This window comes from Actinopolyspora alba (genome assembly GCF_900112765.1).
GTDB classification, from domain to species: Bacteria; Actinomycetota; Actinomycetes; order Mycobacteriales; family Pseudonocardiaceae; genus Actinopolyspora; species Actinopolyspora alba.
Genome location: NZ_FOMZ01000003.1, coordinates 115343 through 173013, shown reverse-complemented (window position 1 = coordinate 173013; position 57671 = coordinate 115343). Strand labels below are relative to the sequence as shown.

Genomic DNA, 57671 nt, shown 5'->3' with positions numbered 1-57671 from the left:
ACCCGTACCCGCTCGGGACGCACGGAGTCGAACCGCTCGGTGTGGTCCAGGGCCGCGGCGGCACCCCGCTCGGCGATGTCGTCGAGCAGCGGCCGCACGGCGGGCAGCGCGTGTTCCACGTCCATACCGGCACGTGGCAGCCGACCGCGTAGCTCACCGACGGACGGTTCCCGACCGCGCAGGTCGATACGGCTGAGCATGGGACTTCCCTCCGCGAAACGTTGCTGCGAACCAGGGTATCCGTACTCCTGCCCGGCTCCGTCGGCAGCTCCACCTCCTCGACACGACGTCCGGGCGCCTTCCGGACGAGCGGGCCGTACCGCGACGCCCCTGAGACATCGTTCCGAGGCCGTGTCTCGGCTCGGGTGCTCGCCCGGACCGGCAAGCAGGCCGTACCGGCAGGGGATCCTGACACGAAAAACGGCCCCACTCTCATACGTACGCATGTTGTGACGAAGCGTAATCGCGGCGAACCTCGGTGGGGGCACCGAATCCGTGATCGATCGGAGGAACATGCGCACGCTACGACGACGGACAACCGTGGCACTGTCGGTCACCGCTCTCCTGCTGTCGCTGCCTGCCACCCAGTCGGCGTTCGCGCGGGGAAGTGATCACACCGGGGAAGACACCAGCAGGGCCGTCTACCGGATCCCGAACACGGACACCGCTTCCCGCACCGCTGTCAATCGCACCGGCGCGCTGGTGCTTTCGGTAACCGGGGAAACCGCCTTCGTCGAAGCCACCCCGGCGCAGGCCGAGCGGCTGCGTGACCGGGGACTGAGCCCGCGACGCCTCCCCGCGGCGACCGACGCTCCCGTTCGCCCGGAGTCCTCGCCCGCCGACTTCCCTCCCGAGGACAGCGGCTACCACACGTACTCCGAAACGGTTTCGGAGATCGAGGAGGCCGCGGCCGAACACGCGGAAATCGTCGACAGCACGAGCGCGGGCCGTTCGGCGCGGGGCAGGGACATTCCGGTGGTCAAGATAAGCGACAACGCCGGGACGGACGAGAACGAACCTGAAGTGCTGTTCACGTGCAACCAGCACGCCAGAGAACACCTCACGACCGAGATGTGCCTGCACATCCTGCGGCGCTACACCGACAACCACGGCTCCGATCCCGACATCACGAACGCGGTCGACAGCCGGGAGATCTGGATAATCCCGATGGTCAACCCGGACGGCGCGACCTACGACGTGTCGGGCGACGGCTACCGGGCCTGGCGCCGCAACCGGGAGAGCGTTCCGGTCGACCTGAACCGCAACTGGGGCTACAAGTGGGGCTGCTGCGGCGGGTCCAGCGGGAACCCGAGTCAACCGACCTACCGTGGCCCGGCGCCCTTCTCCGCACCGGAAACCGCCGCGATAAGGGATTTCGTCGAATCACGCGAGGCGGAGGGACGGCAACGGATAACCGCGCACATCGATTTCCACAGCTTCTCGGAGCTGGTGCTGTGGCCGTACGGCTACACCACCGCGGACACGGCACCGGGCATGACACGGGAGCAGTACCGCAGGTTCGCCGAGCTGGGCAACGCGATGGCCCGCAGCAACGGGTACACGCCGATGCAGTCGAGTGACCTCTACGTCACCGACGGCAGTGTGAACGACTGGATGTGGGCCGAACACGGCATACTCTCGTTCACGTTCGAGATGTATCCGAGCAGCGGGGGAATCGGCGGTTTCTACCCGCCGGACGAGGTCATCGAGCGGGAAACCGCTCGCAACGACGAAGCGGTGGCGATGTTGCTGAACGAGGCGGGGGCCTGACCGGATCACGGGTGGGGCGGTGCGTCTCGCACACACCGCCCCACCTCGAGCGGTCAGAGGAGCAGCAGCACCGCGGCGCCCAGCACGATCCCGAGCACCACGACCACTCCGGCTGTGATCAGCAGCCAGCGCAGCTGCGGATGTTCGTCACGGATCTCGGTTTTGGCTCGTTCACGCCATTGCATGAACGTGGTCTGTTCACTCATCAGTGCTCTCCACAACCAATCGAGCGCCTACGGCCACCACAACACGCGGCGACAGTACACCGGACAACCACCTCACCCTGCCACACTCCCCCGCCCTACCACCGGATGACGTCGTCACCGGCCCAGGCGCGCAGCAGCGACTCGTCGTGGCTGATGGCCAGCACACCGGTTCCCTCCTCGGCCACCCGTCCGGTCACGACGCGGACGAGCGCGGCCGTGGTGGAGGCGTCCAGCATCCCGGTCATCTCGTCGCAGATCAGGTAACGAGGACGCGGGGCCATCGCACGTGCCAGGCAGGCACGCTGCAGCTGGCCGTCGCTGACCTCGTGCGGCATCCTGCCGAGCAGCTCCGCGTCGAGACCGGTCGTCTCGGCGAGCTCGTCCACGCGGGCTCGGGGTTGCCGCGCACCGCGGACGCGCAGTGGCTCCGAGACGATTTCGCGCAGCGTCATACGCGGGTCCACGGCGGGGCGGGGCTGCTGGAAAACGATCCCCACCGAGGTGCGCGACTCCCGGGGAACCGAGTAGCGCGCGCCCCGGATCTCGCGGCCGTCCAGCTCGACAGTGCCCGACCACGGACGCTGCAGCAGTGCCAGCACTCTGGCCAGCGTGGATTTGCCGCAACCGCTCGGTCCGGCGAGACCGCGAACCGCCCCCCGGGGAACGGTCACGTCCACTCCGTCGAGTACGGCACGGCCGCGGGCGTAGCCCGCTACCACTCCCCTGGCGCTCAGCACGGCGGATGCGCCGCGACGGACCTGCGCCCGTGCTCGACGAGCCGCGGCTCGCCGTTGCACGGCGCCACCCCGGGTGTTTCGGGGCAACGCAGGCAGAACACGCAGCCCCACTCGCGTTCGAGCTCGGCCAACTCGGTCAGAGCGGGCGGATGCCCGGGGACGGGCTGAAACCCACCTTCCGGCAGCGCCCCCAGCAGCCGTTTCGTGTAGGGGTGCCAGGGCTCCCCGAACACTTCGGCCGCGGGCCCGCTCTCCACCACCCGGCTGGCGTACATCACCGCCACGTGGGTGGCCACCCGCGCGGCGGCGTCCAGATCATGGGTGATCAACAACACTCCTCTTTCGCGATCGGCGAGTTCGCCGAGCAGATCCGTGACACGCTCGACCAACGGTCTGTCCAGTCCCGTGGTGGGCTCGTCCGCGATGACGACCGGAGGTTCGGCCACCAGCGCCGAGGCCACCGCGACACGCTGCGCCATGCCCCCGGACAGCTCGTGCGGATAGTGATCGAGCTCGTCCGGATCCAACCCGACCCGTCGGGCCAGCGCTTCCACCTCGGCACGGTCGGCACGACCGCGCAGCTCACGGAACGCCTCGGACAGTTGGGCACGTGCGGTACGCACCGGAGTGAGGTGGGTCGCGGCGGACTGGGGGACGAGACCGACTCGCCTTCCCCTGACCTCGCGCGCGAGCACGCTCTCGGGTGCCGCGAGCAACTCGACGTCCTCGTCCGTTCCGGAACTCAGCAGGGCACGACCACGCGACCACGCGTTGGCGGGCAGCAGCCCGAGCAGCGCGGAGGCGAGCACGGACTTGCCGCAGCCGGACTCTCCCACCAGCGCCAGTACCTGGCCGGGAAACAGTCGCAGCCTGGCGTCGGTGACGGCGTGCACGGTCTCGGAACCACGGCTCCGCCCCAGTTCGAAACGCACCGACATGTCGTCCAACCAGAGCAGTGGCGACTGCTGCACCGATGATCACTCCATCCGGCTCGGTTCGCGGGGCGTTCACAGCGTCAGCTCGGAACGCCGAGTGGGAATCGTCCGGTCCCGCCAGGCGGCGGCGATGCCGGACACCGACAGCGTGGTGGCCACGAGCAGCCCGGCCGGGAACGCCACGATCCACCAGGCACCGAGCAGGACCCCCTCCCTGCCGTCGGAGAGGATGTTGCCGATGCTGGCCAGATGCGGGGGCAGTCCCAGCCCGAGAAAGCTCAGCGCGGTCTCGTGGAACACCGCGTGCGGTACGAGCAGCACCGCGGACAGTGCCGCTTGGGGCACGATCGCGGGCAGCAGGTGGTTGCGCAGCACCCACCACCGACCGGCACCGGCCGAGACGGCCGCGTCCACGTAGGGCCGGTCGCGCAGCCCGAGCACTTCGGAACGCACCACACGCGCGACGGTGGCCCAGTGGGTCAGGCCGATGGACAGCACCACCGCGAGCACCGTTCCCCGGTAGAGCGCGACGATCACGATGCCCAGCAGCAGGTGCGGTACGGCGTTGACCGCGTCCACCACCCGCATCAGCAGGCGATCCACCCATCCCCCCGACGCGCCGGAGAGCGCACCCACCGCGGTCCCGAGCACTGTGGACACCACCGTGCTGACCGCCGCCACGAGCAGTGACACCCGCAGTCCCGCCAGCGAGCGCACGAACAGATCGCGTCCCGAGGTGTCCGTGCCGAACGGATGCGCCGGACTCGGCGGAAGTCGTATGGCCTGGTAGTCCACGGTGCCGGGTGCCGCGGACAGGGCGGGAACCGACAACGCGGCCAGTACGAGCGCGCCCAGGGCGGTCACCGCCGTCACGAGGCGCAGCCGTGCCCGCACGGCTCCGGCCGCACCTCGCACGGCCCCGGCACGAGCACGAGCGGCGCTCCGCCAGGGGCGGGGTGGGCCGGCGGTGGCGCTGTCGGATTCGAGCTCAACCATCAGCGGAGACTCTCGGATCGAGTAGTACGGCTGCCACGTCGGCCAGGAGGGAACCGAGCAGCACGGCGGCCGTGGCGAGCAGGGTCAGGATCGCCAGCAGCGGATAGTCCGCTGCTCTCGCCGCGGTGACGACGGCGGAGGCCACTCCCGGCCAGGAGAAGACCTCCTCCACCAGCACAGCGCCGGTCACGAGTTCGGGGATCCGGGCGCCGATCAGCGTCACGAACGGCAAAAGCGCGGTGGGCAGGGCGTGCCGCGCGACCACCACGCGTTCGCGGACTCCCCTGGCTCGGGCACCGGTTACGTGATCCTCGGTGAACGCTGTCAACAGCGACTGTCGTACGTGCAGTACGAGCCAGGGGCTCTGCGAGATCCCCAGTACCGCGGCGGGCAGCACCAGGTGCTCGATCACCTGCGCGGGGCCGAGTGAACTGCCCGCGTCGGTGAGGCCGGCGACCGGCAGCCATCCGAGGCCGAGCGAGAACAGCGCGATGGCCAACAACGCCACCACGAAGGGCGGAATCCCCTCCAGGGCGTGGCCGACAGCCGTGATCAGCCGGTCCGTCCAGCCACCCTGCCGCCAGGCGGCCACGGTTCCGATCACCAGCGAGAACACCACGGCGAGGGCCAAGCCACAGCACGCGAGCAGCAGCGTCCACGGCAGGCGCCTCGCCAGCACGTCCGCGACCGGTGCGCGCATCGAGCGGGACATGCCGAGGTCACCGGACAGGATTCCGCTCAACCAGTCCCAGAATCGCGCGAGCACCGGGCGGTCGAGGTCGAGCTGCTCTCGTACGCTGGCCACGTCCGCGGCCGAGGCGTCGAAGATCCGCACCCCGTAGTACTGGTGGATCGGGTCGAACGGTGAGGCCGCGGCGAGCAGGAACACCGCCAGCGAGACGAGCAGCAGTACCGGCACGGCGAGCACGACCCGGCGGACGACGAGTCCGGCCACCGCACCCGCACGGCTTCGACGGCGCACCGTCCACACTCGTGAGTTCACTCTTTCGGGGTCCATTTCTCGACGTTCCACCACGGGCCCCAGGTAGTGCCGTGCGTGTGCGGTTCCACGACGGGTTCGTAGCCCTCCCACACCCCGGTACGCACGACGTAGCTGTGCTGGATGAACGCCAGGTAGACCAGACCGGGATCCGCGACGTAGGCACGCTGCGCCGCTTTGTAGTGCCGAGCGCGCTCGGCCGGTTCGACGGTGCTCCTGCCTGCGTCCAGCGCCGAGTCCACCCGCTCGTTGCGGTACTTGGCCGGGTTCCGGTACGTACCGGTACCGATCATCGAGGAGTGCAGCCCGGAGTACATCTGCAGGTCCGGATCCAGCGGACTGCCACCGCCGAGCACTATCGCGTCGGTACCGATTCGTTCGGCGGCTTCGGAGCGGTCCACTCCGGCCAGTTCGACCCGCACTCCCACCTTCCCGGCATCGGAGGCGAACGCCTGGGCGAACTTCTTGCGAAGGGTGTCATCGGCGAAGTACATCACGGTGAAGCTCGCCCGCGTGCCGTCCTTGGTGCGAATCCCGTCCGAACCGGGCCGCCAGCCCGCCTCGTCCAGGATTCGGCGAGCGCGACGCTGGTCGAACTCCAACTTCGCCTCGGGCTCGTGGAACCGCCCCATGGACTCCGGGATGGGGGTGTAAGCGGGTTCACCGTGCCCGCCGAGCAGGCTGTCCACCATCTCGGAACGGTTCGCCGCCAGGTTGAGCGCCATCCGCACGGCCGGGTCGCCCGTGACGGGTTGATCCGCGGGCAGCGTGATGGCCCGGTAGTCGGCTGTGTCGTGGTGCACGGTGCGGTAGGAGCCGTTGCCCACCCGCTCGGCCAGCAGCGGGGGCAGTACTGTGCCGTCGAACTCCCCGGCCTGCACGCGCTGCGCCCTGGTGTTGTCGTCGGTGGCGAAAACGACGGTGATCTCGGAGATCCGCGGCGTACCGCCCCAGTAGTTCTCGTGGGCGCGCCAGACCATTCGCTCGCCGCGCCGCCACTCGGCGAGCCGGTAGGGGCCGGTGCCGACCGGCTGCGTGTTGATCGGGGACTCACCCTGTGGCACGGCTTCGGCCAGCGCTGACTCGGGCAGGATGCCCATGACCATCCGGGCGGGCCAGGCCGCGTAGGGGATGTTGAGCCGGAACCGCACGGTGTGCTCGTCCACGGCTTCGACGTCGGCGAGCATCGACAACCCGGAACTGATCGTGGCGGCGTACGCGGGATCGACGGCGGCGCGGTAGGTGGCCACCACGTCGCGCGCGCCGAAAGAGCCACCGTCGTGGAACCTCACGTCGCGGCGCAGCCGCACGGTCCAGGTGCGTGCGCCGTCCGTGGGGGTGGGCTGTTCCGCCGCCAGCGCCGGGTGCAGTCGCCCGTTGCCGTCGAAGGCGAGCAGACCGTCGTAGAACTTGGCCGCCCCGGCTCGTGCGTAGCCCAGCAGTGGGTTGAGACTGCTCGGTTCGTACCCGTCGGCCAGCAGCATGGTTCGGGGGTCGCCGCCGCTTCGCTCGGGCGCCGCGCAGGCGGTACCCGCCACGGCGAAGGCGGCCAAGGAGGAAGAGATCAGTGTACGCCGGTTCAGCACGGGCCAACCCTAGAAACTGCTGCAAGAGAATGGCAACAGGATGAGACGTTGCCTACCTCGGCGCGCGCTCGTCGACGGCGGTGAGCGCATGGGAGAATGTCGAGTGTAGCCCGGCCACGACAGGAGGAGTCCAAGTGCGCGTCGCGCTGTGCCAGATCGCGTCCACACCGGACCCGGACGCCAACCTGGAGCTCGTGGCGGGAGGAGTACGTCGTGCCGCCGAGGCCGGTGCGGAACTCGCGATCTTCCCGGAAGCCACCATGGCCTGCTTCGGGGTTCCGCTGGCACCGCTGGCCGAACCGCTGGACGGGCCGTGGGCAGGCGAGGTCGGCAGGCTCGCGGGTGACGCGGGCATCACGGTGGCGGCGGGAATGTTCACCCCCACCGAGGACGGCCGCGTGACCAACACGCTGCTGGTGACCGGGCCGGGCACGCGGGCGCGCTACGACAAGATCCACCTCTACGACGCGTTCGGCTTCACCGAGTCGCGCAACGTGGCCGAGGGGGAGCAACCGCTGACGGTGCGGCTGCCCAGCGCCACCGTGGGGTTCACGACCTGCTACGACATTCGTTTCCCCGGTCTGTTCACCACGCTGGCGGAACGTGGCGCCACTGTGACGGTCACGGCAGCTTCCTGGGGCGCGGGAACGGGCAAGCGCGAGCAGTGGGAACTGCTGGCGCGGGCCAGGGCGCTGGACTCCACATCCTGGGTGCTGGCCTGCGGACAGGCCGATCCACGCAGCATCGGCCGCGAACCGGCGGCCAAGGCCCCCACCGGTATCGGTTACAGCACCGTGGTCACCCCCTACGGGGTGATACACGACCAGCTCGAGGCCGAGCCCGACGTGCTGATCACCGACATCGCTCCGGAACGCGCCGAGCAGGCGCGGGAGGAGATTCCGGTACTGGCCAACCGGAAGTTCTGATCACCGGGGCGGGGCCTTCTCGCGGCGGGGTCTTCTCAGGGGCGGGGATCCGGTGCTGGAACTCCGGCGCTGAGGTGTCCCTACTCCGGACGTGTGCGTTCGCGACGGTTCGTCTCGCGTTCGATGTGCGGTGTCGCCCCTCGGCGGAGAATCGGGGACGCTGTGTTTCCCCGTTCGGACAGGAGTCGCCCATGTCCATCCGCCGCGCCATGCCCGACATCCGGTCGGAAACCATGGCGGAGAGTCGGGAATTCTACGGTCTGATGGGGTTCGAGGAGGTGATGAACCTCGGTTGGGTGATGACGTTGGCCTCGCCCAGCAATCCCACGGCCCAGGTGACCTTCATGACCCACGACGAGACCGCCACGGTCGTGCCGGACATGAGTGTCGAGGTCGACGATGTCGACGCCGTCCACGCGCGGATGGTGGACAACGGTGCGGAGATCGTGCACCCGCTGCGGGACGAGGACTGGGGAGTGCGCCGCTTCTTCGTCCGCGACCCCAACGGCAGGGTGGTCAACGTGGTCAGCCACGAGTAAGGGCGGGTATCACCGTCGTCGCGGGCCACATGAGCCAAAACAGCGCCCCCGGTCCACCTTCACCATCCGGGGGCGCTGCACTGTTCGCCGGGTCCGGTCGAACCGAGGGGTCAGTCGAACCGATCGGCCTTCACCGCGTCGATGAACGCGGTGAAAGTCTCGGGCTTCGTACTCAGGACAGGAGAGATCTCCCCTAGTTTGCTGTCCCTGACGAGGGCGGCAGACGGGAAGTTCTGAGCGACCTCGACGCAGTTACCACCTGCGCCGCCGCTGCGGCTACTCTTTCGCCAGTGTGGAGTCATATCTATGCCTCTCGTTCATGTTCGGCTGCGTACACAACCCCTATCTGACGGAGAGGGGTTTTTGGGCTGATCAGCGGTCGAACTGACCATCCTTGGCAGCAGCCAAGAATGCCGAGAAGGTTGCAGGCACAGCGCTGAGGACCGGGGAAGCCTCGCCAAGTTTCGAGTCCCGAATCAAGGCAGATCCCGGAACGTTGGTGGCGACCTCCACGCAGTTGCCGCCTTGGTTACTGCGGCTGGACTTCCGCCACTCAGGTTGCGTGCTCACGGGCTCTACTCCTTCGAACGTGTCATGTGCTCGTGCCGGATGCTACTGAGCCGTTCTTGTGAAGCCTGTGTCGGGAGGGCCTGTCCTTGGAGTTCACTGAACAGGCGACTCAACTCCGCTACATCTCGTAGGTCATCAATGACGTGCCCGCCCAGCGGAGTATCCGAAAACGCGACATCGCTATGACCAGCATCAGCGAACCGAAGCACAGTGATCGGACCAACGGAACCCACGTGCGCTCCCGCTTCATACGGCAACACTTGCAAGTTCACAGTCGAACGCTTGGCTTCTCGCTCCAGGCGTTCCAGTTGAGCGGCCATGATCACAGGTGATCCCACCTCCCGACGCAGGGCTTCCTCAGCGATCACCGTGTGCAGGGTAAACCCTCCGCCTTCGTGGAGCCGCTCCTGTCGCCTGAGACGGATCTCAACCCATTCATGGAGTTGGTTGTCCGTCAGTTTAAGACGACCAACCTTGTGAATCTCGCGGGTGTAGTCCTCCGTCTGGAGGAGGCCGGGGATCACACCGAGTTCGAAATGGAACATTTCCGCTGCCTCAGCTTCGAACCCGACGAACGGAGCCAGATGTGTAGGTAGCTTGTAGCTGTGCCACCAGCCTCGCTGACGACTGTCCCTCCGAAGCTGCTGAAGATGCTCCGACATCTCTTCCGAGGCACCATAAAGCCGGAGGAGCGCCGTAAGATCCTGGGCACTGATGCGTGAGTACCCACGTTCCCAGTGGCCTACGGTTGCTCGACTTCGCTCCACATGCTTCGCAGCATCCTCCAAAGAAAGACCGTTCTCGCTGCGCAGAGCCTTCAGCTGACGACCGAGGTGTACTTCTCGTGCGGTCCCTGACATAGCGCCAGCCTCCCACGGTAGAGGGCGATGAACTGCATCACCTGATCGGGCGTATTGATACGTGATCGTCTAACAATTACCGTCTCATATATGGAACGACTGAACCAACGCCCGCTACCGTTCCGGCACGGAGTGCATTGCTCCCGCAGCCATCGGTTGAGAGCGGACGAACTGCCGCACGTAACCGAGCACACGATCCCGGTGCCCCCCGATATCAGCGAGGTCTACTCGGAGACGTACACGCTCTGCCGGAGACAGCACCGGATACCCGCGCGGGGCAACACTCCGCGACGAGTCACGCGATGCCGGGACTGCCGAGGTCTGCGGCGGATCCGCGGCCTCCCGGATGGACGGTGAGTTCGGTGTTTCCGGTCCCGAAAGTCATCGCCGCGTGTATGACGGCGACCCGGCTCGTGGTGGACATCGCCGCCGATGTCCGTGAAAGGTAATCGTGTACGCGGAATCGACACTCGCGTTGGCGGCTCTGGTGGCCGCGCTGCCGTGGGCGGTGGTGGTCTACGAACTGCCGCCACTGGAGAAGAGACGAGCCCGAAATCGAGCGAGACGAACTACTCGGCGGATGTGGGAGAGGTACCCGGAATCTCGCCCGAAAAGGGGTGTGCTGTGAGCGTCATTCTCGCTCGGCTGAACGAGAACCACCCTCCGATGGTGCGATCGGTGCACATCTTCGCTCCGGACGAGAGCACGAGGCCGGACGGAATACGGAAAGCCTACTGCGGGTTCATAACCCACTACAGCAACTTGGAAAGCACGGAAGTGTTCGCCGGGGTGCCGTGCGAGCCGTGCCTGCAAAGCGCACCGGCAGAACCGGCGGAGACCGCACCGGCCCGGCTTCCGGAGACAGCGGATCGGGAGCGAGAACCGGAAGTCGACCTGAGCGGTCCCGCCTACGCGGCGTCGCTGAGCGACGACCAGGTCTGGCACGACGTCTCGGCGGACCTGCTCATCAGCGGCTATCGGGACGGCCACGCAGCGCAGACGGTCTGCGGGTTTCTGGGCTGGTTCACCCCCGGAACACCGCCGTCGAGCTGGCAGCACTGTGCCGAGTGCGAGTGGATGGGTTCGCACATACGCAAATATGAGTTCTAAGCAGTTGAGTCAAAAGGGCCGTGGTTACATCCTGCGATCCGGATCCTGACATTCCCACTCGAAGTTCTCGCACCCCGATTCGAGTACAGCCGAATCTCCCCCGATCACAGACGACGTCTCACGAGAACCGATCGGTGTCCCGAAGAGTTCGGTTACCGGAGAACTCGACGACATGGACTCTCGATCGGAACGGTAGATGGTACTCCCGAAATGACGGACGAACCTCGGAGTCGGGAATCGCGGGTGGCACGACCACCCCGGTATCGCCGATGGTCCGGCACGCTGCCTCCGGTATCACCGGAAGAAGGCCACTCCGGTAGTCCCTACCTACCGGAATGGCGTCCAAAGACTACCTCGGACCTGTCCAGCCCATTCGCTTCCCCGGAGCTCGATCTGATGCGTCGCGTCCTGAACGGATTACGACGCCTTTGAACCACGGTCCGGCACTGTCGAGACCCCGACCTCCGGTGCCGGGCCGTCCGCCGCCCGGCCGGGCTACTCCCCTCCCCCGTCCCGGCCGGGCGGTCACCACGAGGAGAGACATGACCAAGACAGCTATACCGCCACCCAACGGGTCGCCTTCCCAATACCAACCCCAGGCAGGGGTTGGCCGTCACATCTCATCGATAGGAGAACCGTATGCTCGAAGAAATCCGCGGTCAGCTGCAGCAGATCATCGATACCGCGCCCACCGGTGAACTTGCGGCCGTGCGAACCAGGCTGGAGGAGCTACGCGGACTGCTGCACCAGGTGGCCGGGACCAGCACCAATGATGACGTGCGACAAGCACTTCAACTGTTCGCCAACGCTCACGAGAAGACGGACGAAGCGGTCCAAGCGGTTGTGCGGGCCACCGAACACGTCAGTGCCTTCTCCGCCGTCCTGTAGGGGAGCGGTATGTCCCATGTGGAGGAGGTGGGCAACACACTCGGTGGAATGCTCGGACGACTGCCGCCCGAGCGACTGCACCAAGCACGTGCCTGGATCGAGGAATACGCCCTGCCGACCCTGGCCGAAATCGGTCAGGGCAGCACCTCACCCGAACTGGCCGAGGGCGTGGGGCTGTTCGAGCGAGCCCGCGAGCTCATCGACGACGTGCTCGCGCTGTCCGACAACACCCGCGAGCACCTGGTGAACTATCTGGGCCTGCTCGGCGTGCACGGCGATCAGCCGCCGCCGAGTCTGCCCCACCCCTCGACCACACCCCGGATTCCCACCGACGCGTCCCGAGACCGCTCGTGGATCGAGCAGGTTCGCGAACGGCTACCCGAGCACACCGGCGGGCAGACTTCCGGGCTGGTCTACGACCAAGACGGCAACGAACAGATCCTGACCAGCGGACGCGAAGAGGTTTCCGAACGTGCCCGGCTGAACCTGCACAACTCGCGCGTTTTCGGTGACCCCGACACCCGAGGAGCTCCAGGTGTCGTGTTGCACGTCGAAGCCAAATACGCCCAACGGATGAAAGAGGCAGGGCAAACACGTGGGGTCGTGGTACTGAACAATACGATGTGTACTGGAGAATTCAACTGTAAGCAAGCGGTTCGGGCTATCCTCCCGCGTGGCTCGGTGCTCGTGGTGTGGCAACCCGGCCGTGAGACACCCATCGAGATACGCGGGCAGGCGCGGCCATGACAACTACCACACCGTTTCCGGTGGTGACGGGCATCCTAGGCGGCGAGTTCCGCTATGCCTACACCCCTGCTGAACTCGACGACCTCACCAAACGGATCGCGAGCCCCAACTACCACCTGATTTCACAGGTCTACGTATGGGATCGCCCGTGTCGAGAAAACGACGACGGCAGCATCCACGAATTCCCACGGGGGCGACTCATGGTCAGTGTGAATCCATTCCTCGGGTGGGGCGCGCTGCACTACATGCATCCCGGAGCACCGAACGGCGCACTCGTTTACTCCTACAACCCCGACGAGCCCAACCACGCTCCCAGTCTGGTACTCGACCCCGAAGGGCTCGACTTTCCCCACACGTCCTCACTACCGCTGGAAGACGTACGAACCGCTGTCACCGAGTACGGCCGCACCGGAACACGCCCCGAGTGCGTGCGGTGGCAGCCCGGACAATGGTACTGACCACCGTCTTGTCCGGAACGAAAGTGATTCCCACAACGGGAAAGCACTGTTAAGATCGCAGGTCACGAAGTGTAGGCCCCGCGCACGCGGGGATGGACCCGGTTGCCCGTCCGGGCGGTGGGACTGGTCGGTGTAGGCCCCGCGCACGCGGGGAATAGTTCGAGCCCGGGCCATTATCGGCCGGGGCTCGACGTTTTCCGGGGCAGCGGCCCTTCTTCGTCGAGGGGCCGGTGCGGAGCTGTCCGGCCACCCACAGGCCACTGAGGACACACCCCCGCTGCTGTTCGACCCCGAAGGCGACCTGTGGTTCCCCGCCTCTGCCTCGCTGCCCCTCGATCGAGCCCGCGAGGCCATCGCCGAGTACTGCCGCACCGGACTACGCCCCGAATCCGTGCGGTGGCAGCCCGGATACTGGTACTGAGACGCGATCCGAGTGCGGAAGTGACCCGATCAAGACGGCGTGCGAGGAAAGCTCCGGCCGGACCGGGTTCGATCGCCGCACCGATCGAACCCGGTGTGTCGGAACCGGTTCAAATGTCCAGCCCGATGTCCAGCACTCCCGCCGAATGAGTCAGCGCTCCGACCGCCAGGTAGTGCACCCCGGTGGCGGCGTAGGCCGGTGCGACGTCGAGGGTGAGTCCCCCGGAGGCCTCCAGTCCGGTTCGGGGAGAACGTGCGGCGGCACGTCGGACCGCTTCGGCGCAGTCCTCCGGCGTGAAGTTGTCCAGCAGCACCAACGCCGGGTTCTCGGGCAGCACCTCGTCGAGTTCGTCGAGACCGGACACCTCGACCTCTAGCTCCAGTTCGGGCGCGTACTCACGACATGCCCGCAGCGCGGCGGTCACGGAACCGGCGGCTGCCACGTGGTTGTCCTTGACGAGCATGGCGTCGCCGAGCCCGAGCCGATGGTTGCTGCCGCCACCGCAGCGCACCGCGTACTTCTGCGGCAGTCTGATTCCGGGCACGGTCTTGCGACTGTCCCGGATCACGCAGTGCGAGTCGCGCACCGCCGCGACCCAGGCCGCCGTGGCCGTCGCGACGCCGGAGAGGTGGCACAGCAGGTTCAACGCCGTCCGTTCGGCGGTGAGCAGACCGCCCACCGGTGCGCGGATCGCGAGCACGCACTCGGCCGCGGCGACCTCCCCGCCGTCGGAGACCGCCGAGAGCACCTGATAGCCGTCCGGACCGATCGTCTCGTCCAGCACGGCCAGCACGAACGGCAGCCCGGCCACCACACCGGCTGCTCGGGTGTTGAACGAGGCGGTGGCCACCGCCTCGGCGGGCACGGTGGCCCTCGTGGTGGCGTCCGGGCCGTAGCGCAGGTCCTCGGCCAGCGCCGCACGCACCAGAGCCGAGCTCTCCGCTGGGTCCAGTCCGGCGGTACGCAGATTTCGGACGGTGTCCTCGGAGAGGTTCAAGCCACTTCCCTCGATTCCTCCGGGGTGGAACGGATCAACCAGCCGGACACGTCCAGCCGCAACGGATTGGGGCGCCCCCACCGCAGATCGTCGGTGCCGGGGTGGTCGTAGCGCCGGTGGCAGCCGCGCGATTCGGTCCGGTCCGCGGCCGCGGCGAGCAGCGCGTGGGCCGTGAGCCCGAGAGCGGCGTCCTCGACCTCCGAGCGACTCCGCAACGGCCGCACCACGGCCGCGGCGTCCAGTCCGGACTTGGCCCGACGCAGCCCGTCGGCGTGCCGCCCGATCCCGGCGTATCCGCTCATGAGCCGCTGCAGCCGGGAACGCTCGACCACGGCGGCGGCTGGCGGGCGTTCGGTGACCACCGAACCCCTGCGCAGGGATCCCGATCGGAGATCGCGCAGCGCGGCATCGGCGGAGCGGGTACCGAGCACCAGCCCTTCCAGCAGGCTGTTGGAGGCGAGCCTGTTGGCACCGTGCAGCCCGGTACGGGCGACCTCGCCCGCGACGTACAGGCCGGTCACCCCGGTTCTGCCGTCGACATCGCACATGATCCCGCCGCAGGAGTAGTGCGCGGCCGTGGTGACCGGGATGGGTTCGACCAACGGATCGATCCCGGCGTCCCGGCACGCCGTGTACACGGTCGGGAAACGCGCGACGAATCCGTCGCCGAGTCCGGTCGCGTCGAGGTAGACCGACTCCGAGCCGGTCTCGGCGAGCTTCTCGTTGATCGCCGCGGCGACGACGTCGCGGGGAGCCAGATCCCCCATCGGGTGCCTGCCCGCCATCACCGGTTCACCTCGGGAATCCAGCAGCACGGCTCCTTCGCCCCGTACCGCCTCGGTGATCAACGGACGGCTCCCACGCTCGGTGGCGGAAGTGTGCAACACGGTCGGGTGAAACTGGACGAATTCCAGGTCCGCGACCGCGGCACCGGCGCGCAGGCCGAGCGCCACGCCGTCCCCGGTGGCGACCTCCGGATTGGTCGTCGCCCGGTACAGCTGACCGAGCCCACCGGTGGCCAGCAACACGGCGGGTGCCTGCACGACACCGGGCCTGCCCGCGTGGTCGAGCACGAGCGCACCACCGACCGCTCCCCACTCGGTGTGCGACAGCTCGACCACGCAGTGGTTCTCCAGTATCGGGATTCCCGCCTCGGTGCCGGCCTCGACCAGGGCCCGCTGCACCTCGGCACCGGTCGCGTCACCACCGGCGTGAATCACGCGGAACGCGCTGTGCCCGCCCTCGCGGGTACGGGAGAGCGCCCCGGACGCCTCGCCGTCGAACCGTGCGCCCGCCGCGCACAGCCGACGCACCGCGGCCGCACCGTCGCCGAGTATCGTGCGCACCGCCGAGGTGGAGCAGAGCCCGGCGCCCGCCTCGAGGGTGTCCCGCACGTGCTGTCGGACGCTGTCGGCGGGATCGCACTCCTCCGACCTGACCACGGCGATACCGCCCTGGGCCCATTCGGTGTTGCCGACACCGGCGGCCTCCTTGGAGACCACCAACACGCGCAGCCCGCGCTCACGGGCGCGCAGCGCGGCGGTCAACCCGGCGACACCGGTTCCGACGACCAGCAGGTCCGCACCCGCGTGCCAGGTCATTCGCCACCACCGGGCCGGCCGATGCTGATCATCCGCTCCACGGCCGAGCGAGCACGCCGCGCCGTCTCGGTATCGACGCTGACCTCGTCGGCCTGCTCGGTCAGGCAGCGCAGCAGCGCGGCAGGGGTGATCATCTTCATGTACTTGCAGGATGCGCGGTCGTTCACCGGCCGGAAGTCCACCTCCGGGGCCGCCGTGCGCAGCTGGTGCAGCATCCCGACCTCGGTGGCGACCAGCACCGAGGACGCACCGGTTCGGTGCGCCGCGTCGAGCATCCCACCGGTCGACAGGATCCTGACCCGCTCGGAGTCCACGGTCCCGTCCCCGGCCAGGTAGAGCGCCGAGGTGGCACAACCGCACTCCGGGTGGATGAACAGCTCCGACTCCGGATCGGCAGCGGCCCGCTCCGCGAGTTCGGCACCGTTGATTCCGGCGTGCACGTGGCACTCACCCGCCCAGACGTGCAGGTTCGGCCTACCGGTCTCCCGCTGCACGTGCGCGCCGAGGAACTGATCCGGACAGAACAGCACCGGACGTTCCTCCGGAATCGAGCGCACGACCTCGACCGCGTTCGAGGAGGTGCAGCAGACATCGGTTTCGGCCTTGACCTCGGCCGTGGTGTTGACGTAGGAGACCACCACCGGCTCGGGCTCGCCCGCTCGCACGAATTCGGCCTTCCAGGAGCGAAGGTCGTCGGCGGTGATCGAGTCCGCCAGTGAGCATCCAGCCCGCTCGTCGGGAATCAGCACTGTCTTGTCCGGGCTGAGGATCTTGGCGGTCTCGGCCATGAAGTGCACGCCGCAGAAGACGATCGTGCTAGCCGTGCTCTCGGCGGCGATCCTGCTGAGCGCCAACGAGTCGCCGGTGTGATCGGCGACGTCCTGGATCTCGGGCAGCTGGTAGTTGTGTGCGAGCAGCACGGCGTCCAGCCGCTCGGCCAGCCGACGGACCTCGGCCGCCCACGCCGCGTTACCGGGAATACCCGTGTAACCGTCTTCGGTGCGCCGCAGATCTGCGGTGTCGAGTCCGGCCGGGTTGCCGTAACCACCGGCGGTGGCTGCTGTCGCGGCCATGTCCTCCTCCTCACCGACGCGAGTGGTCGAACCACCGCGCCGATTTCCCCGCGGGGCCCGGTTGATCACCGGGTTGTCGAACTCCTGATTTCGCGACCAGGGTTTTCGTCTTAGGATCGAAAACGTGTCCAATACTAACACGCCGCCGGGGCCCCGGGAGCGCGATACGAGCCACATCACGGGCCACGAGGTACTCGCGGGAGTCGTACAGGTACGACAGGGGTCCCTGAAGGCACTGCTGTGGCAACGCGCCCGCCCACCCCATCCGAACCGTTGGGCACTTCCGGGCGGCAGACTCGGCCCCGACGAAACGGTGGAATCCTCCATCCGCAGACAGCTCGCCGAAAAGGTCGACGTGCGCGAGCTCACACACGTGGAGCAGCTGGCGGTGTTCAGTTCCCCCGGCAGAGTCCCGGACAAGCGCATCGTGGCCACCGCGTTCCTCGGGCTGATCCCCTGCGACACGGACCCGGAGCTGCCGGACGACACCGCCTGGCACCCCGTCGAAGCACTACCGGAAACGGCGTTCGACCACGAGGAGATCCTGCTGGCGGGCCGGGAACGCCTGCGCTCCAAACTGTCCTACACCAACATCGGCTTCGCACTGGCTCCGCCGAAATTCACCGTCTCCGAACTGCGTGACCTGTATTCGGCCGCCCTGGGGTACCGGGTATCGGCCACGAACCTGCAACGCGTGCTGTCCCGGCGCGGCGCGTTGGAGGCGACGGGCGAGACCGTGGCGGCGGGCCCGTCCGGGGGGCGGCCACCGGCGCTGTTCCGGTTCACCTCCCGCGACCTGCAGATCACGGACAGATTCGCGGTGCTGCGCCCACCCGCGTGACCCGGAGCGCCGTTGGAACGGCTCTGCTGGTCAGCGCGGCGACAGTACAAGTAGGTTGGTGACGTGACTGAAACGCTTCCGTTGTTTCCGCTGGGTAACGTACTGTTGCCGGGCGGTTCGCTACCGCTGCACATCTTCGAGGCACGTTACCGGCAACTCGTGATGGATCTGGTCAACGAAGTCGTACCCGGCCGCAGGTTCGGTGTGGTCGGCATCCGCCAGGGATGGGAGGTCGGCGAGGACAACGTCGACGCGATGTACGAGGTCGGGTGCTCCGCGCACCTCGACGAGGTGCAACAGCTCCCGGAGGGGCGCTACGACATCACCACCACAGGCCGGGACCGCTTTCGACTGTTGCAACTGGACACCGAGGCGGCCCCCTATCTGATGGCCCGCGTGGAGTGGTTGCCGGACAGCACTCCGCGGCAGGACTCCGAACAGCTCAGGGACAGGCTGTCGGCCTCGGCCCGAGCCGCCCAGGAGCGCTACCTGGCGACCGGACTCCGGGTGGAGGGCACCACCAACCCCGACGAGAGCACCGATTTCGCCGAACTGTCCTACGCGCTGGCGGAGAACTGCGTTCTCGCACCGGACGACCGGCAGGACCTGCTCGCCGAGACCGACCCGGTGGCACGGATGCGCGAGATCCGCTCGTTGATCAACCGGGAGACCGAGTTCGTGCGGAGACTGCGCGCCGTTCCCGCCCAGCTGTCCGAATTCGCCGAACACGCGGGAACCAACTGATTTCCGGTTCGATCACGCGAGGAGCCGACACGCGATGCGCGGTACTCGCTAGGATCACGAACCATGTCGTTACCTGGCGGGTCCAACAGCTGGACGGGACCGGACGGCGGCGCACACCGCTACTACGATCCGCTGACCGGACAACCCGTTTCCGGGGACGGGGCCCAGGCCGGCGAGCAATCCCCGTACGGGCACTCGCCACACGGCGCCTCGTTCGCACCGCCGCAGGCGGCGTCGAACCGGTACGGCACGCCGTCATGGGCCCCGCCCCAGGGGGAATCGGCGGCTCCGCCCGGGCGGAGCCGCGGCCCGACCATCGCCGTGGTCTCGACCGCGATAGCCAGTGTGGTCATCATCATCACCACACTGGTACTGGTCAAACTCGGTGACGACGACGGAGGGAACGGATCCGTCGCGGCGGGCTCCACGAGCGCCACGGCCGACTCGCGGCAGTCCGTACCCGCGGCGATTCCCGGTTGGCAGTCCGTTCCGGTCCGGGAGACCGGCGTGGCGTACGACGTTCCCGGCGACTGGAGCACGCACCCCGGTGCGGTCAACAGGTTGGGAAGCCCCTCGACCGGGACGATCACGCTGAGCGGGTACTCGCTGTACATGGAGGGCTTCTGCGACCGGGCACCGCAGTCGTTCCGCGCCCTGATCGGACTGACCTCCTCGAAGCTGACCGACAGCGCCCAAGCCGGCGAGGGGACCGTCGAAAAGCTCGGGAACATGCTCTGGACCACCAGCGACGGAACGCGACCACAGCTGAAGCAGCGGGAACCACGGCAGGTGACGCTCGACGGCGGAAAGCTGACAGCCACCTTCGTCAGCGCGGAGATCGTTCCGGCGACCGCGGAAACGTGCATCACCGAGTCCGCTTACCTCGGCGTGATGGCCCTGCCGTACCAGCAGGGCACCGCGATTCTGGTGGGCATGGCGGACCAGGAGTTCGAGGGGGCCGAGACACCGGACACCATGGAACGCGCACTGCGTTCGCTGCGACTGCTACCGGACTGACGCCGCGACCGCTACCGGGCTGACAGGGCAGCCGGCGACGGCTCCGCCCCGGAACACCCCGGCTTCGTCCGAGCACGGACATCGGAAAACGGGCGTGTGTTGCCCCGATCACCCCCGTCGCCTGCCGAGATCGTCCAGCCCGTTCCACGAAGCGACGAGCCCGTAGGTCAAGGCGACGGTCAGTGGTTGCCCCAGCAAACCGACCAGCGTGTCCAACCGCGGTGCCACGGCCACCAGATCGCCGGGACGCAAGGTGTCCGGCACCGGGTACATCCCCGCGGCGAACGAGGTGCCGAGCCGCATTCCCAGCCAGGCCGACAGCAACGACCCCAGCACCATCGCCACGAGCAGCACGGGTCCCCTGCGGCCGCGCAGCTGCCAGGCGGCCGCGGCGACGAGCACTCCACAGGCGGAGCTCAGCAGCAGGAAAACCGCCAGCCCGTCGAATCTGTGGTAGCTCTCGACCAGCACCGGAACCAACTCACCCTGTCGTGTCATGGTGCTTTCCCGCGGCGGTGCCAGGTGAGCCCAGATCCAACCGAGCGGAAACCCCAGCAAGGTCACCAAGGACAACACGCTCAGCGCGGGCAACAGATCCGCGCCGAACACCACTCCGGGGCGCGGCGGTCGTGTTCGTAGCTGTCGCCACGGGACCGAGTCGCGGTCGGTCGTGTACTTCCGCTCCGGCCCTTCGACCGGTTGTTCCGACACCGAGCCTCCTCCGAACGAACCGGTGAATCGGCCACGAACAGCCACTGTTCGGGGCCACAAGAGTCCAACTCTTCAGCTGTCGCTATTGTGCGTGACATCCATCATCGAATTCTCAGGACCGGGAGTGGCACCTTGCCGAGTTCCAGCTCGATCGGAACGTACAACACGAAGCGGAGCTCCCCCGACTCGATGCCGAGACTTTCCGGCGGTCGAACGGTCCTCGAACTTTCGCTGAGCACGGGAATCGCGGTCGTGCTCAGTCTATTGCTGCAATTCCTCATCGTTCAGCCCGGAATCTCCGAACCCGGTAACGCACCCGAAGCCCTGGCAGTTCTCGGCTCCACTCTACTTCTGCTGCTGCTCCTGGTGCCGCCTGCTCTCGGAAAGCGGATCGGGAACGGCGGGCTGCGCCTCATCGGTGTCTGGACCGCCCTGACCACGCTGACCACGCTGCTGCTGGCGATGCCGCTGCAGCGCACCCGGTTCTACTACGGGGGTGCCTCGGTCGACAACGGATTCCGGTTGCAGTACATGAACCGGATGGCGGAGAACCTGGTTCCCGCGGACATGAACTACGCCGACATAGCCCCCTACTATCCCTGGGGCTGGTTCTGGCTCGGCGGGCGTTTCGCGAACCTGATCGGATGGGAGGGCTGGGCCGCCTACAAACCCTACGCGCTGATGTGGCTGGCAGTGGTCGTCGTGCTGGCCTTCACGCTGTGGAGTCTGGTGATACCGCGCGAGCAGGCGCTGCTGGCCGCGCTGGTGACGATGTTGACCGGTATGCGGCACGGCCTGATGGAACCGTACGCTTGGCCCTCCGCCGCCCTGCTGGCTCCGATAGCTGTGCTGACCTGGTACGCCCTGTCCACGCGGGAGCGCGCGCCGCGCGGCGTGTTGTTGGGGGTGGGGATCTTCGTCGGTTTAACGGCGATGACCTACACGTTGAACTTCGGATTCGCGGTGCTGGTAACCGTGGTAATGGCCGCCGTCATCGGTGCGACGCGCGTCGCGCGCGGCGCTGCGGTCGGGCGCACGGTATGGGAACTGTTCCTACGGCTGGTCCCCATCGGAGTAGTGAGCGGCCTGTTGGCTCTGGTGGTGTGGGCTCCGTTCCTGCTCGCGGGCGGACTTTCCGAGAGCAGCGCTGCACAGCACTACTTGCCGGCCGGAAGCGCTTACCTGCCGTTGCCGTTCACCGAGTTCTCCACGTTCGGATTACTGTGCCTGTGCGGCCTGGTGTGGTTGATACTTCGCGCGACGAGCAGTTCACTGGCGGCGGCGTTGCTGACGGTGACGGTCACCGTTTACGTGTGGTTCGGGCTGTCCACACTCGCACTGGTCGCCGAGACCACGCTGCTCGCGTTCCGCCTCCGCATGATCCTGGAGTGCGTCCTGGTCGTGGCAGGCGTGATCGGACTGGTCGAGCTGCTCCACAGGCTGCGGGGACGAGTTCCCGGAAGGTATCTACCGCGATTGACCGCGCTGTCGGTGGTGCTGGCCGTGACCGGCGCGCTCTCGGTGGCGCAGTACCAGCTCAACACCGGATTGGACTCCCGCGTGCGCGAGGCGTACGAGGACTACTACCCCACCGGCCACAACGCATACGGCGCGCGGAACCCGGACGAACCCAACGCATGGTTGGACGAACTCATCTCGACCATATCCGGGATGACCGGGCGAAATCCACAGCGGAACGTCGTGCTGAGCACGAACTACAAGCTGAAGTCGTTCGAACCCTACTGGATGTTCCAGCAGGAAACACCGCACTACGCCAATCCGCTGGGCAAGTACGAACAACGCGCCGAGGAGATTGAACGCTGGGCCGACGCCACGGACAGCGCCGAGCTGGCAAGGCTGCTGCGCGACAGTCCGTTCCGCGCTCCGGACGTGTTCGTGCTCCGGCATCGCCAGGAGGCCGGAGGTCCGAGCAACGACGATGACACGGCCGAGGATTCGAACCCGCCCGTCGGGAAGCTCTCGCTGACGCTGAAACGTGATGTTTTCCCCGCCCAGCCGAACGTGCTGAACTACCGGGTGCTGTTCGACGCGGCACTGTTCCGGGGACCGGAGTTCACCACGCGGGAAGTCGGTCCGTACACCGTCGTCGTGCGGTGACGAACCGAGCTACCCGTTCGGGCCGAAGTGCCGCTCGGCCTTCCGGCCCGAACGGACCCCGTCCCGCCGCCGGAAGCGACAACGGAGGCCGTCCGGTCGGCCGAGCGACCCGACACCCCGACCGGAAAACTTCGATCAGGAAAGCCGGACGGGCAACTGTTCCAGGCCACGCATCAACGTGCTGGGACGGTAGGACAGCTGTTCCTCCGGCAAGGCCAGTTTCATGGCGGGAAAACGCTCGGTGAGCCGCCGCAGCGCGATCTGGCCCTCCAGACGTGCCAACGGGGCTCCGACGCAGAAATGGATACCGTGCCCGAAAGCCAGATGGCCGTTGGTGGCTCGGTCCTGGTCGAACCGATCCGGCGTCTCGAACTTCTCCGAGTCCCGGTTGGCCGATCCCAGCGCGACCAGCACCAGCTCTTCCGCTGGGATCTCCACATCTCCGACCATCACCGGTTCCGTGGTGTACCGGAAGGTCGCCAGATTCACGGGACCGTCGAACCGCAACGTCTCCTCGACCACCGACGCGGCCCGTTCCGGTTCGTCGCGCAGCAGCCGATACTGCTCCGGATCACGCAGCAATGCCAGTACCCCGTTGCCGATGAGGTTGACCGTGGTCTCGTGTCCGGCGACCAGCAGCAGGAACACCATGGCGATCAGCTCCTCACCACTGAGCCGATCCGCGTCATCACTGGCTTCGATCAACGCCGTGAGCAGGTCGTCCATCGGATTCCGACGTTTCTCCGCGACGAGTTCGAGCAGGTACTCCGCCATGGCGGCGGCGGCCTGTTCCGCGGCCTGTGGCTCCTGTCCGGAAACCACGGTGTTGGACCACTCGCGAAACTCGTCCCTGCGGTCCTCGGGGATTCCCAACAGTTCGCAGATCACGCGGATGGGCAGGGGGAAGGCGAACTCGTCCAGTAGGTCGATACCGGCGTCACCGGCGTGCTCCGTCGCCGCCATCTCGTCGAGCAGTTCGCCGGTTATCTGCTCTATCCTCGGGCGCAACGCCTCGACACGACGGGCGGTGAACGCCTTGACCACCAGCTTGCGCAGTCGCGTGTGATGAGGGGGATCCATGTTGAGCATGTGGGCCTGCACGGATTCCGATATGTCGGCCCGCTGAGCGCCCCGCTCGACCTCGCGCTCCGTTATCCGCCCCATGCCACGGTAGTCCTTGCTGAGCCTGGGGTCGGTCAGCGCGGCTTTGGCATCGGCGTAACGGGTCACCAGCCATACCGGCATCCCGGTCACGGTGACCACTCTCCTGGTGGGGTCGGACTCCCGCATCCACGCGTAATGCACGTGTGGATCCTGCAGGAACTCGTTGTCGAGCACCGATACGGAGTCATGTGGACACTGCTGGGACGAAGTCATGACAGCCCTTCGCGATAGACACCGGTCCACCCACAGTTAACACCGTTAATAGCGGAGCTGTCACTACGATCAGCGGAACGTCCGAACCATTTTCATCAATACGAAGTAATCAACCCGCCGGAATCGCAGCGGTGAGCTCTTTCGAATCGGGCGATTCGGCTTTCCCGCGCGAAACGGGGACCACGAGGAAATTCGCGCCCGGCGGGACCACCCCATCAGGTCAGGGACTCGAAACACCCGGCTCCCAACAACCCCTTGAGCTCACCCTGCAAGCCGTTGTCGGTGTTGACGAAGAACTCACTGGAAAGAGCGAGTCTGGTCTCACCACGACTGCCCTGCAACTTGACCTGCACCGGCACCTCACCGGAGTGGGCCCGCAGCGTGCGCTTGAGCTCGTTGACCATGCTCCGGTCGACCTTGGACGCGTTGAGCCGCAGCACGAACGGAGGGCTGCTGCCGGGGTCGGTCTCGGCAGCCGAGATGTCGACCGGTACGGCGTCCGAGGCGAACACGCTGATGGCGCCCTCCCGTTCGTTGATGCGCCCCTTGACCGCGATCGCGGTGTCCTCGACGAGGGTATCGGCGAACATCTCGTAGGCCTTGGGGAAGAACAGAACCTCCACGCTGGCGTCCATGTCCTCCATGGTCACGATGGCCCATGGTTGACCGTTCTTGTTGATCCTGCGCTGGATGCCGGAGATCATGCCGGCGATCCGCACCTGGTCCTTGCCGTCCTTGCCGCCGGAGGAGGAACGTTCCCCGCTGATCAGCTCGGCGATACCGGTGTCCTGGTAGGGGGCGAGGAGTTTCTCGGCACCGTCCAGCGGATGCGCGGAGACGTACAGCCCCAGCATCTCGCGTTCGTAGGCCAGCAACTGCTTGCGGGGCCATTCCTCGGAGGAGAAAGTCAGATGGGCCAGCGGAGAACTCTCCGACGCCGCGTCATCGCTCGAAGCGGGGCCGAACAGGTCGAACTGACCGGCGGCCTGTTGCCGCTTCAACCCGACGACCGCGTCGACAGCGGATTCGTGCTGTTCGGTCAGTCCCATCCGGGTGTGCCCCAGCGAATCGAAGGCACCGGCCTTGATCAGTGACTCCACGACACGTTTGTTGCAGGCCACCGTCTCGGACTTGTCCAAGAAGTCGCGGAAGGAAACGTACCTTCCCTGCTCGTCACGGACCCGACATATCGAGCCGACCACGTTGCCACCGACGTTGCGAACCGCGCTGAGCCCGAACCGGACGTCGGAACCGACGGCGGTGAACGTGTCCCTGGAGTCGTTGACGTCCGGGGAGAGCACCCGGACCTGCATCCGACGGCACTCCGAGAGGTAGACCGCCATCTTGTCCTTGTTGTCACCGTTGGCGGTCAGCAGCGCTGCCATGTACTCGGCCGGGTAGTTCGCCTTCAGATAGGCGGTCCAGTAGGCCACCAGGGCGTAACCGGCGGCGTGGGACTTGTTGAACGCGTAACCGGCGAACGGCAGTACCGTGGTCCACAGGGCGTTGATCGCCTCTTCGCTGTAACCGTTCTCGGACATGCCGGCGTGGAAGCGCACGAACTCCTCGTCGAGGACTTCCTTCTTCTTCTTGCCCATGGCACGCCGCAGGATGTCGGCTTGTCCGAGGGTGTAGTTGGCCACCCGCTGCGCGATCGCCATGATCTGCTCCTGGTAGACGATCAGGCCGTAGGTCTCGGCCAGCACGTCGCGCAGTGGCTCCTCCAGCTCGGGGTGGATGGGCTCGATCGGTTTGCGGCCGTTCTTGCGATCGGCGTAGTCCAGGTGAGCGTTGACTTCCATGGGGCCGGGCCGGTACAGGGCGTTGGCGGCCACGATGTCGGTGAATTCCGTGGGACGCAGCCGCTTGAGCAGCTCGCGCATCCCACCACCTTCGAGCTGGAAGACCCCCAGGCTCTCGCCGCGAGCGAGCAGCTCGTAGGTGTTGGCATCGTCGAGAGCCAGGGTGGACAGATCGATGTCCAACCCGTGGTTGTCGCGCACCGCCTGCAGGGCATCACCGAGAATGGTCAGGTTGGACAGCCCCAGGAAGTCCATCTTGAGCAGTCCGATGGCCTCACAGCTGGGATAGTCCCAACCCGTGATGATGGAACCGTCGTCACGCATCCACAGCGGAACAGTGCCCATCAGCGGTTGCGAGGACAGGATCACCGCACAGGCGTGCACTCCCGCGTTGCGGATCAGCCCTTCCAGGCCACGGGCGGTGGAAAAGATCTGCGAGACGGACTGGTCGTTCTCGATGAGCCCGCGTACCTCGGCGGCCTCCGCGTAGCGTTCGTGCTCCGGGTCGACGATGCCTTCCAGCGGGATGTCCTTGGCGGCTATCGGGGCGGGGAGCGCCTTGGAGATCTTGTCCGCTATGGCGAAGCCGGGCTGACCGTGGTGCACGCGCGCGGCGTCCTTGATGGCGGCCTTGGTCTTGATCTTGCCGAAGGTGATGACCTGGGCGACCTTGTCCCGACCGTACTTGTCGATCGCGTACTGCAGCACCTCGTCGCGCCTGCGGTCGTCGAAGTCGAGATCGATGTCGGGTGGGGAGTCCCGCTCCGGGTTCAGGAAGCGCTCGAAGATCAGGCCGTGGGCGATCGGATCGAGATCGGTGATGTGCAGGATGTAGGCCAGCAGCGAGCCGGCCGCCGAACCACGGCCGGGGCCGACGTGGATGTTCTCCGACTTCGCCCACCGGGTGACGTCACCGACCACGAGGAAGTACGCGCAGTACCCCTTGGTGTCCAGGACGTCGATCTCGCGTTCGATCCGCTCCCGGTACTCCTCACCGATCCCCTCCGGAAAACGCGTGGGCAGGTAGTGCTCCACCTCGGCGGCCAGCGCGTCCCGTTCCGTTCGCCCCGCCTCCACGGTGACACGCGGCATCCGGTCCTCATAGGTCCAGACCTGCTCGTAGGACTCCACCAGATCGCTGACCACGAGCGTGTTGTCCGCGGCACCGGGCACCTCGGAGTCCCAGTACTCGCGCATCTCCTCGGCCGACTTGAGGTAGTAACCGTCGCCGTTGAACTGGAACCGGTTCTCGTCGTTGAGGGTCTTGCCCGACTGCACGCACAGCAACGCCCCGTGCGACTCGGCCTGGTCGACGGTGACGTAGTGGCTGTCGTTGGTGGCCAACGGGCGAAGCCCCAGCTCCTTGGAGATCTTGAGCAGGTTCTCCCGGACGGAACGCTCGATGACCAGCCCGTGGTCCATCAGCTCGAGGAAGTAGTTCTCGGCGCCGAAGATGTCGCGGTAGTCCGAGGCCGCCTGCAGGGCTTCACGGTACTGCCCCAGGCGCAGCCGGGTCTGCACCTCGCCGGAGGGACAGCCGGTCGTGGCGATGATCCCCTCGGCGTGCTCCGCGATCAACTCGCGGTCCATGCGGGGTTTGCGGTACTGCCCCTCGAAGGAGGCACGGCTGGACAGGGTGAACAGGTTGCGCAGCCCGGTCGAGTTCCGCGCGAGCATGGTCATGTGCGTGTAGGCACCGGCACCCGAAACGTCACCGCCCTCACCGAACTCGTCGGTGCTGCGCTGCTTTGCCTCCCCCCAGAAGACCGGTTTCTTGTGGTATCGGCTCTGCGGTGCGACATAGGCCTCGATACCGATGATCGGTTTGATGCCCGCCTTCTTGGCCTGCTGGTAGAACTCGTCGGCACCGTACATATTGCCGTGGTCGGTCATCGCGACCGCGGGCATCCCGAGGCGTTTCGCCTCGGAGAAAAGGGCCCCCATCTTCGCCGCGCCGTCCAACATCGAGTACTCGGTGTGCACGTGCAGATGAACGAACGAATCGGTAGGCACGGCGGTTTTCCCTCCCGTGAAGCAACACGGCGCAATTCAATACTGTGACCAGCAACGATGTTTCGCATGGTCGATCCGGAGTCCGGTTCGGTCGACGTCCTTCGCGTTACGACGAAAGGTGGACCGGTACCGAGCCTCCAACCCTAATCCAGTCCGTCCGGCCGACATCGGACCGTCCCCGGCGTGTTCGCGAGCGGCCCACTGGGCGCGCGGGAATCCCGAGGATTCGGCCCAACGGCACGCCTGAGAGGGGAGCGACACCACGAAACACGACGATCACGGGAGCGGGTAGCGTGACAAGACGTGGCTGCACCAGATCCCGTGGACGTCCGTCTGCTCAGCGCCGTCGCCGAGACAGGTCGCGCCGCGGTTCACGAACTCGCCGCCTACCTGAACATGGACGTGCGTGAGGTGGCCGCGAGGCTGGCCACGCTGTCCACCACCGGCTTGCCGCTGGTGGTCGGTGTGGAGTGCGACCCGAACGGGATCCGCAACGCACTCGCCTCCGTCGGAGTCCAGCCGCAGAGCCAACCCGGCGGTGGCTACCAGGCACCCCCCTCCGGGGCGGGCGCACCACCGCCTCCGCAGCACTCGGGACCGCACAGCGGGGGCTACGCGGTCCACGGTGGCATGAGCGGCCCTTACCAACCGCACGGGCCGTATCCGCCGATGGCTCCGCAGTCACCGCCCTCACCCGGCCAGGTAACACCACCGCCGCAACAACAGCCGCCGCAGGGACCACAGCAGGCCTCCCCCACGACACCGGCACAACAACCACCCGTAGCGCCCAACACGTGGGGGCCTCCCGGCTCCGCGGCGTGGCCGCGGAGCGAGCAGGGCGCTACGGGTGGTCCGACACCGCGACCACCCGCTGTCCCCAGAGCGGGCAAGGTCGGCAGCAAGCTGGACACGGTCGGTCCCAACGGTGAACCGGTCAGCGTACTGCTGGTCGAGGTGGTCGATCCCGCCGACTTCCTTTTCAGCGCCGCCGGGCACACCCTGGAGGAGGGACAGCGGGCGATCGTGGTGCACATCGAGCTGACCAACCGCGGCACCACCGTGTTCGACTCGCCACCGGACCAGCACCTGCTGCTGGTGGCGCGGGACGGCTCGACCGTGTCCAGGTCCTCGGTGACGCTCTCCTCCCGTCCACCGCACAGCTCCGGGGTCTCGCCCGGGGAAACGGGTGGCGGGCACAGCGTGTTCGTGTTGCCGGAGGAAACCGAACTGCGCAGCGTCGAGTGGTCACCGCACGCTGATCCGGGACCGCACTCGCTGGTCTGGGACATCAGCGACCTCTGAGCGGCGGGTGGCGAACCTTGCGCACCGCTCGCGGTCGGCACCGGAAGGACCGCAGACGGTGCGGCGTGGACACCTGGAGCGGCTCAGTGGTCCTGTTCCCGCAGCTGCTCCAACGCTTCACTCAGGTCCGCCGGGTAGTCGCTGTCGAAAGTCACCCGATCGCCGTAACCGGGGTGCTCGAAGGACAGCGAGTACGCGTGCAACCACTGTCTGGTGAGGCCCAGCCGCCGTGCGAGCGTCGGATCGGCGCCGTAGGTCAGATCACCGACGCAGGGATGGCGCACTGCCGAGAAGTGCACCCTTATCTGATGGGTGCGACCGGTCTCGAGCTTCACGTCCACCAGCGAGGCCGCCCGGAACGCCTCCACCGTCTCGTAGTGGGTGACGCTGGGCTTACCGTCGGTGACCACGGCGAACTTGTGATCGACCCTGGGATGGCGGTCTATGGGCGCGTCGATCGTGCCTCGACTCGGATCGGGGTGCCCCTGCACCAGGGCGTGGTAGTGCTTGTCCACCGTGCGTTCCTTGAACGCACGCTTCAACGCGGAGTAGGCACGTTCCGACTTCGCCAGCACCATGACTCCCGTGGTGCCCGCGTCGAGGCGGTGTACCACTCCCTGCCGTTCCGAGGGGCCGGAGACGGCGAGGTTGACCCCCGCCGCGGCCAGCCCGCCGAGCACGGTCGGTCCCTCCCAGCCGGGGCTGGGGTGAACCGCCACGCCTATGGGCTTGTTGACCACCACGATGTCGTCGTCCTCGTGCACGATCGTCAGCCCCGCCACGGGCACCGCGACGATCTCGGGGGGTGCTTCCTCGCCGGGAAGCCGCACCTCGAGCCACGAACCGGCCAGCAACCGGTCCGACTTACCGGCGGGCGCGCCGTCCAACTCGACGTCTCCGGAGGTGGTCAGCGCCACGACGGTGTTGCGCGACACACCCAGCAGCTTGGCCAGTCCGGAGTCCACCCGCATGCCGTCGAGCCCGTCGGGCACGGGCAGTGTGCGCAACTCACTCACGAGCTTCCCCCACCGTCGTCACGTCGCTGTTCCTCGACCGATCCCGGCGAAGCCCTCCCCCGCTCGGAAGAGTGATCGTCCGCGGCCTCGCCTCGCTCACCCCCGGCAGTGTGATCATCGCTGTCGCCGTGATCATCGCTGTCGCCGGTGGTGCTCCGTTCCGTCCCCCGCCGATGCACGGTTCCGTCGTAGTCGTAGCCCAGCAGTGCCAGCAGTACGATCAGCACTCCACCACACACGATGCCGGAGTCGGCCAGGTTGAACACCGGCCAGACGCTTCCGTCCGGTGCGAACACGGACAGGAAGTCGATCACGTGACCGCGCAGCGGAGCGGGCTCCCGGAATATCCGGTCGACGAGATTGCCGCAGGCACCTCCCAGCACCAGGCCGATGCCCACCGCCCAACCGGTGGAACGGAGCTTCGGGGCGAACCAGACTATGACGCCGATCACCACGATCGCCAGCAGCGCCAGCAGCCAGGTCAGACCGGTGCCGATGTTGAACGCGGCTCCCGGATTGCGGAAGAGCACCAAGTAGAGGGCCCCGCCGAACAGCTTGACCGGCTCTCGGTCCTCCAGCTCGGCCACCGCCAATGACTTGGTGATCGCGTCCGCCCCGATCAGGACCACGGCGATCCCGAACAGCAGCACCAACAATCGGGGGCGCGGCGGACCACGACGTTCGGTGGCCGAGCCGGGCGCCGAACGTGCGGAACCGGAGGGGTCGGTCGTGTGGTGCTCATCGCTCACTCCCCCATTCTCCCTGACCGGACGGGACGGGGTGCAGCCAGGCCGGGAGGGCGGTGTGCTTTCGCACCCGACCGCGAAGCGGTGGTTCGCGGCGAATCCCGTGCTGCGAGAACCGTGGCTGTGCGCTAGTCATGCCCTTGGAACACGGGACCAACTGAGGATGTTGCCCGAGCGGACACCCCGGTTCGCGTCGCGGATCGGGACATCGGATCGGAGCGCGGATGAGCGACAAGGCGAACATCGGGGTTACTGGCCTGGCCGTCATGGGCAGGAACCTGGCCCGCAATCTCGCCCGCAACGGGCAGCGGGTGGCCGTGCACAACCGCCACCGGGAACGCACCGACGAGTTGATCACGCGATTCGGGGACGAGGGAAAATTCCTGGCCACCGGGTCGCTGCGGGAACTCGTCGACACGTTGGAACGCCCCCGTCGCCTGGTGATCATGGTCAAGGCCGGCACCCCCACCGACGCGGTGATCGACGAGCTCGTGCCGATGTTGGACTCGGGAGACGTCCTCGTCGACGCCGGGAACGCCAACTTCACCGACACCCGACGTCGGGAAGCGGCACTGATCGACCGGGGAGTGCACTTCGTCGGGGCAGGCGTGTCCGGTGGCGAGGAGGGGGCGCTGCACGGCCCCAGCATCATGCCGGGAGGCTCGACCGACGCCTACCGTGAGCTGGAGCCCATCCTGCGCTCGATCGCCGCCAACGTGGACGGCACGCCGTGCGTCACCCATGTGGGGGCGGACGGGGCGGGTCACTTCGTCAAAATGGTGCACAACGGCATCGAGTACGCCGACATGCAGCTCATCGCGGAGACCTACGACCTGCTGCGCAAGGTTCTGGGACGAGAACCCGCCGAGATCGCCGAAACGTTCCGCCGGTTCAACACCGGCCGGTTGAACTCCTATCTGATCGAGATCACCGCCGAGGTGCTCGGTCACGTGGACAGCCGCACCTCCCGGCCGTTCGTCGACGTGGTGCTGGACCAGGCCGAGCAGAAGGGAACCGGCCGCTGGACCGTACAGAACGCCCTGGAACTGGCCAGCCCGGTGACCGGGATCGCCGAAGCGGTGTTCGCGCGCTCGATCTCCGGACAGCCGCGACTACGAGCGGACGCGGCCGGGCTCCCCGGACCCTCGACGGAACCCGTGGTCGACGCCCCCGAGCGATTCGTCGCCGACGTGGAACGCGCCCTGTACGCCTCCAAGATCATCGCTTACGCCCAGGGCTTCGACCAGATCCAGGCGGGCAGCGAGACCTACGAGTGGAACATCGACCTCGGCGCCATCGCCACGATCTGGCGGGGCGGCTGCATCATCAGGGCGGAATTCCTGGACCGCATCCGAGCGGCCTACGACCAGACCTCCGGACCGGCCGGTCTGCTCGCCGACGACGACTTCCGCGAGGCGCTCGGCGAGGCCCAGGACTCGTGGCGCCGTGTGGTCGCCACCGCCACGGCGGCCGGAGTGCCGGTACCCGGGATCTCGACGGCGTTGGCCTACTACGACACCGTTCGGGCCCAGCGGTTGCCCGCCGCCCTGATCCAGGGGCAGCGGGACTACTTCGGAGCGCACACCTACCGTCGGACCGATCTCGCGGGGGTTTTCCACACCGAATGGTCGGCCGATCGCTCCGAGCACGAGGACTGATCGGCGAATCCCGCCGATTCGCCGAGTGGCGGGACCTTCGGAAAGGTCCCGCCCACCGGGCTCAGCACGATCGGAACGGCGCGTTCGGTCAGGACTTGACCACCGAAACCGCGATCTCGGTGTCGGCGTCGCCGACAGTGCCGACCAGCGCCCCGTCACCCGCCGTCTCGACCGACTCGATCTCGTCGGCCAACGTCTCGCCGGCGACGAACGAGCGGTGTTCCGCCACGGCCGCACGGACCGGCTCGGGGGCGGCGATGGTCGCCACGATCCGGTCCGAGACGACCAACCCCGCCTCGCGCCTGGCCTGCTGCACCACCCTGACGACATCCCGGGCCAATCCCTCGGTGGCGAGCTGGGTCGTCACCTCGGTGTCCAGCACCACCAGTCCGTCACCGCTCGGCAGCGCGGTGGCCGCACCGGGGTCGGTCGACACCAGGTGCTCGGAGAACTCCTCCGGATGCAGTTCGATCCCCGCAGCCAGCACACCGCCCTGCGAGGTACGGGTCCACTCACCGGATTTGACCGCTTTGATCGCCTTCTGCACATCGCCACCGAGTCGCGGTCCCGCCACCCGGGCGTTGACCGAGACCTCGAAGTGGCCGTGCGCGGCGACATCTGAGGTCAGCTCGACGTTCTTGACGTTGACCTCGTCCCGCACGAGCTCGACGAACGGGAGCAGTGACTCCGAGCGCGGCAACGCCACGACCAACCGGCGCAACGGCAACCGGACGCGAAGTTTGTTCGACTTGCGCAACCCGAGCGCGGCCGAGCACACCTGACGAACGCTGTCCATCGCGGATACCAGCTCGGGGTCGGCGGGAAGTTCCTCGGCCTCCGGCCAGTCCGCCAGGTGAACCGAACGCCCGCCGGTCAGTCCGCGCCAGACCGCCTCGGCGGTCAACGGCAACAGCGGTGCGACCACTCGGCAGGTGATCTCGAGAACGGTGTGCAGCGTGTCGATGGCGTCCCGATCACCCGCCCAGAAACGGTCACGCGACCGCCGGACGTACCAGTTGGTCAGCACCTCCAGGAAGTCCCGCACGGCCGCGCACGCTCCGGAGAGGTCGAACGCGTCCATCGCCTCCCGGGTGTTGTCGACGAGCTCGCGCGTCTTGGCGAGTACGTAGCGGTCGAGCACGTGCCCGCTGTCGGTGCGTCGAGTTCCCTCGACGCTCTCCGCGTTGGCGTAGAGCGCGAGGAAGTACCAGGAGTTCCACAGCGGCAGCACCGCCTGCCGGACCGCGTCCCGGATTCCCTTCTCGGTGACGACGAGATCCCCGCCACGCAGGATCGGGCTGGACATCAGGAACCAGCGCATCGCGTCGGCCCCGTCACGCTCGAAGACCTCGCGCACGTCCGGGTAGTTGCGCTTGGACTTGGACATCTTGAGCCCGTCGTGGCCGAGCACGATCCCGTGCGCGAGCACGTGTGCGAACGCGGGCCTGTCGAACAGCGCGGTGGCGAGCACGTGCAGGGTGTAGAACCAGCCGCGGGTCTGCCCGCTGTACTCCACGATGAAGTCGCCCGGGTAGTGGTGGTGTTCGAACCACTCGGCGTTCTCGAACGGATAGTGCACCTGCGCGAAGGGCATGGCCCCCGACTCGAACCAGCAGTCCAGCACGTCCGGAACCCGACGCATGGTGGACCCGCCGGTGGGATCGTCCGGGTTCGGACGTGTCAACAGGTCGATGTTCGGACGGTGGAGATCGGTGGGACGCACACCGAAGTCGGCCTCCAGCTCGTCGAGCGAGCCGTACACGTCCGTACGGGGGTACTCCGGGTCGTCGGAGACCCACACCGGGATCGGGGAGCCCCAGTAGCGGTTGCGGGAGATGTTCCAGTCCCGCGCGTTCTCCAACCACTTGCCGAACTGGCCGTCCCTGATGTGCTCGGGTACCCAGTCGATCCGCTGGTTGAGCTCCACCATCCGGTCGCGGAACCGGCTGACCTCGACGAACCAGGAGGACACCGCACGCTGGATCAGCGCGTTGTCACAGCGCCAGCAGTGCGGATAGGGGTGGTCGTAGGTCTCGTGACGCAGCAATGATCCCGCGGCTTTGAGATCCCTGATGATCGCCTTGTTCGCCTCGAAGACCTGCTGCCCCTCGTAGGGCGCGACCTCCGAGGTGAACCTGCCGTGCTCGTCGACCGGCACCACGGGCTCGATCCCGGCCGCATCGGTGACCGCCTTGTCCTCCTCACCGAAGGCGGGGGCGATGTGCACCAGCCCGGTGCCGTCGTCGGTGGTGACGTAGTCGGCGGCCAGGACGCGGTGCGCGTTCTGCCTGCCCGTGAAGAAGTCGAACGGCGGCTCGTACCGGGTCCCCAGCAGCTCACTACCGCTGAATCGGGCGACGACGTGCTCGGCGGCGTCCTCGCCGAGCTCCCTGGTGTAGGCATCCAACCGGTCGGCGGCCAGGACGTAGGAGTGCTCACTGTCGGCGGGCCGCACCAGCACGTACTCGATCTCGGGATGCACCGCCGCGGCGAGGTTGGAGGGCAGCGTCCATGGGGTGGTGGTCCAAACCAGGGCCAGCGCACCGTCGAAGACGGCCCCCGGCGCGTCCAGCCGCATCCCGACGGTGACCGCTGGGTCCTGCCGCTGCCGGTACACGTCGTCCATGCGCGTCTCGGTGTTGGACAGCGGGGTCTCGCAGCGCCAGCAGTACCAGAGCACCCGGAAACCGCTGTAGACCAACCCCTTGTCCCAGAGGGTCCTGAAGGCCCACATGACGCTTTCCATGTAGTCGAGATCCAGCGTCTTGTAGTCGTTGGAGAAGTCCACCCAACGCGCCTGCCGAGTGACGTAGTCCTGCCATTCGTCGGTGTAGCTCAGCACCGAGCTACGACAGGCCTCGTTGAACTCGGCGACACCCATCGACTCGATCTCGGACTTGGCGCTGATACCGAGCTGCTTCTCGGCCTCGACCTCGGCGGGCAGACCGTGGCAGTCCCAGCCGAACCTCCGCTCGACACGGTAGCCACGCATGGTCTTGTACCGCGGCACCACGTCCTTGGCATACCCGGTGAGCAGGTGCCCGTAGTGCGGCAGACCGTTCGCGAACGGCGGCCCGTCGTAGAACACGAACTCGTTCGAACCGTTGTGCCCGGATCCACGGTTGGCGACGCTGGCGCGGAAGGTGTCGTCCCGTGTCCAGAAGTCCAGGACCTCGTGCTCGATCGTGGGAAAGGACGGCTGCGCGGCCACCGCGTCGGTGGAGCGAGCGGCTTCGGAACTCTCGGAACTCGCGCCGTTGAACGGTACCTTCGGATAAGCCATCGCGGATGCGCTCCTCGCGAGTGTGTCGTGTGGTTACACCGCACGAGCATCGGACGAGATGCTCGAGCGGGGACGACACTGCGAGCTCGCTGCGGGACAACGCTCGCGTACCGCGGTACCACCCCGCTTGCCACGTGGCCGGAAAACGGCACGTGACCTCTCGTTCACGGCTGTTACGGGCCTGCCCGTCCGGTTCTACTGAGAGACGAACACCACGTGCTCGCATCCGTTCTTCCGGAGGCTCCCCGGTGATGGCCGGATCAACGCCGTTGGGTCCAGCATAGCGGTTGGATGCCAGTCGATCATCGCAGGGCGCGACACGCACCCGCTCACCGATTTTCGGAAGCGTTTCGACGAGCCATCGGGGCACCGGCACGCGGCTGCCTCCCGAGCACGGTGCGGGCCACGACGTGCCACCGGCTTCAGGCGCTCGACCGCTCCAGTCGGGCCACCGATGTGTCGGGGCAGCAGACCGCGCAGGGGGTGAAGCCGAGCTCACGCGCCTCCCCGGCTGGCAGCGGCATGGTGGCTCGCTCACCGACCCACGAGCAGGTGTCGAGATGGTAGCGAGGTCGCTCGTCGATCACGAGCACCTCGGCGTCCGACTCGCAAACCAACAGCACGTCAGCGGCGTCGGTTCGCTGCTCGGACGGCTCGGTGTCCGGATCCGGCTCGACGGCTTCCGCGGGCGGAACGACCGCGTCGCCCCCGGCCGTCGTGCCGACCCCGTCCGGAACGGCTTCGGATTCGGTTACCGGATCTGATGCGGCGCCGTCCTCGCCGTCCGCGACGGCGTGTGCCGAGTGCCGGGGAGCGGAGGCGCCCCGTTTCCTGTCACGGACACGGGACCAGAACAGCAGGACGGCGGCCACCGCGCACAGCAGCACCGAGAGCCAGGCCCACTGGGCCGAGCCCGCGGTCACCGCGAACACCAGGACACCCGCGGCCACCAGGAGGAGAAGCAGCACTGTCAACAGCACGAGCACTCACGCTTTCAGCTGGATCCGAGGACCGTACGCCCCGGATCAACGAGCCGGGTGACACGTCGAAACGCGCCACCCGCTCCGAAAACCTCAGCCCGCTTCCGCGGCACGTGCCCCGAAGTTGTAGCTACCACTCTGCTGCCCCGAGGAGTTCGACCTGCTGTTGTTGGAGTTCTCCGCCGGAGCGGCCGAACCGCGATCCTGCAGTTCACGTAGCTGCGACTCCAGGTAGGTCTGCAGTCGGGAGCGGTACTCCCGCTCGAAGGTGCGTAGTGTTTCGATCTTCTTCTCGAGCGCGTTCTTCTCCTGCGTGATGTTGCCCATCACTTCGGCGTGCTTGTGCTGCGCGTCCCGCTCCAGGCCCGCGGCCTTCTCACGCGCCTGGCGTTCCAGGGTCTCGGCTCGGCTGCGCGCGTCGTTGAGCATCGTTTCGGCTCGGCTGCGCGCGTCGTTGACCATGCTGTCGGCCTTGGTCCGCGCGTCCGAGAGCAACTGTTCGGACTTGGTACGCGCCTCGGAAAGCATCCCGTCGGACTCGGTCTTGGCCTCACCTGTCAGCCGGTCGGCCATCTCCTGCGCCAGGCCGAGCACCTTGGCGGCCTGCACGTGCTGGTCGCCGCCCGGCGAGGTCTGCTCGGAAGCGGCTGTGGGCGGGGGAACGGGTTGCAGTCTGCGGGGCTCCTCGGAAGCGGCCGCGGAGCTCGAGGGACCAGCGGCGGCGCCCGAATCGGCCGGGGCGGGCTGACTCCGCGCCTCGTCGAGATCGGACTGGGCCGACTGCAGCTGGGTCTCCAGCTGCTCGACCTGGTTCCGCAAGTCCCCGTTCTCCTCCACGAGCCGCGCGAGCTCGGCTTCGACGAGATCGAGGAAGGCATCCACCTCGTCCTCGTTGTAGCCCCGTTTCCCGATGGGAGGTTTGCTGAACGCCACGTTATGGACGTCGGCGGGGGTCAAACCCACAAGATCACCTCACGCACTCCTCGGCTGCGAGTCACCGGGTTCCCCGTTACCCGGGTTGAACCAGTCGCATCAAGATGTACACGACCAGCAGCAGCACCATAATGGACAAGTCCAGCCCGACGTTGCCGATTCGGACCGTCGGGATCACCCGACGCAGCAAGCGTACGGGTGGATCGGTCACTGTGTAGATGGTCTCCAGTGCGATCGCAACCCCGCCACCGGGTCTCCAGTCGCGGGCGAACGCACGAACGAGCTCCACCACGATACGCGCTATGAGCAGCAGCCAGAAGAAAAACAGCAGATAGTAAAGAACGATCAGGGCCGGTTCCACAACTCAACTCTGCCACCACTCACCCGTAATTGAAAAAGGCCCCCTCGGCGAGGCGGCGTTTGTCCTCGGCCGCCACGTCGACGTTGGGGGGCGAGAGCAGGAACACGCGGCTGGTGACCTTCTCGATGGAACCACGCATCGCGAAGGCCAGACCAGCGGCGAAGTCCACCAGCCGCTTGGCGTCGGCCTCGTCCATCTCGGTCAGGTTCATGATCACCGGTGTGCCGTCGCGGTACTGCTCCCCGATGGTCCGCGCCTCACTGTAGCTGCGCGGATGCAAGGTTGTGATCTTGCTCAAACTGTAGTGGCTGCCCGTGTCGGTCACCGCGCGCAACCGTGGAGTCTGTTCCAGGTTGGGATCCACCGCCAACGAACCGCGCACCGGACTCTCGGCTCCCCACTGCCTCCGAGTACGCGTGACGCGGGAGCGTGGCTCACTGTCATGGCCGTCCTCTTGATCATCGTCCTGGCCGCCACCGCGTGTGCCGATGTGCCGGCGCGAGGCGAGCGTCCTGTCCTCCGACGAGTCGTACTCGTCGTAGTCCGGAGCGTATCCGTCGGGCGCTTCGTCGTACTCGTCGACTTCTTCGGCCGGGACCATGCCGAAGTACGCCTTAAGCTTGTGTAGCTTACTCATCGGCAAGCCCCTTCCTCCGCGAAAAGTACAGCGACGGCAGGCCTTCGATCCGCTTGGCGGGTCACGGCGAGACTAACGGGCGCCCCCCGAGCAACGCCGTTCCGACACGCACTCGGGTAGAACCGTGGGCTATCGCACTCTCCAGATCACTACTCATTCCTGCCGACACCTCCCGAGCTTCGGAGAAGTCCCGCCGAAGCCGCTCGGAAATCCCCGAAAGGGTGGCAAACGCCACATCCGGATCCTCGTTCAGCGGGGCGACAGCCATAACGCCGCAGAGTCGAATCTCACACATTCGTGTAATCATCTCCGCCAGCTCAGGGACCTCTTCCGGTGCACAACCACCCCGATCCGTACGCTGCTCCAGGTTGACCTGAAGCAGTGCGTCCAACGGCTCGGAACGCTCACCCGATTCGAGAGCACCGCCCACGGCCCGTTGCAACGCCTCGACCAGACGACGGCTGTCCACCGACTCCACCACGTCGGCCCAACGCACCACTGATCGCGCCTTGTTGCGTTGCAACTGACCGACCATATGCCAACGCACGCGGGATCGCGGGCGCAACCGGTGGAACTCGCGGACCTTCGGCGCGGCCTCCTGGTCCCGGTTCTCGGCGAGATCGGTCACACCGAGGTCGGCCAGCAACGCCGCGTCCGAGGCCGGAAACGTCTTGGTCACCGCGGACAACCCGACTTCCCCGGATGACCTTCCCGCGTTCACGCACGCCCGCTCGATGCGTTCCCTGACCTTGGCCAGCGACTCTGCTATCCCCGCCTTGCGGGCGTGTTCGGCCATCTCGTCGCTCACTGCTGCTCCTCCGGCTCGGACCAGACCACCGCGGCGATCCTTCCCGTGCTTCCCGAATCACGCCGGTGGCTGAACAACTCCGGGCTCTCCAGCGTGCAGCGCGGGTCCTGTCCGATCCGCGCGATACCGGCGGCGGCGAGCTGCTCCCACAGGCCGGCTCGCAGGTCCAGCGCGGGAGTGCCGCCACGCGTCTTCGTGGCGCTGCCGGGCAATTGCCGTTCCACCTCGTCACGCATCTCGGCGGGGACCTCGTAGCACCCACCGCACGCGGCGGGGCCGAGCAGTGCCTCGACCCGATCGATCCGTGCTCCGGCCTCGACCATCCGGCGCAGCGCGCTGACGAGCACACCGACACGTGCTCCCACGCGCCCGGCGTGCACCGCGGCCACGACACCGCTGACCGGATCACCGAGCAGAACGGGTACGCAGTCGGCCGTCAGCACGACCAGCGGCAGCCGCGGAACAGCGGTGATCAACGCGTCGGTCCCCTCCACGGGTTCCGCACGCGGACCGTCCACCACGGCCGCGGTTCTGCCGTGGATCTGTTCCATCCAGACGAAACGTTGTTCGGCTATCCCGATGCCGGCGGCGAGCTTTCCCCGGTTCGCGGCCAGGTGCTCCGGATCGTCGCCGACACGTCCCCCCAGGTTGAACGAGTCGAACGGCGGTTTCGAATAACCACCCTCACGAGTCGTGACAACACGACGGATCCGCACGATGCGCCCTCCCGCGAGTGCTTGCGAACATGCCACGGCGCTTCCGGTTCGACAACGCCGACACCGTGCATTGTCCCGCACTCCCCGAACGGGTGAACGGGTCGTGTCACCTACGCATGAACGGCGGAATATCCACCTCGTCGTCGTTGTCGTCGTCGTTCTGGTTCCTGGAGCGTCCCAGCAGCGAACCGCCGAACCCGCTCCCGGAGCCCGGATAGCCACCAGCGGGCCTGGCAGGCACGGTGCCGGACTGCTGCTCACCACCGATGGTCGAGCCGTCCGTACCGACAGCGCCGCCGAGTCCCTGCTGTGGCTGACGCTGTTCCCCGGTTTCGTGGTTCGGAGTCCTCCCCTGCTCGGAGGAGACCGCCTCATGGGACGAGCCCGCGGCCGGGGCGTTCGTGCTCTCCGCCTCCGGCTGTTGGGACGACGGGTCGTGGTGCCTGATCGGTGTGGTGCCGGTGCTCCCCTCGGACGGACCGGTCGAGTGGGGCGCCGATGCGGTGGGCGCGCTCTCGGGGGCGGCCGGAGCCTCACGGTTGGCGGGCTCGGCCTGACCCTCGACAACCTGGCCTGCCGTAACAGGTGCCTCCGGGTCGCCCTCCTCGGTGGAACCGACCTTGTCGGGATCCAGTTTCTTGTGCGTCGGTGCCCCGGCGTCGAAACCGGCCGCGATCACGGTGACCCGCACCTCGTCGCCCAGTGAATCGTCGATGACCGTACCGAAGATGATGTTGGCCTCGGGGTGGGCGGACTCCTGCACCAACGAAGCCGATTCGTTGATCTCGAACAGTCCGAGGTCCGAACCACCCGCTATGGCGAGCAGCACACCGTGCGCGCCTTCCATGCTGGCTTCCAGCAACGGTGAGTTGATCGCCTTCTGCGCCGCTTCCACCGCTCTGCCCTCACCCCGTGCGGAGCCGATACCCATCAGGGCACTCCCCGCCCCGGACATGACGCTCTTGACGTCGGCGAAGTCGAGGTTGATCAGTCCCGGTGTGGTGATCAGGTCGGTGATTCCCTGCACACCGGAGAGCAGCACCTCGTCCGCCGAGCGGAAGGCGTCCATCAGGCTCACGCCGATGTCGCCGAGCTGCAGCAACCGATCGTTCGGAATGACGATCAGGGTGTCGCACTCGTCACGCAGATCCTTTATGCCCTGCTCGGCCTGATTGGCTCTGCGCTTGCCCTCGAACGAGAAGGGACGGGTGACGACACCGATGGTCAACGCCCCCAACTTGCGGGCCACCGAGGCGATCACCGGAGCACCGCCGGTGCCGGTGCCGCCTCCCTCGCCCGCGGTGACGAAGACCATGTCGGCGCCCTTGAGCACCTCCTCGATCTCGTCCTTGTGGTCATCGGCGGCCTGGTAACCGACATCGGGAGCGGCTCCCGCTCCCAAACCGCGCGTCAGCTCACGGCCGATGTCGAGCTTGACGTCGGCATCCGACATCAGGAGGGCCTGCGCGTCGGTGTTCACCGCGATGAACTCGACACCCTTGAGCCCGACCTCGATCATCCGATTCACGGCGTTTACACCGCCGCCACCGATGCCGACGACTTTAATCACCGCTAGGTAGTTGTGCGGGGGCGTCATCGTCATCCGCCTTCCTGGTCGTGGCTGAAGCGCTCGCTGTGGGTGGACCGTGACAGGTCTCGGTCGTGGACGCCGTCCGGCGTCCGGTGTGGTGTGCGACTACGTGGCCGACTCGTCGTCAACCCGCAGTGATCGGACGTTATGCACCGTGGACGGCAGGAGTCCAGCAGCCACGCCGATACCGTCGCACGTGTGTCATCGACTCACCGGCCGTGACCACGAACGCCCGCACGACGCCCGGAAAGCTCCGCGCCCCACACCACGAAACCTCGAGTACACCCGACCCGTCGGCTTGTCACGATCACAGTCCACACCGTACCGCGAACGAATCCGCGAGTCGTGGTGTCCATGACGGCTGATCCGGGACTCACACGGACCTTCGGACGGTGGACCTCGTCAACGATATTGTGTGCGGCCGGGTGAGGAGAAGCGGGGCGGGTCGACAGGTGACGAATGCCCGCGCGGCCGCCGATCCGCACCGAACGCGGAGCCGAGACACCCGACGAGAGGCGTGGGACGAGTGTCCGTCGAACGAGTGGCCACGGTGGAGTCGCCCCGGGGCGAGGTCGTATTGCTGCGGCGCGCTGACGGCACGCTCGAACTACGGGTCAACGGGGTGTTCGTGATGGACACCGCCCACACCGAGAGCGAGCGCCTACTGGCGCGAACGGCGCTGGAGTCGTTGCCCGCCCCGGGAACCGGGGAGTCCCGGCACGGGGCGCGAGTGCTGATCGGCGGGCTCGGACTCGGGTACACCCTGCACGAGGTACTGTCCGAACCGCTGGTGCGCGAGGTTACCGTCGCGGAACTGGAACCGGCGGTCATCGACTGGTACCGGAGCGGCATGGTTCCCGAGCTGGCCGACGATCGTTCGGATGAGCGGATACACCTGTGCGCCTCGGACGTCACCGCTGTCCTGGCCGAACGCACGATCGGTTCCCTGGAACTGATACTGCTCGATGTGGACAACGGCCCCGGTTATCTCGTGCACGACGCCAACGAGACGGTGTACGAACAGGACTTCCTGGCCGACTGCCACAGCAGACTCGCGGCGAGCGGCGTGGTGGCGATCTGGTCCGCGGCGCACTCCGACGAGCTGGAGACGACCATGCGGGAAGTCTTCGGCACGGTACGGCGGCACCCGATTCCGGTCACACTGGGCTCGCTGCGCACTGAGTACCACCTCTACCTGGGAACCCGTTGAAAAACCCCCGGTACGAAGGGGATGAGTCCGGCGGCCTCACCACTGGCACCCCGGACGGCTCGCCGCACGAACGCGGCGCACCCGCCGGGGAACGAAAGACCCCACCGGAAAATCCGGGACGGGGTCGGGGACGGCAGGCTAGCGAGTCGCCGACCACGCCGGATCTCGGTTCACGAAACGGTGGGCAGCTCCGGACTGGTCACATCGTAGACCTCACCGGGTCGGGTGAGCAGCACGGGAAGAATCGCCGCCTTTCGTCCGGACTCGCCCGTGCCGCCCCATTCGACGTCACGTCCCCGCGTCAGTGACATACGCACCCGCGGGGCTCCTGTCCCGGTCTCGACACTTACGGCTCTCACCTGGTCCAGCGTCTTTCCGTCCAGCGCGGTCACGGCGGTCACAGCCGCCATCCGCACTCGCTTCGTCCGCTGTTCCGGGCCGAGCCGGAGCTCGGGCAGATCGCTCGGGCGCTCGGTGACCGTGGCGAAACCGACCGCCTCGTCATCGACCAGCCGGAACCCCTTCGAGGTGCCGGTGTACATCACCGGTCGCCGTTCCTCGACGCCGATGACCACCGTGGCGGGCAATGACAACCGGACGGTGGTCGAATCGATCCTGGAAATACCGTTCACGCGCCGCAGCACCTCGGAACGGTCCACCCGGACCATCGGTGTACCGCGCTCGATCGCCGCCACCTCCCGCACCCTGGACGGGTCGAGCACCCGGGTTCCCTCGATCCGCACGGAGCGCACCCCCAGCATCGGCGTGAAAAAGACCACCACCACACCGATGGTCAACAGGGCGAGCACCCCCAACGTCACCCATCCCCGAACTCCCACACCGGAGGACTCGGTACCGGACCCACGACCTCGCCGATCTCTCGAGGCGGCGCGACCGCGCTGACGTGTCCGTGTCGTTCCGGAATCCGCCATGACGACCCCACGATCTCCGTCCGGTGGTGCTTTTCGTTCGGAATCCATAGCAGAACTCGCTCGCGCGCTCGGGGAGCGGCCCGCGCACGTCGGTCGATCGAGCGAGGTGAGACGCCGGGGTTCCGGTGGAACGCTGCTGGATCGGTCCTCTCGTGCTCTCGCCGGACGGAGCCTCTCGCGGGCTCCCGGCGGCAGGCTGTTCCCGTTCCGGGGGACACACCTTCCATGAACGTGCGAACCGCCGGTCCCCGGGCCCGCTCGGCCCGGGAACCGGGTATGCCGGTCGGCGGCCTCAGCTCTCCGGTGACCCCGGGTCGGCAACACCGTCACGACTGTCGATCTCGGCCAGAATCTCCGGCCCCAGCATGGTGACGTCGCCCGCACCCATGGTCAGCACGATGTCACCGGGACGTGCCAACTCCGCCGTCAGGGGCGCGACCTCGGTGATCGAGGGCTCGTAGTGCACCCGCTCGGGGGGCAGCGGCACCGCATCGGCGATCAGTCGGCCGGAAACCCCCGGCTGCGGCTGTTCACGCGCGCCGTACACGTCGAGCACCACCACTTCGTCGGCCTCGGCCAGCGCCGCACCGAACTCGTCGGAGAACGCGGCGGTGCGAGAGAACAGGTGCGGCTGAAAGGCGACGACGATCCTGCCGGAATCCACTTCGGTACGAGCGGCGCGCAGCTGGGCCCGGACCTCGGTGGGATGGTGCGCGTAGTCGTCGTAAACCCGCACACCGTCGGCCCTTCCCTTGAACTCGAAACGACGCCGAACCCCGCCGAACGCGGCCAGGCCCTCCAGCAACTCGCCCGTGTCGGCCCCGAGTTCGATCCCCGCCAGCAACGCGGCGACCGCGTTCGCCGCCATGTGCTCCCCGGGGACCGACACGTACAGTTCCACGGCACCGCTTCCGCCCAGGATCAGTTCCGTCGAACCGCCACCGTGCCGCGGTGCGTAGGAGACGATGCGGGCGTCGTCCGGGCCTTCCACGGCAGTGCCGTAACGGCGTACTCGCACCCCCGCGCGTTCGGCTCGGTCGGCCAGCGCGGCGGCGCCCGGATCGTCGGTTCCGGCGACGAGCACCCCGCCCGGCTCGATCCGCTCCACGAACTTCTCGAACACCTCGACGTAGGCCTCGGTGGTTCCGTGGTGGTCGAGATGGTCCGGCTCCACGTTGGTGACCACCGCCACGGAGGGGGAGAACACCAGGAAGGAACCGTCGCTCTCGTCCGCCTCCGCGACGAACAGTCCGCCCTCGCCGTGGTGCGCGTTCGCCCCGGAGTCGTTGAGATCACCGCCGATGGCGAACGACGGGTCGAGTCTGCAGTGCTGCAGCGCCACCGTGAGCATGGAGGTGGTGGAGGTCTTGCCGTGCGTTCCGGTCACACATGCCACCCGGTGGTCCCGCATCAGCGCGGCCAGTGCCTCGGCACGGCCGAGTACCGGGACACCCCGGCGACGTGCCTCGGCCAGCTCCGGGTTCTCGGCCTCGATGGCCGTGGAGATCACCACGGCGCTCGGCCCCGATTCGAGTTGGTCCAGGTTCGGACCACCGTGTCCGATCGCGACGGCGGCCCCCTGGGTTCGCAGCGCGAGCACGGTTCTCGAATCGCGGGCATCCGAGCCCGACACCTTCCTCCCCCGGGCCAGCAGGATGCGGGCGATACCACTCATCCCCGCCCCGCCGATGCCGATCAGATGCACCCGGGACAGCAGATCGTCGGTGGTGGCGGGAGAACCCTCCGAAAGTGTCTCCCGCGACTGCCTGCCATCCTCATCGTCGTTCACGCCCCGGCCACCTCCAGCGTGGTCTCGGCCAGCACCCGGTCCGCCTCGCGATGCCCGGTACCCAGCGTCGCGCGGTTCATTCGTGCCAGCACTTCGGAATCACCTGCCAACGGCAGTATCTCATCGATGACACGCTGCGGTGTCAGTTCCGCGTCGGAAATCAGTTTCGCACCCCCCGCGGTGACCACGGGTTGCGCGTTGAGGGCCTGCTCACCGTTGCCGTGCGGCAGCGGCACGAACACGGCGGGGAGCCCCACCGCGGACACCTCGGCCACCGTCATCGCACCCGAGCGGCACACCACCAGATCGGCCGCCGCGTATGCCAGATCCATCCGCTCCAGGTAGGGCACCGGCACGTAGGGCGGCGCTCCGGGAAGCTCCCGCACCGCCACCGTGTTCTTGGGCCCGTGTGCGTGCAGCACACCGATACCGGCCCTGCCCAACTCGTCGGAGGCCCCCGAGAACGCGGTGTTGAGTGTCTGCGCACCCTGCGAACCACCGAATACCAGGACGGTCGGCGCGTCGGGACGCAGCCCGTAGTGCGCGCGGGCCTGGGCACGCAGCGAGGCGCGGTCCAACGTGGTTATCGACTCGCGCAGTGGTATTCCGATGGTACGTGCGCCGGGTAACCCGCTGTCCGGCACGGCCGCAAGCACTTCCCTGGCGAAGCGGGCTCCCACCTTGTTGGACAGCCCGGCTCGCGCGTTCGCCTCGTGAACGACGATCGGAACTCGGCCACGGGCCCCCAGATAGGCGGAGAGGGAGACGTAGCCGCCGAAACCGACGACCACGTCGGCGCCCACGCGTTCCAGCACCTCACGGGTACGACGTACCGAATCGCGGACCTTCGAGGGCATCCTGAGCAGCTCGGGGCTGGCCTTGCGCGGCATCGGCACCGGGGGGACCAGTTCCAACGGGTAGCCGCGCGCGGGCACGATGTCGGTCTCCAGTCCGCGTTCCGTACCGAGAGCCACCACACTGGCGTCCGGACGCAGCCTGCGGACCGCGTCGGCCAACGCCATCGCGGGCTCGATGTGGCCTGCCGTACCACCACCCGCCACGACGACCGTGGGGCCCCGACGTCGCGGCGAACCGGCGCCGGTCTCCCCCGCGGGAGACGGTGCTCCACCTCGACCGCTGGGGTCACCCGGTTGCTGCGTGTTCAACGAAGTCCTCCTTGGTTTCTGGATCGCGCACCGCTGGGCCGGGTGGCGATTCGGGGTGATCAGTGGCGGCGGTCCGGTGACTCACGGCACCGGATCCGTTTCACGCGAGCTTGTCATGTCCGTCGAAGGGATCCCGGCGCCCGTCGGTGGAAACCGCTCGTTCCGGCGGTTTCCGGCTCATCGTGGGGATCCGGAACGTCGTTGTCCGCTCGGTGCCCGCCGTTTTCCGGGATTCGGCCCCTCGGAACGGTTCTTCTTACCGGACGGCTTGGCGGGCTGGGGTCTGCGCGGATTGGCCGCCCCGGCGGGACGTCGCGAGGCGGGAGGTCGATAGGGCGAGGGAGTGGGCAACCTGAGCAGCTTGCCGATCTTGCCCGGGCCGAGCGAGCGCAGCGCCGAGATGGCCTCGGGCTCGTGCCTGGCGAAGTTGGCCAGCAACCCGAAAACGACCATGGTGGTCACCACCGAGCTTCCCCCCGAGGAGATCAACGGCAGCGGCAGTCCGGTGACCGGCAGCAGTCCCACCACGTAACCGATGTTGATCGCGGCCTGCCCCACCAACCACATGGTGAGCGTGGCGGAGACCAGCTTGATCCACGGATCGGTGTTGCGAGCGGCGATCCGCATCCCCACGTAGGCGACGGTACCGAACAACAGCAGCACGGAGGCGCATCCCACGAACCCCAGTTCCTCACCCAGCACGGCGAAGATGAAGTCGTTGTCCGCCTCGGGCAGGTACTGCCACTTGGACCACCCGCGTCCGATTCCCTCACCGAACATGCCGCCGTCGGCAAGCGCCAACAGCGCCTGGGTCGCCTGAAAGCTCTTGTCGTCGTTGCCGCTGCCGGAGCCGAAGAACGAGGTCACCCGGGTTATCTGGTAGCGGAAGAGGAAAACCAGGGCGAGCATGCCGGTGACGGCACCGAGCACCAGCGCGCTGAACAGCCGCAACGGTGCACCCGCGAACCACAGCAGCGCCAGCAGCACGATGCCGAGCGTCACCGTGGAGCCGAAATCGGGCTGCATCATCACCAGGGCGAACATCAACAGCGCCGCCGGGAGAACCGGCACCAGCAGATGGCGGTACTGGCCGAGCAGGGCCCGTTTGGTGACGAGCACGTGAGCCCCCCAGAGCGCGAGCGCGATCTTGGCGGGCTCCACCGGTTGGAACGAGACCGGCCCCATCCGGAACCAGCTCTGCGCACCGTTGTTCTCGTAGCCCAACCTGGTCAGCACCAGGGACAGCAGCACCAGGCACACCAACAGGAACACGTGGCTGAACCGGCGCAGCATCCACACCGGCATTCGCATGGCCACGTAACAGCAGAGCGCCCCAGCGAGGCAGTGCAGCAGGTGCTTCAGGAAGACGCTGTAGGAGGATCCCTGCTGGCTGAAGGACTCCACGCTGGAGGCCGACAGCACCATCACCATCCCGAAAGCCGTCAGCAGCCCGAACACCGCGAGTAACAGGTGGAACGAGGCCAGCGGTCTGGTCAGCCAGGAAGTCAGCGCGGAACTGATCCCGCGCAGACCGTCCGCGACCCCCTGTGTGCCTCGTCCACGAGTCCCGCTCGTGTTCCGGGCTGCCACAGCTGCCTCACCCCCTGGGATATTCGGCCGGTTCCGTCCCCGGTTCCGCCCGCACGGCACGTACCGCTGCCGCGAATTCCCGCCCACGATGGGCGTAGTCGGTGTACATGTCCATGGACGCCGCGGCCGGTGCCAGCACGACGGCGGTCCCCGAGATCGCGTAGTCGTTGGCCGACCGCACGGCCTCCGACATGGCGGCTTCCCGTCGCGGGGGGATACCGACCACCGGCACGTCCGGGGCGTACCTGCGCAGCGCCTCGGCTATCGACTCCTGATCAGTACCGATCAGCACCGCCGCACGCAACCGGTGTGCGTGCTGCCGGACCAGCTCGTCGACCTCGGCCCCCTTCAGGAGTCCACCCGCGATCCATACCACGTCCCGATGCGCACCGAGCGCGGCCGAGGCGGCGTGTGGGTTCGTCGCCTTGGAATCGTCGACGTAGACGATTCCCCCCGACCGGGCGACCACGACGGAACGATGCTTTCCGGGAGCGAACTCGCGGAGCCCTTCGGCACAGGCGGTCGCGGACACCCCGCACGACCGGGCCAGCGCGCAGGCGGCGAGTGCGTTGGCGAGATTGTGCTCACCCACCTGCCGGACATCGGCCACCGTCGCCAGCGACACCGGTGCGGCTTCGGCCGAGGTGGAAACCCCGTCCGGACCGAACGCGCGGTCGAGCAGCTCATCGTCCCGCACTCCCAGCTGACCGGATTCGGGCTCACCCAGCGTGATCCCGACCCGTCTCGCGGCGGAGTGCTCGGTGACGAGCTCGCGGGAGGCGGCGTCGTCCGCATTGTAGACCGAAACCGAGTTCCCGCCGTACACCTTGCCCTTGGCAGCGCCGTAGGCACGCAGCGAGCCGTGCCAGTCCAGGTGGTCCTCGGCGAGATTGAGGATGACCCCGGTGTCGGGTGAGAAGGTGTTCGACCAGTGCAGTTGAAAACTCGACAGTTCCACGGCGAGCACACGATGGCCCGCGCGGACGGCGTCCACGGCGGGAAGTCCCACGTTGCCGCAGGCCACCGCGTCCATGCCAGCCGCACGCAGCACTGACTCCAGCATTCCGACGGTGGTGGTCTTACCGTTGGTCCCCGTAACGGCCAGCCAGCGGGCGGGCCGTGCGGAAGCCCGGTCGAGACGCCAGGCGAGCTCGATCTCGCTGATCACCTCGACCCCAGCGGCAGCGGCGGCCATCAGCAGTGGTGAGTCGGGGCGCCAGCCGGGGCTGGTGACCACGAGATCGGTACCACTCGGGGGCTCGGTGAGACCTACGACGAGTTCGGCCCCCCGCATCCGTGGTCCGGCCAGTTCGGCCAGCCGCTCCTCGGAGGCGTCCGTGACGGTGACGGTCGCCCCCTCGGCCAGCAGCGCCTCGGCGGCCGATCTGCCGGAAACCCCCGCTCCGGCGACCAGGGTCCGCGTACCCACCTTGCTCATGACCTCACCAAAGATCCTCGTGACTGCCGTGTCGTTCATCGGGCCGCCGGGGCGTGCCCGGAGCACGGCGGCTACCGGCTCCGGAGGAACACGTCCCGGCGGCAACACCGGGCATCAGCTGGGTACCAGTGCCAACCAGTCGGCGTAGAACAGCCCGACACCGAACAGGCAGCTGATCGCTGCCAGTATCCAGAACCGGATGATAACCGTGGTCTCCGCCCACCCGGCGAGTTCGAAGTGGTGGTGGAACGGGGCCATCCGGAACAGTCTGCGCCGCGAGGTGCGGAAGACCACGATCTGCAGCACGACGGAGAGCGCCTCCACCACGAACAGACCGCCGATGACGATCATCAGCAGTTCCGTTCGGGTCGTCATGGAGAGGCCCGCCACGAGTCCACCGATCGCGAGCGAACCGGTGTCGCCCATGAAGATCTTGGCAGGAGCGGCGTTCCACCAGAGGAAACCCACACAGGCTCCCATCGCGGCGGCGGCCACCACCGCGACGTCGAGCGGATCACGCACCTGGTAGCAGGCCGGCCCGGGGTCGTCCAACAGCGCACAGGAGTTGCGGAACTGCCAGAACCCGATCAGCACGTAGCTGGCCAGCACCATCGCCGCGGTACCACCCGCGAGTCCGTCCATGCCGTCGGTGAAGTTCACCGCGTTGGACCAACCGCTGATCGCGACGTAGGCGAAGATCACGAAGCCGATGACACCGAACGAGACCACGCTGATGTCGCGGATGAACGACAGGTGAGCGGAGGCGGGCGTGATGCCGTTCTGGTCCTTGAACTGCAGGGCCAGAATCGCGAACAGCACCGAGGCGACCATCTGCCCCACGAGCTTGGCCGTCTTGTTGAGCCCGAGGTTGCGACGCTTGCGGATCTTGATGAAGTCGTCCAGGAAACCGACGAAGCCCAGCACGGTGGTCAGGCCGAGCACCAGCAGGGCCGTGACGCTGGGAAGCGCTTCGGAGACGGTGAGATGTGTGGCCAGATAGCCCGCCCACATGGCGACGAGGATCGCCATACCACCCATGGTCGGTGTTCCCCGCTTGGCCGAGTGGGACTTCTGCACCTCCTCACGGATCTCCTGGCCGAATCCCTGCTTGGAAAAGACCCTGATGAGGTACGGGGTGAACAGAATCGAGACGACCAGCCCGACGGCGGCCGCGATCAGAATGTGCTTCACGTCGTACCACCGTCCCGCCCGGTGGAGCCCTCCGCCGAACCGGGAGTCGCGGGAACCAGCTCCTCGGCGACCCGCCACAGCGCCGCGGCGTTCGAGGCCTTGACCAGCACGACGTCGTCGGGCCGCAGCTGCTCGCGCAACAACGCGAGAGCAGCGTCCACATCGGGCACCAGAACCGATTCCTCTCCCCAGGAGCCCTCCATCGCGGCTCCCTGATGCATGGCACGTGCCTGGTCACCCACCACCACGAGGCGATCGATGTTCAGCCGCACGGCCAGGCGTCCTATCTCGTCGTGCTCCTCGGGACCGGCATCGCCGAGTTCACCGAGCGCACCGAGTACCGCCCATCCCCTGCCGGGACGGTCGTGCGTCATGGCCGCCAATGCTTTCAACGCGGCCCGCACGGACTCGGGATTGGCGTTGTAGGCGTCGTTGATCACGGTCACCCCTTCCGGGGTGGTGGCGACCTCCATCCGTTTTCCGGACAGTTGTTCGATCCCGTTCAGCCACTCGGCGATGTCCTCGGTCGCGGCTCCGAGCTCGAACGCCACGGCAGCCGCGGCCAGTGCGTTGCCGACGTGGTGCTCACCGTGCAGCGGCAACCGCACCCGGGCGTGGCCGTCGGGAGTGATCAGGGTGAAACGCGGCCGCGCGAGCTCGTCCACCTCGACGTCGTCGGCTCGCACCGAGGCGTGGGGGTGCTGCCCGAAACGAAGCACCCGCGCCCGGGTGCGCTCGGCCATGGCAGAAACGGCCGGGTCGTCGGCGTTGAGCACCGCCACTCCGCCTTCGGCCGCGCTCGGCAGGGCCTCGACGAGCTCGCCCTTGGCCTGTGCCACCGCCTCCCTGGAGCCGAACTCGCCGAGATGGGCGCTGCCCACGTTGAGCACCGCCCCGATCCGGGGCGGAGCGGACTCGCAGAGCTCCGCGATGTGCCCCATGCCGCGGGCGGAGAGCTCCAGCGCCAGGTATTCGGTTCGTTCGTCGGCGCGCAGCACCGTCCACGGATGACCGAGCTCGTTGTTGAACGAACCGGGGGGAGCCACGGTGGGTCCCATCCGCTCGAGCAGTTGCGCGATCATGTCCTTGGTCGAGGTCTTGCCGGACGAACCGGTCACTCCCACGACCGTGAGTTGTTTCGCGAGTTTGTCCACGACCAAACGGGCGAGCCGGGCCATGGCCACCAGAACCGCTGCTCCGGAGCCGTCCTCGTCGGCCGCGAGCGCCATCGCACGTGACCGCTCCGCCGAACCGACGGCTGGGACGATCACCGCGGGAGCCGCGACCTCCCTGGCGGCCAGCACCGCGACGGCACCGTCGGAGACCGCCTGCTCCGCGAACCGGTGACCATCGACCTGCTCGCCCGGCATCGCCACGAACAGCCCACCGGGCCGAATCTTCCTGGAATCGAATTCGACGGCCGCGGTGACGACCTCGCTGCCATCGGCGCGGTGCAGCCTGCCACCGACCGCCCCAGCTACCTCGTCGAGGCTGAGCCGGATCACCTTGCCTCCTCGTCACTTCCCCGCTGGTTGTCGGAGATCCGACCAGCGGGGACGGTTTCCGTCCCTTGCGGACTCCCGAGTCGTTCACGCAGTGCCGCGGCGAGTTCGTCGCGGTCGGAGAACGGGTGAACCACACCCGCCACTTCCTGGCCGGTCTCGTGCCCCTTACCGGCAACCACGACGACGTCACCGCCGGCTGCGCGCCGTACCGCTTCCGCGATGGCCGCACGCCGATCACCGATCTCGTGGGATTCGGCCCGCTCGGACTTCGCGACCCGAGTGGTTCCCTCGAGCACGGCGGTACGGATCCGCGCGGGATCCTCACTACGGGGGTTGTCATCGGTCACTATCAGAACGTCGGCCCGCTGGGCTGCCGTGGCTCCCATGACGGGACGCTTGGCCGTGTCCCTGTCACCACCACAACCGAGCACGACGATCACCTTCCCCACCGCCTGGGAACGTGCGGCCTCCAGCACAGCGCCGACGGCTCCCGGCTTGTGGGAGTAGTCGACCACCGCCGTGAAGTCCTGTCCCAGCGCGACACGCTCCATGCGTCCCGGAACATCCACCTCACCGAGCCCGTTCGCGATATCGGCGTACTCGACGCCGACGGCTCGTGCCATCGCGGTGGCCAACAGTGCGTTGGCGATGTTGAACGAGCCCGGCAGCCGCAGCTCGACCTCGGTGCGGGCGCCGTCGGGAGCGTTGACGTTGAACCGCTGCGCACCTGTGGTGCTGGTGACCACATCGGTGGCCGTCCAGTCCGCGGTGCCCTGCGTGGCCACGGTGACGGTTCCCGGCCCGACCAGCCTGGTGCCCCACTCGGTGTCGGTGCACACCACCTCCCGAGCGCAGCGACCATCGAACAGCATCGCCTTGGCCGCGAAGTAGTCCGCCATGTCGCGGTGGAAGTCCAGGTGCTCACTGGAGAGGTTGGTGAAACCGCCCACGGCGAACCGCAGCCCGGCAACCCTGCCCAGCACGAGGGCGTGACTGGACACCTCCATGACCACGTGGGTGACTCCCCCTTCGAGCATCACCGCCAGCAGTGCCTGCAGGTCGGGGGCCTCCGGGGTGGTGAACGCGCTTTCCAGCCGGGAACCGGCCAGCCGGGTCTCGACGGTCCCGATCAGGCCGGTGACCAGCCCCGCCGAGCGCAGCGCCGACTCGATCAGATAGCTCGTGGTCGTCTTGCCCGAGGTCCCTGTCACACCGAGTACCGACAACCTGTCGGCGGGACGACCGTATACCTCGGCGGCGAGCTCACCGAGCACACCGCGCGGATCCTGATGAACCAGCAGCACGACCTCACCGCGCGACACGGCCGGGTGCCGCAGCAGTTCGGGGTGCGCGGCCCCCTCATCATCGGTGAGGACCGCTCGGGCACCCGCGTCCAGCGCGGTGGCCGCGTGCTCCGCACCGTGCGTACTGGCGCCTCGCAACGCGGCGAAGACATCACCCGGCCGCACGTGTTGGGCACGCAGCGTCACTCCGGTCACCTCGACGGACGCGGCGGCGGCTGACTCCGGGGTTTCGGCGGGACGAACGACACGGGCACCGATCGAGTCGGCTAACTCCTCGACACGTACCGGCTCGACACGCGAGGGACGTGGCGGAGAACTCGCAACCGGGGAAGGCACGGGAAAAAGGTTACCGGTACCGCTCCACGGAGCGGCTTTACGGTAGGCAGGTGCGTCGCGAGGTGGTCTCGCCTGCTCGAACGGTTTCCACTCGTTCGAGTGAAGCGCTGTTCCTCCCCCACGAATGACCACCGGCAGCTCGCCGCCCGGCTCGCGCGCAGGCGGGCCGAGCTCTCCGGGACATCGTGGTGGCTATCTCACCCGCAGCGTCATCTCCGGAGCCGGTTCGCCGGACAGCGGGATGTCGTACCGACGTGTCAGATCAGCCGCGACGTCGTGGAAGAGCGGAGCGGCGGTGAGATGCCCCCCGTCGGGATCGTCGATCATGATTCCGATCACGTACCTCGGGTTGTCGGCAGGCAGTATCCCCGCGAAGGTCGCCCAGTGCTGCGAGTTGCTGTAACAGTCGCACTCGGGATCGGGCTGCTGCGCCGTCCCCGTCTTGCCGGAGACCTGGTAACCGGCCAGCGCGGCCTGCGGCGCGGTGCCGCGTTGTCCCCGCTCGTCCTGCACGACCGCGCGCAGCATGTTCTTGACCGTGTCGGCGGTTCGCTCGCTGACGACGCGAACCCCTTGCGGGGCGGACCGCTGGTGCTCCCGGCCTTCCGGTCCGACGGTCGAGTCGACCACCCGCGGTGGGATCCGCACACCGTCGTTGGCGATGGCCTGGTACATCCCGGCCATCTGCAGCACTGTCATGGACAGCCCCTGGCCGATCGGCAGATTGGCGAACCGGGTGTCCGACCACTGCTTGGTCGGCGGTACGACCCCGGAACTCTCACCGGGAAGGGCGATGCCGGTCTCACTGCCCAGCCCGAACTTCTTCACCAACTCGCCGAAGCGCTCCTTGCCCAGTCGCTTCGCCGTCATCAGGGTCCCCACGTTGGACGACTTGGCGAGCACTCCGGTGAACGTGAGCGGGAGGGTGCCGTGTTGCCAGGCGTCCCTGACCGTGGCACCACCCATCTCGATCTTCGGCGGCACGCGCAGCACACTGTCGGGCCGCATGATCCCGTGTTCGATGGCCCCGGCGGCCGTGATGATCTTGTTCACCGAACCGGGTTCGTAGGGAGTGGTGACCGCCGGATTGCTCAGGTGGCGGGAGGCACGACTACCCTGCGAGGGATCGGCCGAGGGGTCGGAGTTGGCCAGGGCACGCACCTCGCCGGTCCGCGAGTCCAGCACGACCGCGCTTCCGCCCTCCGCGCCGACCTCCCGGACGTAGGAGTCGAGTTTCCGATCGAGTACGAACTGCAGGTCCGAGTCGATGGTCAGCCGGACGTCCGAGCCCGGCTCCGCCGGCCGGATGGTGCGCTTGGTGCCGGGGATGACGAGTCCGGTGCTTCCGTGAGCGGTGTGGGAGATCCGAAGACCGTCCTCACCGGAGAGCGTGCCGTCCAGCGAACTCTCCAGGCCCACGTTCCCCAGGATCTTGTTCTTGCCCTTGCGCCAGGAAGCGGAACCGACGATACCGGCGCCCACCGATCCGGCCGGGTACTGCCGGATCGCTCTGTACTCGGTACCGATCTGCGGGTACTTGTCGTGGATCTCGCGGGCGACCGCGGGATCGATCAACGAGCCGAAGTAGAGGAACTGCTCGTCCGAGAACAACGCCCGCAGGGTTTCCCGTTCACTCACCCTGCCGTTGGTCACCTTGTCGATGTAGGCGGCGATCTTCCGCTTCTTCTCCGGCCCGGTCGGCGCTTCGGAATTGTCCACGCGGGCCTTGCGCTGCTGCTGATCCAGCAGTTTCGGATTGGCGTAGAGCTTGCGGGACTCGCTGCTGAAGGCGAGCACCCTGCCCTCGGAGTCCAGGATGGAACCACGCTGCGCGGGAATCGTGGTCTTGGTGAGCAACTGGTCGTCGGCCCGTTCGGACAGCGCGCTCGCCTCGAATCCCTGGATCACGACCAGTTTCACCCCGGCGGACACCAGCGCCAGCACCAGCAGCATCCGGCCGATACCGAACCGCCGTCTGTTGGAGGCCACTCCGAAGCGAGATTTGCGCGGACCACGTCGCCGAGGCGTGGAACCGCCGCCACGAGCGAGCTTGGCGCCGCCGCTCGCGGCCGTCCCACGCCGCGGCGTCCGCTTCGAACGATCGGCCTGGCGGGGCTTGGCGCCCTGCCGGTCACGAGAAGCCATGTCTGTCACCCCACCGACGCTTCGTTCGACGACGATTGCTCGGAGGCGTCCGGAGACTCTTCCCGCCGCTGCGGTGGGCTCTGACCGGACGAATCACCGTCACCTGTTTGTTCCTCGTCCCCCTCCGGGGCGCTGTTCTCCCCCTGTGGCGCGGACTCGGGTTCCTCGGCCGGTCGCGGCTCACCGACCACCCTGACCGACCCGTCGGGCTGCCGCACCAGATGCGCGACCTCGGACACCGGGACCATGTTCATCAGCTCGGCCCGGCGTCTGATCTCGGAGATCGAGCTCATCCTGCTCACCGAACGCAACAGATCCTCCTTGCGTTCTGACAGAGCCTGGACACGCTGCTTGGACTCCTGCATGTGGTACGAGTTGCCCACCGCGGCGATGGAGAGCCACAGCGTTGCCACGATTCCCGTGACGAGCACGACCACCACCGTGCCCACGAACGGAACCCGGGAGGTGGCGATCCGCTCGCTCAGCGACGACAGGGCGTTCCTGCCGGAACGCAGCAACCCGGACCCCAGCAGCACCTCTCGTGCGGAGGGCTCGTGCGATCCGGTGGCACCACCGCTCGCCGCCGATCGTCGCTGCTTCCCGGTGGAAGGGGCTCGTTCCGAGGAACGGCGGCCACGTTCCTGCTTGCGTTCGTAGGCGCGTTCGCCCGAGGAGGATCGGACGTGCGTCCGCCGGTTCGCGCGAGCGCTTCCCTTGGAATCGTTGCGGTTCTCGGTACGCTGCCGCCTCCCGCGGTCGTTGCCGCCGGACTGGTCACCGCCCCGTGCGGCTGCCGTCATGGCGTCTCCTCGATCCGCTCGGCCGCGCGCAGTCGCACCGAGCTCGCTCTGGGGTTGGCGGCCGCCTCCGTCTCGTCGGCGAACTCGGCACCACGCGTGAGCAGCCGCAGCTGTGGTCCGTGACCGGGAAGTTCGACCGGCAGGTCGACCGGGGTACGCGATTTGGCCCGTTCGGCGAAGACCCGCTTGAC

General features: G+C 67.4%; 52 protein-coding genes (2 of these 52 running past the window's edge). 15 read left to right on the top strand and 37 right to left on the bottom strand.

Features of this window, described 5'->3' with window-relative positions; all coding sequences use genetic code 11:
* Positions 1-200, bottom strand: partial view of a histidinol dehydrogenase gene (gene hisD / locus BM150_RS05380; protein WP_092924656.1) — the beginning only. 1123 nt of this gene lie to the left of the window's left edge; only the first 200 of its 1323 coding nucleotides appear in the window; its start codon is at positions 198-200; its stop codon lies off the left edge, out of view.
* Between the two features lie 313 nt (positions 201-513).
* On the opposite strand from hisD, the gene BM150_RS05375 reads away from it, so the two are divergent.
* Positions 514-1770 (top strand): M14 family metallopeptidase, encoded by a 1257-nt coding sequence (locus BM150_RS05375; protein ID WP_092925039.1) that lies wholly within the window; start codon positions 514-516, stop codon positions 1768-1770.
* Positions 1771-1823: 53 nt separating this feature from the next.
* Here the strand turns inward: BM150_RS05375 and BM150_RS24025 are convergent, their stop codons facing one another.
* The 6 genes from BM150_RS24025 to BM150_RS05350 all read right to left on the bottom strand — a co-directional run bounded on the left by BM150_RS24025 (position 1824) and on the right by BM150_RS05350 (position 7230).
* Positions 1824-1976, bottom strand: coding sequence for a hypothetical protein (locus tag BM150_RS24025; RefSeq protein ID WP_165400588.1), 153 nt, complete (start codon positions 1974-1976; stop codon positions 1824-1826).
* 95 nt (positions 1977-2071) lie between these two features.
* Positions 2072-2713, bottom strand: coding sequence for an ABC transporter ATP-binding protein (locus tag BM150_RS05370; protein WP_092924654.1), 642 nt, complete (start codon positions 2711-2713; stop codon positions 2072-2074).
* Positions 2707-3651 carry an oligopeptide/dipeptide ABC transporter ATP-binding protein gene (locus tag BM150_RS05365; protein ID WP_092925037.1) on the bottom strand — a complete coding sequence of 315 codons (945 nt, stop codon included), beginning with the start codon at positions 3649-3651 and terminating at the stop codon, positions 2707-2709. The genes BM150_RS05370 and BM150_RS05365 overlap by 7 nt, the downstream gene beginning before the upstream one ends.
* 69 nt (positions 3652-3720) lie before the next feature.
* Positions 3721-4644 (bottom strand): ABC transporter permease, encoded by a 924-nt coding sequence (locus tag BM150_RS05360; protein ID WP_092924652.1) that lies wholly within the window; start codon positions 4642-4644, stop codon positions 3721-3723.
* Entirely contained in the window at positions 4637-5662 is a 1026-nt protein-coding gene (locus BM150_RS05355) for an ABC transporter permease (protein ID WP_092924650.1), read from the bottom strand. The genes BM150_RS05360 and BM150_RS05355 overlap by 8 nt, the downstream gene beginning before the upstream one ends.
* Entirely contained in the window at positions 5644-7230 is a 1587-nt protein-coding gene (locus tag BM150_RS05350) for an ABC transporter substrate-binding protein (RefSeq protein WP_245755273.1), read from the bottom strand. Before BM150_RS05350 ends, BM150_RS05355 begins: the two co-directional genes overlap by 19 nt.
* Positions 7231-7364: 134 nt before the next feature.
* Between BM150_RS05350 and BM150_RS05345 the strand changes: the two genes are divergently transcribed.
* Positions 7365-8156 (top strand): carbon-nitrogen hydrolase family protein, encoded by a 792-nt coding sequence (locus BM150_RS05345; protein ID WP_092924648.1) that lies wholly within the window; start codon positions 7365-7367, stop codon positions 8154-8156.
* Between the two features lie 191 nt (positions 8157-8347).
* A complete protein-coding gene (locus BM150_RS05340; protein WP_092924646.1) occupies positions 8348-8695 on the top strand; it encodes a VOC family protein in 348 nt (115 codons plus the stop codon).
* A 110-nt stretch (positions 8696-8805) separates the two neighbouring features.
* Here the strand turns inward: BM150_RS05340 and BM150_RS05335 are convergent, their stop codons facing one another.
* The 3 genes from BM150_RS05335 to BM150_RS05325 form a co-directional block, all read right to left on the bottom strand.
* Entirely contained in the window at positions 8806-8997 is a 192-nt protein-coding gene (locus tag BM150_RS05335) for a DUF397 domain-containing protein (RefSeq protein ID WP_092924644.1), read from the bottom strand.
* A 70-nt stretch (positions 8998-9067) separates the two neighbouring features.
* Positions 9068-9265, bottom strand: a complete 198-nt coding sequence (locus BM150_RS05330; protein ID WP_092924642.1) for a DUF397 domain-containing protein — start codon at positions 9263-9265, stop codon at positions 9068-9070.
* Between the two features lie 5 nt (positions 9266-9270).
* On the bottom strand, positions 9271-10125 hold the full coding sequence (locus BM150_RS05325; protein ID WP_092924640.1) for a helix-turn-helix domain-containing protein: 855 nt from the start codon (positions 10123-10125) through the stop codon (positions 9271-9273).
* Between the two features lie 624 nt (positions 10126-10749).
* On the opposite strand from BM150_RS05325, the gene BM150_RS05320 reads away from it, so the two are divergent.
* The 5 genes from BM150_RS05320 (at position 10750) to BM150_RS24675 (ending at position 13749) form a co-directional block, all read left to right on the top strand.
* Positions 10750-11235, top strand: a complete 486-nt coding sequence (locus BM150_RS05320; protein ID WP_092924638.1) for a hypothetical protein — start codon at positions 10750-10752, stop codon at positions 11233-11235.
* Positions 11236-11874: 639 nt separating this feature from the next.
* Positions 11875-12123, top strand: a complete 249-nt coding sequence (locus tag BM150_RS05315) for a hypothetical protein (RefSeq protein WP_092924636.1) — start codon at positions 11875-11877, stop codon at positions 12121-12123.
* A 9-nt stretch (positions 12124-12132) separates the two neighbouring features.
* Positions 12133-12870 carry a DddA-like double-stranded DNA deaminase toxin gene (locus BM150_RS05310; RefSeq protein WP_092924634.1) on the top strand — a complete coding sequence of 246 codons (738 nt, stop codon included), beginning with the start codon at positions 12133-12135 and terminating at the stop codon, positions 12868-12870.
* 23 nt (positions 12871-12893) lie between these two features.
* The gene (locus BM150_RS05305) at positions 12894-13328 is read left to right on the top strand and encodes an Imm1 family immunity protein (protein WP_245755272.1); all 435 of its coding nucleotides are present in this window, start codon (positions 12894-12896) and stop codon (positions 13326-13328) included.
* 154 nt (positions 13329-13482) lie between these two features.
* Positions 13483-13749, top strand: a complete 267-nt coding sequence (locus tag BM150_RS24675) for an Imm1 family immunity protein (RefSeq protein ID WP_092925033.1) — start codon at positions 13483-13485, stop codon at positions 13747-13749.
* 109 nt (positions 13750-13858) lie between these two features.
* Here BM150_RS24675 and nadC read toward each other — a convergent pair whose 3' ends face one another.
* The 3 genes from nadC to nadA are packed head-to-tail and all read right to left on the bottom strand — an operon-like array spanning position 13859 to position 17420.
* Positions 13859-14746 (bottom strand): carboxylating nicotinate-nucleotide diphosphorylase, encoded by an 888-nt coding sequence (nadC, locus tag BM150_RS05295; protein ID WP_092924630.1) that lies wholly within the window; start codon positions 14744-14746, stop codon positions 13859-13861.
* Positions 14743-16347: an L-aspartate oxidase gene (locus BM150_RS05290; RefSeq protein ID WP_092924628.1), complete on the bottom strand. Its 1605-nt coding sequence runs from the start codon at positions 16345-16347 to the stop codon at positions 14743-14745. The genes nadC and BM150_RS05290 overlap by 4 nt, the downstream gene beginning before the upstream one ends.
* The gene (gene nadA / locus BM150_RS05285) at positions 16344-17420 is read right to left on the bottom strand and encodes a quinolinate synthase NadA (protein WP_092925031.1); all 1077 of its coding nucleotides are present in this window, start codon (positions 17418-17420) and stop codon (positions 16344-16346) included. Before nadA ends, BM150_RS05290 begins: the two co-directional genes overlap by 4 nt.
* Before the next feature lie 175 nt (positions 17421-17595).
* Between nadA and BM150_RS05280 the strand changes: the two genes are divergently transcribed.
* The 3 genes from BM150_RS05280 to BM150_RS05270 all read left to right on the top strand — a co-directional run bounded on the left by BM150_RS05280 (position 17596) and on the right by BM150_RS05270 (position 20022).
* Entirely contained in the window at positions 17596-18261 is a 666-nt protein-coding gene (locus BM150_RS05280; protein ID WP_092925029.1) for an NUDIX domain-containing protein, read from the top strand.
* Positions 18262-18324: 63 nt separating this feature from the next.
* Entirely contained in the window at positions 18325-19005 is a 681-nt protein-coding gene (locus BM150_RS05275; protein ID WP_175496698.1) for an LON peptidase substrate-binding domain-containing protein, read from the top strand.
* 63 nt (positions 19006-19068) lie between these two features.
* On the top strand, positions 19069-20022 hold the full coding sequence (locus BM150_RS05270; protein WP_092924624.1) for a DUF8017 domain-containing protein: 954 nt from the start codon (positions 19069-19071) through the stop codon (positions 20020-20022).
* Positions 20023-20130: 108 nt separating this feature from the next.
* Here BM150_RS05270 and BM150_RS05265 read toward each other — a convergent pair whose 3' ends face one another.
* Complete coding sequence (locus BM150_RS05265; protein ID WP_217641377.1) at positions 20131-20733, bottom strand: DUF2567 domain-containing protein; 603 nt, start codon at positions 20731-20733, stop codon at positions 20131-20133.
* Positions 20734-20922: 189 nt separating this feature from the next.
* Between BM150_RS05265 and BM150_RS05260 the strand changes: the two genes are divergently transcribed.
* Positions 20923-22851 (top strand): arabinofuranosyltransferase, encoded by a 1929-nt coding sequence (locus BM150_RS05260; protein WP_092925025.1) that lies wholly within the window; start codon positions 20923-20925, stop codon positions 22849-22851.
* A 135-nt stretch (positions 22852-22986) separates the two neighbouring features.
* Here BM150_RS05260 and BM150_RS05255 read toward each other — a convergent pair whose 3' ends face one another.
* Together BM150_RS05255 and dnaE are read right to left on the bottom strand one after the other, a co-directional pair.
* Entirely contained in the window at positions 22987-24228 is a 1242-nt protein-coding gene (locus BM150_RS05255) for a cytochrome P450 family protein (RefSeq protein ID WP_092924622.1), read from the bottom strand.
* 215 nt (positions 24229-24443) lie between these two features.
* Positions 24444-28043: a DNA polymerase III subunit alpha gene (gene dnaE / locus BM150_RS05250; protein WP_092924620.1), complete on the bottom strand. Its 3600-nt coding sequence runs from the start codon at positions 28041-28043 to the stop codon at positions 24444-24446.
* Positions 28044-28346: 303 nt separating this feature from the next.
* Between dnaE and BM150_RS05245 the strand changes: the two genes are divergently transcribed.
* Positions 28347-29345 (top strand): AsnC family protein, encoded by a 999-nt coding sequence (locus BM150_RS05245; protein ID WP_092924618.1) that lies wholly within the window; start codon positions 28347-28349, stop codon positions 29343-29345.
* A gap of 83 nt (positions 29346-29428) precedes the next feature.
* Here the strand turns inward: BM150_RS05245 and BM150_RS05240 are convergent, their stop codons facing one another.
* Together BM150_RS05240 and lspA are read right to left on the bottom strand one after the other, a co-directional pair.
* A complete protein-coding gene (locus BM150_RS05240) occupies positions 29429-30361 on the bottom strand; it encodes an RluA family pseudouridine synthase (RefSeq protein ID WP_217641376.1) in 933 nt (310 codons plus the stop codon).
* On the bottom strand, positions 30358-31110 hold the full coding sequence (gene lspA / locus BM150_RS05235) for a signal peptidase II (protein WP_092924617.1): 753 nt from the start codon (positions 31108-31110) through the stop codon (positions 30358-30360). The genes BM150_RS05240 and lspA overlap by 4 nt, the downstream gene beginning before the upstream one ends.
* Positions 31111-31331: 221 nt before the next feature.
* On the opposite strand from lspA, the gene gndA reads away from it, so the two are divergent.
* Positions 31332-32765, top strand: a complete 1434-nt coding sequence (gndA, locus tag BM150_RS05230; RefSeq protein WP_092924615.1) for an NADP-dependent phosphogluconate dehydrogenase — start codon at positions 31332-31334, stop codon at positions 32763-32765.
* 88 nt (positions 32766-32853) lie between these two features.
* Here the strand turns inward: gndA and ileS are convergent, their stop codons facing one another.
* From ileS to ftsZ, 8 genes are all read right to left on the bottom strand, one after another.
* Positions 32854-36048, bottom strand: a complete 3195-nt coding sequence (gene ileS / locus BM150_RS05225; protein WP_092924613.1) for an isoleucine--tRNA ligase — start codon at positions 36046-36048, stop codon at positions 32854-32856.
* Positions 36049-36470: 422 nt separating this feature from the next.
* Positions 36471-37028, bottom strand: coding sequence for a hypothetical protein (locus tag BM150_RS05220; protein ID WP_092925021.1), 558 nt, complete (start codon positions 37026-37028; stop codon positions 36471-36473).
* Positions 37029-37121: 93 nt separating this feature from the next.
* Complete coding sequence (gene wag31 / locus BM150_RS05215; RefSeq protein WP_092924611.1) at positions 37122-37991, bottom strand: DivIVA-like cell division protein Wag31; 870 nt, start codon at positions 37989-37991, stop codon at positions 37122-37124.
* A gap of 46 nt (positions 37992-38037) precedes the next feature.
* Positions 38038-38322 carry a YggT family protein gene (locus tag BM150_RS05210; RefSeq protein WP_175496697.1) on the bottom strand — a complete coding sequence of 95 codons (285 nt, stop codon included), beginning with the start codon at positions 38320-38322 and terminating at the stop codon, positions 38038-38040.
* Between the two features lie 19 nt (positions 38323-38341).
* A complete protein-coding gene (locus BM150_RS05205) occupies positions 38342-38959 on the bottom strand; it encodes a cell division protein SepF (protein WP_092924609.1) in 618 nt (205 codons plus the stop codon).
* 61 nt (positions 38960-39020) lie between these two features.
* Positions 39021-39755 (bottom strand): YggS family pyridoxal phosphate-dependent enzyme, encoded by a 735-nt coding sequence (locus BM150_RS05200; RefSeq protein ID WP_092925019.1) that lies wholly within the window; start codon positions 39753-39755, stop codon positions 39021-39023.
* An 8-nt stretch (positions 39756-39763) separates the two neighbouring features.
* Positions 39764-40483 carry a peptidoglycan editing factor PgeF gene (pgeF, locus tag BM150_RS05195; protein WP_092925017.1) on the bottom strand — a complete coding sequence of 240 codons (720 nt, stop codon included), beginning with the start codon at positions 40481-40483 and terminating at the stop codon, positions 39764-39766.
* A gap of 106 nt (positions 40484-40589) precedes the next feature.
* Positions 40590-42080 carry a cell division protein FtsZ gene (gene ftsZ, locus BM150_RS05190; RefSeq protein ID WP_092925015.1) on the bottom strand — a complete coding sequence of 497 codons (1491 nt, stop codon included), beginning with the start codon at positions 42078-42080 and terminating at the stop codon, positions 40590-40592.
* 520 nt (positions 42081-42600) lie between these two features.
* Between ftsZ and BM150_RS05185 the strand changes: the two genes are divergently transcribed.
* On the top strand, positions 42601-43284 hold the full coding sequence (locus tag BM150_RS05185; protein ID WP_092924607.1) for a spermidine synthase: 684 nt from the start codon (positions 42601-42603) through the stop codon (positions 43282-43284).
* A 170-nt stretch (positions 43285-43454) separates the two neighbouring features.
* Here BM150_RS05185 and BM150_RS05180 read toward each other — a convergent pair whose 3' ends face one another.
* The 11 genes from BM150_RS05180 to rsmH form a co-directional block, all read right to left on the bottom strand.
* A complete protein-coding gene (locus tag BM150_RS05180; protein WP_245755271.1) occupies positions 43455-44105 on the bottom strand; it encodes a cell division protein FtsQ/DivIB in 651 nt (216 codons plus the stop codon).
* 403 nt (positions 44106-44508) lie between these two features.
* The gene (gene murC / locus BM150_RS05175; protein WP_425427407.1) at positions 44509-45891 is read right to left on the bottom strand and encodes a UDP-N-acetylmuramate--L-alanine ligase; all 1383 of its coding nucleotides are present in this window, start codon (positions 45889-45891) and stop codon (positions 44509-44511) included.
* A gap of 110 nt (positions 45892-46001) precedes the next feature.
* Positions 46002-47171: an undecaprenyldiphospho-muramoylpentapeptide beta-N-acetylglucosaminyltransferase gene (murG, locus tag BM150_RS05170; RefSeq protein ID WP_092924601.1), complete on the bottom strand. Its 1170-nt coding sequence runs from the start codon at positions 47169-47171 to the stop codon at positions 46002-46004.
* A 177-nt stretch (positions 47172-47348) separates the two neighbouring features.
* Entirely contained in the window at positions 47349-48761 is a 1413-nt protein-coding gene (gene ftsW, locus BM150_RS05165) for a putative lipid II flippase FtsW (RefSeq protein WP_092924599.1), read from the bottom strand.
* 7 nt (positions 48762-48768) lie between these two features.
* Positions 48769-50199 (bottom strand): UDP-N-acetylmuramoyl-L-alanine--D-glutamate ligase, encoded by a 1431-nt coding sequence (gene murD / locus BM150_RS05160; RefSeq protein ID WP_092924597.1) that lies wholly within the window; start codon positions 50197-50199, stop codon positions 48769-48771.
* A gap of 114 nt (positions 50200-50313) precedes the next feature.
* Positions 50314-51390 carry a phospho-N-acetylmuramoyl-pentapeptide-transferase gene (gene mraY, locus BM150_RS05155; RefSeq protein WP_092925013.1) on the bottom strand — a complete coding sequence of 359 codons (1077 nt, stop codon included), beginning with the start codon at positions 51388-51390 and terminating at the stop codon, positions 50314-50316.
* A complete protein-coding gene (locus BM150_RS05150; RefSeq protein ID WP_092924595.1) occupies positions 51387-52895 on the bottom strand; it encodes a UDP-N-acetylmuramoyl-tripeptide--D-alanyl-D-alanine ligase in 1509 nt (502 codons plus the stop codon). Before BM150_RS05150 ends, mraY begins: the two co-directional genes overlap by 4 nt.
* Positions 52892-54535 carry a UDP-N-acetylmuramoyl-L-alanyl-D-glutamate--2,6-diaminopimelate ligase gene (locus tag BM150_RS05145; RefSeq protein ID WP_175496696.1) on the bottom strand — a complete coding sequence of 548 codons (1644 nt, stop codon included), beginning with the start codon at positions 54533-54535 and terminating at the stop codon, positions 52892-52894. The genes BM150_RS05150 and BM150_RS05145 overlap by 4 nt, the downstream gene beginning before the upstream one ends.
* 192 nt (positions 54536-54727) lie before the next feature.
* Positions 54728-56680 (bottom strand): peptidoglycan D,D-transpeptidase FtsI family protein, encoded by a 1953-nt coding sequence (locus BM150_RS05140; protein ID WP_175496695.1) that lies wholly within the window; start codon positions 56678-56680, stop codon positions 54728-54730.
* Between the two features lie 5 nt (positions 56681-56685).
* Positions 56686-57480 carry a cell division protein FtsL gene (gene ftsL, locus BM150_RS05135; protein ID WP_092924593.1) on the bottom strand — a complete coding sequence of 265 codons (795 nt, stop codon included), beginning with the start codon at positions 57478-57480 and terminating at the stop codon, positions 56686-56688.
* On the bottom strand, positions 57477-57671 hold the 3' portion of the coding sequence (gene rsmH, locus BM150_RS05130) for a 16S rRNA (cytosine(1402)-N(4))-methyltransferase RsmH (protein WP_092924591.1). Its footprint extends 828 nt past the window's final position; the window shows 195 of its 1023 coding nt (coding positions 829-1023); its start codon lies beyond the right edge, outside the window; the stop codon is at positions 57477-57479. The genes ftsL and rsmH overlap by 4 nt, the downstream gene beginning before the upstream one ends.

What these genes read in the sequence shown, in the direction of transcription:
- BM150_RS05360 (WP_092924652.1), bottom strand. Translation starts at nt 4,644, where the DNA reads ATGGTTGAGCTCGAATCCGACAGCGCCACCGCCGGCCCACCCCGCCCC.
- BM150_RS05200 (WP_092925019.1), bottom strand. Translation starts at nt 39,755, where the DNA reads ATGGCCGAACACGCCCGCAAGGCGGGGATAGCAGAGTCGCTGGCCAAG.
- gndA (WP_092924615.1), top strand. Translation starts at nt 31,332, where the DNA reads ATGAGCGACAAGGCGAACATCGGGGTTACTGGCCTGGCCGTCATGGGC.
- BM150_RS05205 (WP_092924609.1), bottom strand. Translation starts at nt 38,959, where the DNA reads ATGAGTAAGCTACACAAGCTTAAGGCGTACTTCGGCATGGTCCCGGCC.
- BM150_RS05365 (WP_092925037.1), bottom strand. Translation starts at nt 3,651, where the DNA reads ATGTCGGTGCGTTTCGAACTGGGGCGGAGCCGTGGTTCCGAGACCGTG.
- BM150_RS05375 (WP_092925039.1), top strand. Translation starts at nt 514, where the DNA reads ATGCGCACGCTACGACGACGGACAACCGTGGCACTGTCGGTCACCGCT.
- BM150_RS05255 (WP_092924622.1), bottom strand. Translation starts at nt 24,228, where the DNA reads ATGACTTCGTCCCAGCAGTGTCCACATGACTCCGTATCGGTGCTCGAC.
- BM150_RS05270 (WP_092924624.1), top strand. Translation starts at nt 19,069, where the DNA reads ATGTCGTTACCTGGCGGGTCCAACAGCTGGACGGGACCGGACGGCGGC.
- BM150_RS05140 (WP_175496695.1), bottom strand. Translation starts at nt 56,680, where the DNA reads ATGGCTTCTCGTGACCGGCAGGGCGCCAAGCCCCGCCAGGCCGATCGT.
- ftsZ (WP_092925015.1), bottom strand. Translation starts at nt 42,080, where the DNA reads ATGACGCCCCCGCACAACTACCTAGCGGTGATTAAAGTCGTCGGCATC.
- ftsL (WP_092924593.1), bottom strand. Translation starts at nt 57,480, where the DNA reads ATGACGGCAGCCGCACGGGGCGGTGACCAGTCCGGCGGCAACGACCGC.
- murD (WP_092924597.1), bottom strand. Translation starts at nt 50,199, where the DNA reads ATGAGCAAGGTGGGTACGCGGACCCTGGTCGCCGGAGCGGGGGTTTCC.
- BM150_RS05260 (WP_092925025.1), top strand. Translation starts at nt 20,923, where the DNA reads ATGCCGAGACTTTCCGGCGGTCGAACGGTCCTCGAACTTTCGCTGAGC.
- BM150_RS05340 (WP_092924646.1), top strand. Translation starts at nt 8,348, where the DNA reads ATGTCCATCCGCCGCGCCATGCCCGACATCCGGTCGGAAACCATGGCG.
- nadA (WP_092925031.1), bottom strand. Translation starts at nt 17,420, where the DNA reads ATGGCCGCGACAGCAGCCACCGCCGGTGGTTACGGCAACCCGGCCGGA.
- BM150_RS05290 (WP_092924628.1), bottom strand. Translation starts at nt 16,347, where the DNA reads ATGACCTGGCACGCGGGTGCGGACCTGCTGGTCGTCGGAACCGGTGTC.
- murC (WP_425427407.1), bottom strand. Translation starts at nt 45,891, where the DNA reads ATGAGTGGTATCGCCCGCATCCTGCTGGCCCGGGGGAGGAAGGTGTCG.
- BM150_RS24025 (WP_165400588.1), bottom strand. Translation starts at nt 1,976, where the DNA reads ATGAGTGAACAGACCACGTTCATGCAATGGCGTGAACGAGCCAAAACC.
- BM150_RS05335 (WP_092924644.1), bottom strand. Translation starts at nt 8,997, where the DNA reads ATGACTCCACACTGGCGAAAGAGTAGCCGCAGCGGCGGCGCAGGTGGT.
- BM150_RS05325 (WP_092924640.1), bottom strand. Translation starts at nt 10,125, where the DNA reads ATGTCAGGGACCGCACGAGAAGTACACCTCGGTCGTCAGCTGAAGGCT.
- BM150_RS05310 (WP_092924634.1), top strand. Translation starts at nt 12,133, where the DNA reads ATGTCCCATGTGGAGGAGGTGGGCAACACACTCGGTGGAATGCTCGGA.
- BM150_RS05355 (WP_092924650.1), bottom strand. Translation starts at nt 5,662, where the DNA reads ATGGACCCCGAAAGAGTGAACTCACGAGTGTGGACGGTGCGCCGTCGA.
- ileS (WP_092924613.1), bottom strand. Translation starts at nt 36,048, where the DNA reads ATGGCTTATCCGAAGGTACCGTTCAACGGCGCGAGTTCCGAGAGTTCC.
- BM150_RS05315 (WP_092924636.1), top strand. Translation starts at nt 11,875, where the DNA reads ATGCTCGAAGAAATCCGCGGTCAGCTGCAGCAGATCATCGATACCGCG.